General features: G+C 61.9%; 63 protein-coding genes and 1 pseudogene (1 of these 64 running past the window's edge). 51 read left to right on the plus strand and 13 right to left on the minus strand.

Annotated elements, in window-relative coordinates; genetic code table 11:
- The 38 genes and pseudogenes from tuf to EN850_RS04655 form a co-directional block, all read left to right on the plus strand.
- Positions 1-134, plus strand: a pseudogene (gene tuf / locus EN850_RS04470) (elongation factor Tu); the annotation flags it as partial.
- Positions 135-203: 69 nt separating this feature from the next.
- Complete coding sequence (gene rpsJ / locus EN850_RS04475; protein ID WP_010909272.1) at positions 204-512, plus strand: 30S ribosomal protein S10; 309 nt, start codon at positions 204-206, stop codon at positions 510-512.
- 61 nt (positions 513-573) lie between these two features.
- Entirely contained in the window at positions 574-1296 is a 723-nt protein-coding gene (rplC, locus tag EN850_RS04480; RefSeq protein ID WP_023757978.1) for a 50S ribosomal protein L3, read from the plus strand.
- Positions 1296-1916, plus strand: a complete 621-nt coding sequence (rplD, locus tag EN850_RS04485; protein WP_136090697.1) for a 50S ribosomal protein L4 — start codon at positions 1296-1298, stop codon at positions 1914-1916. The genes rplC and rplD overlap by 1 nt, the downstream gene beginning before the upstream one ends.
- Positions 1913-2206, plus strand: coding sequence for a 50S ribosomal protein L23 (locus EN850_RS04490; protein WP_010909275.1), 294 nt, complete (start codon positions 1913-1915; stop codon positions 2204-2206). Before rplD ends, EN850_RS04490 begins: the two co-directional genes overlap by 4 nt.
- 22 nt (positions 2207-2228) lie before the next feature.
- Positions 2229-3062, plus strand: a complete 834-nt coding sequence (gene rplB / locus EN850_RS04495) for a 50S ribosomal protein L2 (RefSeq protein WP_127278266.1) — start codon at positions 2229-2231, stop codon at positions 3060-3062.
- A gap of 16 nt (positions 3063-3078) precedes the next feature.
- The gene (gene rpsS / locus EN850_RS04500) at positions 3079-3357 is read left to right on the plus strand and encodes a 30S ribosomal protein S19 (RefSeq protein WP_027044977.1); all 279 of its coding nucleotides are present in this window, start codon (positions 3079-3081) and stop codon (positions 3355-3357) included.
- A 2-nt stretch (positions 3358-3359) separates the two neighbouring features.
- Positions 3360-3749 (plus strand): 50S ribosomal protein L22, encoded by a 390-nt coding sequence (gene rplV / locus EN850_RS04505; RefSeq protein WP_006205462.1) that lies wholly within the window; start codon positions 3360-3362, stop codon positions 3747-3749.
- Positions 3749-4474, plus strand: coding sequence for a 30S ribosomal protein S3 (gene rpsC / locus EN850_RS04510; protein WP_013895697.1), 726 nt, complete (start codon positions 3749-3751; stop codon positions 4472-4474). Before rplV ends, rpsC begins: the two co-directional genes overlap by 1 nt.
- 27 nt (positions 4475-4501) lie before the next feature.
- Positions 4502-4915: a 50S ribosomal protein L16 gene (rplP, locus tag EN850_RS04515; protein ID WP_006205460.1), complete on the plus strand. Its 414-nt coding sequence runs from the start codon at positions 4502-4504 to the stop codon at positions 4913-4915.
- Between the two features lie 13 nt (positions 4916-4928).
- Complete coding sequence (rpmC, locus tag EN850_RS04520) at positions 4929-5129, plus strand: 50S ribosomal protein L29 (protein WP_006205459.1); 201 nt, start codon at positions 4929-4931, stop codon at positions 5127-5129.
- A gap of 11 nt (positions 5130-5140) precedes the next feature.
- Positions 5141-5380 (plus strand): 30S ribosomal protein S17, encoded by a 240-nt coding sequence (rpsQ, locus tag EN850_RS04525; protein WP_010909280.1) that lies wholly within the window; start codon positions 5141-5143, stop codon positions 5378-5380.
- Between the two features lie 72 nt (positions 5381-5452).
- Entirely contained in the window at positions 5453-5821 is a 369-nt protein-coding gene (gene rplN, locus EN850_RS04530) for a 50S ribosomal protein L14 (protein WP_006205457.1), read from the plus strand.
- Between the two features lie 12 nt (positions 5822-5833).
- On the plus strand, positions 5834-6148 hold the full coding sequence (rplX, locus tag EN850_RS04535; RefSeq protein ID WP_006205456.1) for a 50S ribosomal protein L24: 315 nt from the start codon (positions 5834-5836) through the stop codon (positions 6146-6148).
- Positions 6141-6719 (plus strand): 50S ribosomal protein L5, encoded by a 579-nt coding sequence (gene rplE / locus EN850_RS04540; protein WP_127278265.1) that lies wholly within the window; start codon positions 6141-6143, stop codon positions 6717-6719. Before rplX ends, rplE begins: the two co-directional genes overlap by 8 nt.
- Positions 6720-6746: 27 nt before the next feature.
- Positions 6747-7052 carry a 30S ribosomal protein S14 gene (gene rpsN / locus EN850_RS04545; protein WP_010909282.1) on the plus strand — a complete coding sequence of 102 codons (306 nt, stop codon included), beginning with the start codon at positions 6747-6749 and terminating at the stop codon, positions 7050-7052.
- Between the two features lie 12 nt (positions 7053-7064).
- On the plus strand, positions 7065-7463 hold the full coding sequence (rpsH, locus tag EN850_RS04550) for a 30S ribosomal protein S8 (protein WP_006205453.1): 399 nt from the start codon (positions 7065-7067) through the stop codon (positions 7461-7463).
- A gap of 88 nt (positions 7464-7551) precedes the next feature.
- On the plus strand, positions 7552-8085 hold the full coding sequence (gene rplF / locus EN850_RS04555) for a 50S ribosomal protein L6 (protein WP_013895694.1): 534 nt from the start codon (positions 7552-7554) through the stop codon (positions 8083-8085).
- A 138-nt stretch (positions 8086-8223) separates the two neighbouring features.
- Positions 8224-8583, plus strand: a complete 360-nt coding sequence (gene rplR, locus EN850_RS04560; protein WP_027145576.1) for a 50S ribosomal protein L18 — start codon at positions 8224-8226, stop codon at positions 8581-8583.
- Positions 8584-8659: 76 nt separating this feature from the next.
- Positions 8660-9223 carry a 30S ribosomal protein S5 gene (gene rpsE, locus EN850_RS04565; protein ID WP_032933400.1) on the plus strand — a complete coding sequence of 188 codons (564 nt, stop codon included), beginning with the start codon at positions 8660-8662 and terminating at the stop codon, positions 9221-9223.
- Between the two features lie 24 nt (positions 9224-9247).
- Positions 9248-9445: a 50S ribosomal protein L30 gene (rpmD, locus tag EN850_RS04570; protein WP_006205449.1), complete on the plus strand. Its 198-nt coding sequence runs from the start codon at positions 9248-9250 to the stop codon at positions 9443-9445.
- Positions 9446-9467: 22 nt separating this feature from the next.
- Positions 9468-9941 (plus strand): 50S ribosomal protein L15, encoded by a 474-nt coding sequence (gene rplO, locus EN850_RS04575; RefSeq protein ID WP_095775807.1) that lies wholly within the window; start codon positions 9468-9470, stop codon positions 9939-9941.
- Positions 9942-10134: 193 nt separating this feature from the next.
- The gene (gene secY / locus EN850_RS04580) at positions 10135-11475 is read left to right on the plus strand and encodes a preprotein translocase subunit SecY (RefSeq protein ID WP_015317976.1); all 1341 of its coding nucleotides are present in this window, start codon (positions 10135-10137) and stop codon (positions 11473-11475) included.
- Complete coding sequence (locus EN850_RS04585; RefSeq protein WP_127281107.1) at positions 11472-12068, plus strand: adenylate kinase; 597 nt, start codon at positions 11472-11474, stop codon at positions 12066-12068. Before secY ends, EN850_RS04585 begins: the two co-directional genes overlap by 4 nt.
- Before the next feature lie 217 nt (positions 12069-12285).
- A complete protein-coding gene (rpsM, locus tag EN850_RS04590) occupies positions 12286-12654 on the plus strand; it encodes a 30S ribosomal protein S13 (RefSeq protein WP_006205445.1) in 369 nt (122 codons plus the stop codon).
- Positions 12655-12779: 125 nt separating this feature from the next.
- Positions 12780-13169: a 30S ribosomal protein S11 gene (gene rpsK, locus EN850_RS04595; RefSeq protein ID WP_006205444.1), complete on the plus strand. Its 390-nt coding sequence runs from the start codon at positions 12780-12782 to the stop codon at positions 13167-13169.
- Positions 13170-13271: 102 nt separating this feature from the next.
- Positions 13272-14282 carry a DNA-directed RNA polymerase subunit alpha gene (locus EN850_RS04600; RefSeq protein WP_006205443.1) on the plus strand — a complete coding sequence of 337 codons (1011 nt, stop codon included), beginning with the start codon at positions 13272-13274 and terminating at the stop codon, positions 14280-14282.
- A 104-nt stretch (positions 14283-14386) separates the two neighbouring features.
- On the plus strand, positions 14387-14815 hold the full coding sequence (gene rplQ / locus EN850_RS04605) for a 50S ribosomal protein L17 (protein ID WP_127279754.1): 429 nt from the start codon (positions 14387-14389) through the stop codon (positions 14813-14815).
- Between the two features lie 181 nt (positions 14816-14996).
- Positions 14997-16490, plus strand: coding sequence for a DegQ family serine endoprotease (locus EN850_RS04610; RefSeq protein ID WP_135915582.1), 1494 nt, complete (start codon positions 14997-14999; stop codon positions 16488-16490).
- Between the two features lie 41 nt (positions 16491-16531).
- A complete protein-coding gene (locus EN850_RS04615; protein WP_127279756.1) occupies positions 16532-17839 on the plus strand; it encodes a replication-associated recombination protein A in 1308 nt (435 codons plus the stop codon).
- A 152-nt stretch (positions 17840-17991) separates the two neighbouring features.
- Complete coding sequence (locus EN850_RS04620) at positions 17992-18519, plus strand: DUF930 domain-containing protein (protein ID WP_246689145.1); 528 nt, start codon at positions 17992-17994, stop codon at positions 18517-18519.
- Positions 18520-18676: 157 nt separating this feature from the next.
- Positions 18677-19504 (plus strand): aspartyl/asparaginyl beta-hydroxylase domain-containing protein, encoded by an 828-nt coding sequence (locus EN850_RS04625; protein ID WP_136090698.1) that lies wholly within the window; start codon positions 18677-18679, stop codon positions 19502-19504.
- A gap of 364 nt (positions 19505-19868) precedes the next feature.
- Positions 19869-21524, plus strand: a complete 1656-nt coding sequence (locus EN850_RS04630; protein WP_136090699.1) for a hypothetical protein — start codon at positions 19869-19871, stop codon at positions 21522-21524.
- 75 nt (positions 21525-21599) lie between these two features.
- Positions 21600-21974, plus strand: a complete 375-nt coding sequence (crcB, locus tag EN850_RS04635) for a fluoride efflux transporter CrcB (RefSeq protein ID WP_135867739.1) — start codon at positions 21600-21602, stop codon at positions 21972-21974.
- Positions 21975-22081: 107 nt separating this feature from the next.
- Positions 22082-23062: an RluA family pseudouridine synthase gene (locus EN850_RS04640; protein ID WP_135880295.1), complete on the plus strand. Its 981-nt coding sequence runs from the start codon at positions 22082-22084 to the stop codon at positions 23060-23062.
- Positions 23063-23109: 47 nt separating this feature from the next.
- Positions 23110-23982, plus strand: a complete 873-nt coding sequence (locus tag EN850_RS04645; RefSeq protein ID WP_189524082.1) for a DMT family transporter — start codon at positions 23110-23112, stop codon at positions 23980-23982.
- A gap of 11 nt (positions 23983-23993) precedes the next feature.
- Positions 23994-24785 carry an ATP12 family chaperone protein gene (locus EN850_RS04650; protein WP_136090700.1) on the plus strand — a complete coding sequence of 264 codons (792 nt, stop codon included), beginning with the start codon at positions 23994-23996 and terminating at the stop codon, positions 24783-24785.
- A gap of 184 nt (positions 24786-24969) precedes the next feature.
- Positions 24970-26859, plus strand: coding sequence for an MFS transporter (locus EN850_RS04655; RefSeq protein ID WP_136090701.1), 1890 nt, complete (start codon positions 24970-24972; stop codon positions 26857-26859).
- 80 nt (positions 26860-26939) lie between these two features.
- Here EN850_RS04655 and EN850_RS04660 read toward each other — a convergent pair whose 3' ends face one another.
- Positions 26940-27134 carry a DUF2735 domain-containing protein gene (locus EN850_RS04660; RefSeq protein ID WP_136090702.1) on the minus strand — a complete coding sequence of 65 codons (195 nt, stop codon included), beginning with the start codon at positions 27132-27134 and terminating at the stop codon, positions 26940-26942.
- Between the two features lie 312 nt (positions 27135-27446).
- Here EN850_RS04660 and EN850_RS04665 point away from each other — a divergent pair, with 312 nt between their 5' ends.
- Complete coding sequence (locus tag EN850_RS04665; protein WP_136090703.1) at positions 27447-28487, plus strand: glutamine synthetase beta-grasp domain-containing protein; 1041 nt, start codon at positions 27447-27449, stop codon at positions 28485-28487.
- A gap of 115 nt (positions 28488-28602) precedes the next feature.
- Here EN850_RS04665 and EN850_RS04670 read toward each other — a convergent pair whose 3' ends face one another.
- Together EN850_RS04670 and EN850_RS04675 are read right to left on the minus strand one after the other, a co-directional pair.
- Entirely contained in the window at positions 28603-29775 is a 1173-nt protein-coding gene (locus EN850_RS04670) for a P1 family peptidase (RefSeq protein ID WP_136090704.1), read from the minus strand.
- Between the two features lie 34 nt (positions 29776-29809).
- Complete coding sequence (locus tag EN850_RS04675) at positions 29810-30412, minus strand: TetR/AcrR family transcriptional regulator (protein WP_135915589.1); 603 nt, start codon at positions 30410-30412, stop codon at positions 29810-29812.
- Positions 30413-30558: 146 nt separating this feature from the next.
- On the opposite strand from EN850_RS04675, the gene EN850_RS04680 reads away from it, so the two are divergent.
- Positions 30559-31983: an APC family permease gene (locus EN850_RS04680; RefSeq protein WP_136090705.1), complete on the plus strand. Its 1425-nt coding sequence runs from the start codon at positions 30559-30561 to the stop codon at positions 31981-31983.
- Positions 31984-32793: 810 nt separating this feature from the next.
- On the opposite strand, the gene glnA is transcribed toward EN850_RS04680, so the two are convergent.
- Both glnA and EN850_RS04690 read right to left on the minus strand, forming a co-directional pair.
- On the minus strand, positions 32794-34203 hold the full coding sequence (gene glnA / locus EN850_RS04685; RefSeq protein ID WP_127279623.1) for a type I glutamate--ammonia ligase: 1410 nt from the start codon (positions 34201-34203) through the stop codon (positions 32794-32796).
- 66 nt (positions 34204-34269) lie between these two features.
- Positions 34270-34608 (minus strand): P-II family nitrogen regulator, encoded by a 339-nt coding sequence (locus EN850_RS04690; protein ID WP_006205430.1) that lies wholly within the window; start codon positions 34606-34608, stop codon positions 34270-34272.
- A gap of 357 nt (positions 34609-34965) precedes the next feature.
- Here EN850_RS04690 and EN850_RS04695 point away from each other — a divergent pair, with 357 nt between their 5' ends.
- Positions 34966-36495 carry an NAD(P)H-hydrate dehydratase gene (locus tag EN850_RS04695; protein ID WP_135928760.1) on the plus strand — a complete coding sequence of 510 codons (1530 nt, stop codon included), beginning with the start codon at positions 34966-34968 and terminating at the stop codon, positions 36493-36495.
- Positions 36496-36521: 26 nt separating this feature from the next.
- Here the strand turns inward: EN850_RS04695 and EN850_RS04700 are convergent, their stop codons facing one another.
- Positions 36522-38054 (minus strand): acyl-CoA carboxylase subunit beta, encoded by a 1533-nt coding sequence (locus tag EN850_RS04700; protein ID WP_135928759.1) that lies wholly within the window; start codon positions 38052-38054, stop codon positions 36522-36524.
- A gap of 411 nt (positions 38055-38465) precedes the next feature.
- Between EN850_RS04700 and EN850_RS04705 the strand changes: the two genes are divergently transcribed.
- Positions 38466-39890 carry a DEAD/DEAH box helicase gene (locus tag EN850_RS04705; protein WP_135867747.1) on the plus strand — a complete coding sequence of 475 codons (1425 nt, stop codon included), beginning with the start codon at positions 38466-38468 and terminating at the stop codon, positions 39888-39890.
- Positions 39891-39994: 104 nt separating this feature from the next.
- Here EN850_RS04705 and EN850_RS04710 read toward each other — a convergent pair whose 3' ends face one another.
- A complete protein-coding gene (locus EN850_RS04710; RefSeq protein WP_135880303.1) occupies positions 39995-40969 on the minus strand; it encodes an alpha/beta fold hydrolase in 975 nt (324 codons plus the stop codon).
- Positions 40970-41061: 92 nt separating this feature from the next.
- Positions 41062-41883, minus strand: a complete 822-nt coding sequence (locus EN850_RS04715; protein ID WP_127280474.1) for an SDR family oxidoreductase — start codon at positions 41881-41883, stop codon at positions 41062-41064.
- A 225-nt stretch (positions 41884-42108) separates the two neighbouring features.
- Here EN850_RS04715 and EN850_RS04720 point away from each other — a divergent pair, with 225 nt between their 5' ends.
- From EN850_RS04720 to EN850_RS04745, 6 genes are all read left to right on the plus strand, one after another.
- Entirely contained in the window at positions 42109-43143 is a 1035-nt protein-coding gene (locus tag EN850_RS04720; RefSeq protein WP_136090706.1) for a cysteine synthase A, read from the plus strand.
- Complete coding sequence (locus EN850_RS04725) at positions 43143-43886, plus strand: alanyl-tRNA editing protein (RefSeq protein WP_135915592.1); 744 nt, start codon at positions 43143-43145, stop codon at positions 43884-43886. Before EN850_RS04720 ends, EN850_RS04725 begins: the two co-directional genes overlap by 1 nt.
- 36 nt (positions 43887-43922) lie before the next feature.
- Complete coding sequence (gene sseA, locus EN850_RS04730; protein WP_135915593.1) at positions 43923-44789, plus strand: 3-mercaptopyruvate sulfurtransferase; 867 nt, start codon at positions 43923-43925, stop codon at positions 44787-44789.
- Between the two features lie 4 nt (positions 44790-44793).
- Positions 44794-45357 (plus strand): GNAT family N-acetyltransferase, encoded by a 564-nt coding sequence (locus EN850_RS04735; RefSeq protein WP_127280900.1) that lies wholly within the window; start codon positions 44794-44796, stop codon positions 45355-45357.
- Between the two features lie 98 nt (positions 45358-45455).
- Positions 45456-46013, plus strand: coding sequence for an OmpA family protein (locus tag EN850_RS04740; RefSeq protein ID WP_136090707.1), 558 nt, complete (start codon positions 45456-45458; stop codon positions 46011-46013).
- 187 nt (positions 46014-46200) lie between these two features.
- Positions 46201-46668 carry a DUF1203 domain-containing protein gene (locus EN850_RS04745; RefSeq protein ID WP_136090708.1) on the plus strand — a complete coding sequence of 156 codons (468 nt, stop codon included), beginning with the start codon at positions 46201-46203 and terminating at the stop codon, positions 46666-46668.
- A 233-nt stretch (positions 46669-46901) separates the two neighbouring features.
- On the opposite strand, the gene EN850_RS04750 is transcribed toward EN850_RS04745, so the two are convergent.
- Both EN850_RS04750 and ald read right to left on the minus strand, forming a co-directional pair.
- Entirely contained in the window at positions 46902-48206 is a 1305-nt protein-coding gene (locus EN850_RS04750) for an outer membrane beta-barrel protein (protein WP_136090709.1), read from the minus strand.
- Positions 48207-48421: 215 nt separating this feature from the next.
- On the minus strand, positions 48422-49537 hold the full coding sequence (ald, locus tag EN850_RS04755; protein WP_019858003.1) for an alanine dehydrogenase: 1116 nt from the start codon (positions 49535-49537) through the stop codon (positions 48422-48424).
- A 156-nt stretch (positions 49538-49693) separates the two neighbouring features.
- On the opposite strand from ald, the gene EN850_RS04760 reads away from it, so the two are divergent.
- On the plus strand, positions 49694-50167 hold the full coding sequence (locus EN850_RS04760; RefSeq protein WP_015317948.1) for an Lrp/AsnC family transcriptional regulator: 474 nt from the start codon (positions 49694-49696) through the stop codon (positions 50165-50167).
- Here EN850_RS04760 and EN850_RS04765 read toward each other — a convergent pair.
- Together EN850_RS04765 and EN850_RS04770 are read right to left on the minus strand one after the other, a co-directional pair.
- On the minus strand, positions 50164-50586 hold the full coding sequence (locus tag EN850_RS04765; RefSeq protein WP_127280884.1) for a hypothetical protein: 423 nt from the start codon (positions 50584-50586) through the stop codon (positions 50164-50166). The two genes, EN850_RS04760 and EN850_RS04765, sit on opposite strands and share 4 nt — an antisense overlap.
- Positions 50587-50783: 197 nt before the next feature.
- Positions 50784-51434, minus strand: a complete 651-nt coding sequence (locus tag EN850_RS04770) for a 5-formyltetrahydrofolate cyclo-ligase (protein ID WP_136090710.1) — start codon at positions 51432-51434, stop codon at positions 50784-50786.
- A gap of 163 nt (positions 51435-51597) precedes the next feature.
- Here EN850_RS04770 and EN850_RS04775 point away from each other — a divergent pair, with 163 nt between their 5' ends.
- Both EN850_RS04775 and EN850_RS04780 read left to right on the plus strand, forming a co-directional pair.
- Entirely contained in the window at positions 51598-52863 is a 1266-nt protein-coding gene (locus tag EN850_RS04775; protein ID WP_136090711.1) for an NAD(P)/FAD-dependent oxidoreductase, read from the plus strand.
- 150 nt (positions 52864-53013) lie between these two features.
- Positions 53014-54993, plus strand: a complete 1980-nt coding sequence (locus EN850_RS04780) for a bifunctional 2',3'-cyclic-nucleotide 2'-phosphodiesterase/3'-nucleotidase (protein ID WP_136090712.1) — start codon at positions 53014-53016, stop codon at positions 54991-54993.
- Positions 54994-55156: 163 nt separating this feature from the next.
- On the opposite strand, the gene EN850_RS04785 is transcribed toward EN850_RS04780, so the two are convergent.
- Positions 55157-55173 carry the 3' portion of a cyclopropane-fatty-acyl-phospholipid synthase family protein gene (locus tag EN850_RS04785; RefSeq protein WP_136090713.1) on the minus strand. It continues 1240 nt past the right edge of the window, so only the last 17 of its 1257 coding nucleotides appear in the window; its start codon lies beyond the right edge, outside the window; it ends in the stop codon at positions 55157-55159.

Raw genomic sequence — 55173 nt, forward strand, 5'->3', positions numbered from 1 at the left:
TGATGCCTGGCGACAACATCACGGTCGATGTCGAGCTGATCGTGCCGATCGCCATGGAAGAGAAGCTGCGCTTCGCCATCCGTGAAGGCGGCCGCACCGTCGGTGCCGGCATCGTCGTCACCATCAAAGAGTAATTTGGACTTAAACCGATCTGTCGCGGGCGCCGGAGTTGCCCGCGCCGCGCCAGAACAAGGAAGTGACGCATGAACGGACAGAATATCCGCATCCGCCTGAAGGCGTTTGATCACCGCGTGCTCGACGCCTCGACGAAGGAAATCGTGTCGACGGCCAAGCGCACTGGTGCAAACGTCCGCGGCCCCATTCCGCTGCCGACGCGGATCGAAAAGTTCACGGTCAACCGGTCGCCTCACGTCGACAAGAAGAGCCGCGAGCAGTTCGAGATGCGCACGCACAAGCGTCTGCTCGACATCGTCGATCCGACCCCGCAGACCGTCGATGCTTTGATGAAGCTCGATCTGGCCGCCGGCGTCGACGTCGAGATCAAGCTCTAAGGGAATGAGAGCGCGGTAAGGGGCGGTGTCCCTGGCCCGGAACTCTAAAGGAATTGAACCGATGCGTTCAGGTGTGATTGCAAAGAAGGTGGGAATGACCCGCATCTATAATGATGCCGGGGAACATGTTCCCGTCACCGTTCTCCAGATGGAGAACTGCCAGGTCGTGGCACAGCGCACGCAGGAGAAGAATGGCTACACCGCCGTTCAGCTCGGCGTTGGCCTCGCCAAGGTGAAGAACACGTCGAAGGCGATGCGCGGCCATTTCGCGACCGCTTCCGTCGAGCCTAAGGCGAAGGTCGCCGAGTTCCGCGTCTCCGCCGACAACATGATCGATGTTGGCGCCGAGATCACCGTCGAGCACTTTGTCGCCGGCCAGAAGGTCGATGTGACGGGCACGACGATCGGCAAGGGTTTCCAGGGCGTCATCAAGCGTCACCACATGGGTGGTGGTCGCGCGACGCACGGTAACTCGGTATCGCACCGTACACACGGTTCGACCGGCCAGCGTCAGGACCCGGGCAAGGTGTTCAAGGGCAAGCACATGGCTGGCCACATGGGCGACACCAGGGTCACCACGCAGAATGTCGAGATCGTCTCGACCGACGCCGACCGCGGCCTGATCCTGATCCGCGGTGCGGTTCCCGGATCGAAGGGCGCCTGGATCCTGGTCCGCGACGCGGCCAAGGTGGCGCTGCCGGCCAATGCGCCGAAGCCCGCCGCGATCCGCGCTGTTGCGGCAGCTGCGAAGAACGAGGCTCCGGCCACAGAGGGAGCGGAATAATGGATCTCAAGATCACAACGCTCGGCGGTAAAGACGCCGGCAAGGTGGAACTTTCCGACGGAATTTTCGGCCTTGATCCGCGCGAGGACATCCTGCAGCGCGTCGTGCGCTGGCAGCTGGCCAAGAAGCAGCAGGGCACGCACAAGGCCAAGGGTCGCGCCGAAATCGCGCGCACCGGCGCCAAAATGTACAAGCAGAAGGGTACGGGCCGCGCCCGTCACCACTCGGCACGCGCTCCGCAGTTCCGCGGCGGCGGCAAGGCCCACGGCCCGGTCGTTCGCAGCCATGAGCATGAACTGCCCAAGAAGGTTCGTGCGCTTGGCCTCAAGCATGCTCTCTCGGCCAAGGCCAAGAGCGCGTCGATCATCATCGTCGACGAGCTGAAGCTGACCGAGGCCAAGACGAAGGCGCTGATCGCGAATTTCGCGACGCTGGGCCTGACCAACGCCCTGGTGATTGGCGGCGCCGAGCTTGACAAGAACTTCAAGCTGGCAGCCAGCAACATCCCCAACATCGACGTGCTGCCCATCCAGGGCATCAACGTCTACGACATTCTGCGCCGCGGCACGCTGGTCCTTTCGAAGGCCGCCGTCGAGGCTCTCGAGGAGCGCTTTAAATGACCGACCTTCGTCACTACGACGTGATCGTCTCGCCGGCGATCACCGAAAAGTCGACCATGGCCTCCGAGCAGAACCAGGTCGTCTTCAACGTCGCCAAGAAGGCGTCGAAGCCGGAAATCAAGGCCGCCGTCGAAGCGCTGTTCGGCGTCAAGGTGATGGCCGTGAACACGCTTGTCCGCAAGGGCAAGATCAAGCGCTTCCGCGGCACGATCGGCCGCCAGAGCGACGTCAAGAAGGCGATTGTGACGCTGGCCGACGGCCAGTCGATCGACGTCGCGACGGGTCTCTGAGCAAGGCCGCGAGGACAGGACAATGGCACTTAAGAAATTCAACCCGATAACGCCGAGCACCCGCCAGCTGGTCATCGTCGACCGCTCGGGCCTCTACAAGGGCAAGCCCGTCAAGGGCCTGACCGAAGGCCTGACCAAGTCGGGCGGCCGCAACAATTACGGCCGCATCACGGCCCGCTTCATCGGCGGCGGTCACAAGCGTTCGTACCGCATCATCGACTTCAAGCGCCGCAAGTTCGACGTCGTCGGCACGGTCGAGCGCATCGAATACGATCCGAACCGCACCGCCTTCATCGCGCTGATCAAGTATGATGATGGTGAGCTGTCCTACATCATCGCTCCGCAGCGCCTGGCTCCCGGCGACAAGATCGTGGCGGGCGAAGCCGTCGACGTGAAGCCGGGCAACGCGATGCCGCTGGCCTCGATGCCGGTTGGCACCATCGTCCACAACATCGAGCTGAAGCCGGGCAAGGGCGCCCAGGTTGCCCGCTCCGCGGGTGGTTACGGCCAGCTGGTCGGCCGTGACCAGGGCATGGCGATCCTGCGCCTCAACTCGGGTGAGCAGCGTGTCGTTCACGGCTCCTGCATGGCCACCGTCGGTGCCGTGTCCAATCCGGACCACGGCAACATCAACGACGGCAAGGCCGGCCGCACGGTTTGGCGCGGCAAGCGTCCGCACAATCGCGGCGTGACCATGAACCCGGTCGACCATCCGCACGGCGGCGGCGAAGGCCGCACCTCCGGTGGCCGTCATCCGGTCAGCCCGTGGGGCAAGCCGACCAAAGGCAAGAAGACGCGGTCCAACAAGGCGACCGACAAGTTCATCCTGCGCTCGCGCCATCAGCGCAAGAGCTAAGAAGAGGTAACGCCAAGTGACTCGTTCTATTTGGAAAGGCCCCTTCATCGACGGCTACCTTCTCAAGAAGGTGGATAAGGTTCGTGAAGGTGGTCGCAATGAGGTGATCAAGATGTGGAGCCGTCGCTCCACCATCCTGCCGCAGTTCGTCGGCTTCACCTTCGGTGTCTACAACGGCCAGAAGCACGTTCCCGTCGCGGTGAACGAGGACATGGTCGGTCACAAGTTCGGTGAATTCGCTCCGACGCGGACCTATTACGGTCACGGCGCGGATAAGAAGGCGAAGAGGAAATAATCATGGGCAAGGCCAAAGCTCCGCGCAGGCTTGCTGACAACGAAGCGCGCGCCGTGTTGCGCACGATCCGTATCAGCCCGCAGAAGCTGAACCTGGTTGCCGCGCTGATCCGCGGCAAGAAGGTCGCGACAGCGCTTTCCGATCTCGAATTCTCGGCCAAGCGGATTTCCGGCACGGTCAAGAAGACGCTGGAATCGGCAATCGCCAACGCGGAAAACAACCACGACCTCGACGTCGATGCGCTGATCGTGGCGGAAGCCTATGTCGGCAAGTCGATCGTCATGAAGCGGTTCCACGCTCGTGGCCGCGGTCGCGCCAGCCGTATCGAGAAGCCGTTCTCGCACCTCACGATCGTCGTTCGTGAAGTCGAAGAAAAAGGGGAGGCCGCATAATGGGCCAGAAAGTCAATCCGATCGGTCTTCGCCTCGGCATCAACCGCACCTGGGATTCGCGCTGGTTCGCGAACACCGGCGAGTACGGCAAGCTGCTGCATGAGGACATCAAGATCCGCAAGTATCTTGAGAAGGAACTCAAGCAGGCTGCGATCTCCAAGGTCGTGATCGAGCGCCCGCACAAGAAGTGCCGCGTCACCATCCATGCCGCGCGCCCGGGTCTGATCATTGGCAAGAAGGGCGCCGACATCGAGAAGCTTCGCAAGAAGCTGATGGAGATGACGAAGTCCGAGACGCACCTCAACATCGTCGAAGTGCGCAAGCCGGAAATCGACGCGACCCTGGTCGCCCAGTCGATCGCCCAGCAGCTCGAGCGCCGCATCGCGTTCCGCCGCGCCATGAAGCGTGCCGTGCAGTCGGCCATGCGCCTCGGTGCCGAAGGCATCCGCATCAACTGCGCCGGCCGTCTTGGCGGCGCCGAGATCGCGCGCATGGAATGGTACCGTGAAGGTCGCGTGCCGCTGCATACGCTGCGCGCCGATGTCGACTACGGCACGGCCGAGGCGAATACGGCCTATGGCATTTGCGGCGTCAAGGTCTGGGTATTCAAGGGCGAGATCCTCGAGCACGATCCGATGGCTTCGGAGCGTCGTGCGACCGAGGGTGATGCCGCGCATGGCGGTGGTGGTGATCGCGAACGCGGTCGTCGTCGCGAAAACGCCTGAGACATTTAGGAATTTGGAGTTAGAACGATGCTGCAGCCAAAGCGCACAAAGTTCCGCAAGCAGTTCAAGGGCCGCATCCATGGTACCGCAAAGGGCGGCACCAACCTGGATTTCGGTGGTTTCGGGCTGAAGGCGCTTGAGCCGAACCGCGTCACCGCGCGTGAGATCGAGGCGGCCCGCCGCGCGATCACTCGCGAAATGAAACGCGCTGGCCGCGTCTGGATCCGTATTTTCCCGGACGTGCCGGTCACGTCGAAGCCGACCGAAGTCCGCATGGGCAAGGGCAAGGGCGCGGTCGACTACTGGGCGGCGCGCGTCAAGCCGGGCCGCATCATGTTCGAGATCGACGGCGTCAATGAAGAAACCGCCCGTGAGGCGCTGCGTCTCGGCGCGGCCAAGCTCTCGGTCAGGACGCGCTTCGTACAGCGCATCGCAGAATAAGGACGGGCTGATCATGAAAGCCGAAGACATCCGGACCAAGACCCAGGACCAGCTGACCGACGACCTGGCCAGCCTGAAGAAGGAGCAGTTCAACCTGCGCTTCCAGAAGGCCACCGGCCAGCTCGAGAAGACCGCGCGCGTGAGGCAGGTTCGTAAGGACATTGCGCGTATCAAGACCATCGCTGCGGAAAAGTCCGCGGCCAAGAAGGCTTAAGGACGAAAACCATGCCAAAGCGCATTCTGCAGGGCACCGTCGTCAGCGACAAGAACGAGAAGACGGTTGTCGTCAAGGTCGAACGGCGCTTCACGCATCCCGTGATGAAGAAGACCGTGCGCATGACCAAGAAGTACAAGGCGCACGACGAGAACAACGCCCACAAGGTCGGCGATCAGGTGTTCATCCAGGAATCGAAGCCGATTTCCAAGGATAAGCGCTGGATCGTCGTATCCTCGGACCAGGCGTAAACAAACGAATTTTGGACAGACCGGGGAGGGGCTTCGAGCCCGTCCCGTTAGAAAAGAAGAAGGCGGCCAGTCATGATTCAGATGCAAACAAACCTCGACGTGGCGGATAATTCCGGTGCGCGTCGTGTCATGTGCATCAAGGTGCTGGGCGGCTCGAAGCGGAAATACGCTTCCGTGGGCGACATCATCGTGGTGTCGATCAAGGAAGCCATTCCGCGCGGCCGCGTTAAGAAGGGCGATGTGATGAAGGCGGTCGTGGTTCGCACGGCCAAGGACATCCGCCGCCCGGACGGCAGCGTGATCCGTTTCGACAAGAACGCGGCCGTTCTCGTCGACAACAAGAAAGAGCCGATCGGCACGCGTATCTTCGGACCGGTTCCGCGCGAACTTCGCGCCAAGAACCACATGAAGATCATCTCGCTCGCGCCTGAAGTGCTGTAAGGAGCCGGACCAATGCAAAAGATTAGAAAAGGCGACAAGGTCGTCGTGCTGGCCGGCAAGGACAAGGGCCGTTCGGGCGAAGTCCTTTCGGTTCAGCCGAAGGATGACACCGCGTTGGTGCGCGGCGTCAACATGATCCGTCGTCACCAGAAGCAGTCCCAGTCCCAAGAGGGCGGGATCATTACCAAGGAAGCGCCGATCCAGCTGTCGAACATCGCGCTGGCCGACCCGAAGGATGGCAAGCCGACCCGCGTCGGTTTCATCTTCCAGAAGGACGGCAAGAAGGTGCGCGTCGCCAAGCGCTCGGGAGAAGTCATCAATGGCTAAGGCTCAAACCAAGCAGGCGACTGCCAACAACACGCCGCGCCTCAAGCAGGTCTACAACGAGACCATTCGCAAGGCGCTGCAGGAGCAGTTCGGCTACGACAACGACATGCAGGTTCCGCGCCTCGACAAGATCGTGCTGAACATGGGTGTCGGCGAAGCGACCGCAGATTCGAAGAAGCCTTCGGTCGCGGCCGAAGATCTGGCGATGATCGCCGGCCAGAAGGCCGTCGTCACCCGCGCCCGCAATTCGATCGCTGGCTTCAAGGTCCGCGAGAACATGCCGATCGGCGCCAAGGTCACGCTGCGCAAGGAACGTATGTACGAGTTCCTCGACCGCCTCGTGAACATCGCGCTGCCGCGCGTCCGCGACTTCCGCGGACTGAACCCCAAGAGCTTCGATGGCCGTGGCAACTACGCCATGGGCATCAAGGAGCACATCGTGTTCCCGGAGATCAACTACGACAAGGTTGATCAGATCTGGGGCATGGACGTCATCGTTTGTACGACTGCGAAGACGGACGACGAAGCCAGGGCTTTGCTCAAGGCTTTCAACTTCCCCTTCCGCCAGTAACGGCAGCGAGAAAAGGAAAAATCTGAAATGGCAAAGACCAGCTCAGTCGAGAAGAACAACAGGCGCCGCAAGCTTGCCGACCAGTACGGTCCCAAGCGCGCTGCGCTGAAGGCGATCATCATGGATCAGTCCAAGCCGATGGAAGAGCGCTTCCGCGCTCAGCTGAAGCTTGCTGCCCTGCCGCGCAACTCGGCCAAGATCCGCATCCGCAACCGCTGCGAAGTCACCGGCCGTCCGCGGGCCTATTATCGCAAGCTCAAAGTATCGCGCATCGCGCTTCGGGATCTCGGCAACAACGGCCAGATTCCGGGCCTGGTCAAGTCGAGCTGGTAAGGAGGACATAACATGTCATTGAGCGATCCTCTCGGCGATATGCTGACCCGCATCCGCAACGCCTATGGCCGCAAGAAGTCGAGTGTCTCGACGCCGGCCTCGCGTCTGCGCACCCGCGTCCTCGACGTGCTGAAGGCTGAAGGCTATATCCGCGATTACAGCCAGACCGACTTCGACAACGGCAAGTCCGAGATCGAAATCGAGCTGAAGTATTTCGACGGTGCTCCGGTCGTGCGCGAAATCGCCCGCGTTTCGAAGCCCGGCCGCCGCGTTTACGTTTCGGCCAAGTCGATCCCGCACGTCGCCAACGGCCTCGGCATCGCCATCCTTTCGACACCGAAGGGCGTGATGGCCGACCACGAAGCACGCGAGCAGAACGTCGGCGGCGAGATCCTCTGCCAGATCTTCTGATCTGGCAGCTCACCGCAAATTGGAATCCGGTCTTCGGATCGTTCCGAAGACAGAGACCTGAAACAAGAGAAGTGACGAGGACAACAAAATGTCTCGTATTGGAAAGAAACCCGTTTCGCTGCCGCAGGGCGTGACCGCGACCGTCAACGGCCAGACCGTGACGGCGAAGGGCCCCAAGGGCGAGCTGAAGTTCGTGGTGAACGACGAAGTGCTGGTCAAGATGGAAGGCAGCGAGATCGCTGTCCAGCCGCGCGACCAGACCAAGACCGCCCGCTCCAAGTGGGGCATGTCGCGCACGCAGATCGTCAACATCCTGCAGGGTGTGAAGGACGGCTTCGAGAAGAAGCTCGAGATCACCGGCGTCGGCTATCGCGCCGCTTTGCAGGGTAAGAACCTGCAGCTGGCTCTTGGCTTCAGCCATGATGTCGTCTACGAGACGCCGGCCGGCATCACGATCACCGTGCCGAAGCCGACCGAAATCACCGTGGCCGGCATCGACAAGCAGCAGGTGGGCCAGGTTGCCGCGGAGATCCGCGAATACCGCGGTCCCGAGCCTTACAAGGGCAAGGGCGTCCGTTACGCTGGCGAGAAGATCGTCCGCAAGGAAGGCAAGAAGAAGTAATCGGCTTGGCTTGGAAAAGTCGCGGACTTTTCGGACAGGACCAAGCCACGGAAGTGGAACGCCGCGGGGAGCGGTCGCGGGAGGCGCTTCGCCTACCGCATATGACGGCCCCCGTTTTTTGAAGGCAAGGAAGACATCATGGGTACCAAGGAAGCCATCCAGCGCCGTGCGCAACGCGTCCGTCGCCAGATCAAGAAAGTCGCCGGCGAACGTCCGCGTCTTTCGGTGCACCGCACGTCGAAGAACATCTACGTTCAGGTGATCGATGACGCCAAGGGCCACACCATCGCTGCCGCCTCGACGCTCGAGAAGGACCTCAAGGGGTCGCTCAAGACCGGCGCCGATACCGCCGCCGCCGCCGCAATCGGCAAGCTGATCGCCGAGCGCGCCACCAAGGCCGGCATCAAGGAAGTCGTTTTCGACCGTGGCCCGTACATCTATCACGGCCGCGTCAAGGCGCTGGCCGAGGCTGCCCGCGAAGGCGGTCTCAGCTTCTGATTTTTCACCGTCGGCGACCCAAAGTGGCGCCGGCAATCAGCAACCCGTGCTTCCGGAAAAGAACAAGGAACAGGATATGGCACAGGAACGTAGGGAAGGCGGCCGCGGCCGCGAGCGTGAAGAACGCGATGACGGCATGGTGGACAAGCTCGTCCACATCAATCGCGTCGCCAAGGTCGTCAAGGGTGGCCGCCGCTTCGGCTTCGCCGCGCTCGTCGTCGTCGGCGACCAGAAGGGCCGCGTCGGCTTCGGTCATGGCAAGGCGCGCGAAGTGCCGGAAGCCATCCGCAAGGCGACCGAATCGGCCAAGCGCGACATGATCTTCGTGCCGCTGCGCTCGGGCCGCACGCTGCATCACGACGTCGAAGGGCGCTGGGGTGCGGGCCGCGTTCTGCTGCGCGCCGCCAAGCAGGGTACCGGCATCATCGCCGGCGGCCCGATGCGCGCTGTCTTCGAGACGCTCGGCATGCATGACGTGGTCGCCAAGTCGATGGGGTCGTCGAACCCCTACAACATGGTTCGCGCCACCTTCGACGCGCTGAAGAGCCAGATGCATCCCAAGGATGTGGCTGCCGCGCGCGGCATCAAGTATTCGACCCTTCAGGCCCGCCGCGGCACCGCCGTTGCGGCTGAAGAATAGTCGATCTGACCAGGGATTTTGACCATGGCCAAGAAAGCAACCAAGACCATCACCGTTGAGCAGATCGGCTCGCCGATCCGCCGTCCGAAGGAACAGCGCGCGACGCTGGTCGGCCTCGGCCTCAACAAGATGCACAAGCAGCGCACGCTGGAAGATACGCCCTCCGTGCGCGGCATGATCGCCGCCGTCCAGCATCTCGTCCGCGTTGTGGACGAGGGCTGAGCCAAAGCGCAGGAGAAGCAAGATGAAACTCAACGATCTGCGTGACAAGGACGGCGCGACGCACTCCAAGAAGCGTCTCGGCCGCGGTATCGGCTCCGGTTCGGGCAAGACCGCCGGTCGCGGCGTCAAGGGCCAGAAGGCGCGCTCCGGCGTTGCCGTCAACGGCTTCGAGGGTGGCCAGATGCCGCTTTACAGGCGCCTGCCGAAGCGTGGCTTCAACAACATCTTCGCCAAGAGCTTCGTTGTCGTCTCGCTGGCCCGCATCCAGGAAGCCGTCGATGCCAAGAAGCTCGACGCCAAGGCGACCGTGACGGCCGAGGCGCTTGTCGCCGCCGGCGTCATCCGTCGCGTCAAGGATGGCGTGCGCGTGCTGTCCGATGGCGAACTCAAGGCCAAGCTCGCCTTCGACGTCGCTGGCGCCTCCAAGGCCGCGATCGAGAAGATCGAAAAGGCCGGTGGGTCGGTCAAGCTGCCGGAAAAGGCAGCTGCCGAGTAACGGCAATTTGAAGCGCGGTCGGCAAGAGTGGCATCCGTTTTTGCTTTCGATCGCGCTTTGATCTGCTCAATTTAGCGGCCGCGTCAACGCGGCCGCTTGCATGTTTACAGCCCGGAGCTTATCTCGTGAGCTTCGGTGAAACGCACCGCCTGACCTCACGGGCCATCAAGCGTTACCAAGCGGAGAATCAGGCATGGCTTCGGCAGCTGAACAACTAGCCTCGAATCTGAATTTCTCGGCCTTCGCCAAGGCGGAGGACCTGAAGAAACGCATCTGGTTCACCATCGGCGCGTTGCTCGTCTATCGCCTCGGCACCTACATCCCGCTTCCCGGCATCAATCCCGATGCCTTCGCCCAGGCCTTCTCCTCGCAGAGCAAGGGCGTGCTCGGCATGTTCAACATGTTCGCCGGCGGCGCCGTGCAGCGCATGGCGATCTTTGCGCTTGGCATCATGCCCTACATCTCCGCTTCCATCATCATGCAGTTGATGACATCGGTCATTCCCTCGCTGGAAGCGCTGAAGAAGGAAGGCGAGCAGGGCCGCAAGGTCATCAACCAGTACACGCGCTACGGCACCGTGCTGCTGGCGCTGGTGCAGGCCTACGGCATTTCGGTGGGGCTGGAGAACGGCAACGGCATCGTCAGCGACCCCGGCATGTTCTTCCGCATCTCCACCGTCGTCACGCTGGTCGGCGGCACCATGTTCCTGATGTGGCTCGGCGAGCAGATCACCGCGCGCGGCATCGGTAACGGTATCTCGCTCATCATTTTCTCCGGCATCGTCGCTGGTCTTCCGCACGCCATTTCCGGCACGCTGGAACTCGGCCGCACCGGCGCCCTGTCGACCGGCCTGATCCTGGCGATCATCGTGCTGGCCATCGTCGTCATCGCGCTCATCGTCTTTTTCGAGCGCGCCCAGCGCCGCCTGCTGATCCAGTATCCGAAGCGCCAGGTCGGCAACCGCATGTTCCAGGGCGATACCTCGCATTTGCCGCTCAAGCTCAACACGTCGGGCGTCATCCCGCCGATCTTCGCGTCGTCGCTTCTCCTGCTGCCGGCCACCGTCGCCGGCTTCTCGCAGACGACCAACATGCCGGCCTGGGCGAGCACCATCCTGGCCTCGCTCGGCCACGGCCAGCCGCTCTACATGGCATTCTACGCGGCGATGATCGTGTTCTTCGCCTTCTTCTACACTGCGATTGTCTTCAACCCGAAGGACACCGCCGACCAGCTCAAGAAGCATTCGGGCTTCATCCCGGGCTATCGTCCGGGCGAGCGCACCGCCGATTACATCGATTACGTTCTCACCCGCATCACCGTCGTCGGCGCCATCTATCTGGTGCTGGTGTGCCTGCTGCCGGAGTTCCTGATCTCGGCGACTGGCGTACCATTCTACCTTGGTGGCACATCGCTTCTGATCGTGGTCAGTGTCACGCTCGATACGGTTGCGCAGATTCAGGGTCATCTGATCGCGCACCAGTATGAAGGCCTGATCAAGAAGTCGAAGCTGCGCGGGGGGAAGAAAGCCAGATGAGGTTGATTTTGCTTGGGCCGCCGGGGGCGGGCAAGGGGACACAAGCACAAAGACTGGTAGAAAAACACGGCATTCCCCAGCTCTCGACGGGTGACATGCTGCGTGCCGCCGTCCAGGCGGGTACCGAGGTCGGCAAGCGCGCCAAGGCGGTGATGGATGCCGGAGAACTGGTATCCGACGCCATCGTCAACGCCATCGTCGCAGAACGTATCGATCAGGCCGACTGCGCCAAAGGATTCATCCTCGACGGCTACCCGCGTACGCTTGTGCAGGCCGATGCGGTTGAATCGATGCTCTCGGAGCGCAGCATTGGTCTCGATACGGTTATCGAACTGGTCGTCGATGACAGGGCTTTGGTCGGCCGCATCGTCAAGCGCGCCGATGATGCCAAGGCCGCCGGCCAGCCGGTGCGCAAGGACGACAATCCCGCTGTGTTCGAAGAGCGCCTGCGGGAGTACTACAAGAAGACCGCTCCGCTGACCGGCTACTACTATGCCAAGGGCAAGCTCAAGACTGTGGACGGCATGGCCAGTATCGACGCGGTGACCGCCGAGATCGAGACCGTGCTGGCAGCGGCCGCGAAGGCGCGGTAAGGGAATTTAAAGATTAATCTTGACGGAGACGGTTCGCTGCGGTATGGCGGCCCGTCTTCCTATCAGGTGCGCACTTTGCTTGTCCGCAAGGGCAAGGCAGTCGCTTTGAACTGGAAACTCCCGCAAGGGCCGGCCTCCACCGGACGCGGGGAAATTTGAACAGCGCCGGGATCTACCTTGTTGAAGGTTGTCCGGTCCACATGGAGAAGAGAAGAACATGGCTCGTATAGCCGGCGTCAACATTCCGACCAACAAGCGCGTCGTCATCGCGCTTCAGTACATTCACGGCATTGGCAAGAAGTTCGCCCAGGAGATCGTCGACAAGGTCGGCATCCCGGCCGAGCGCCGCGTCAACCAGCTGACCGACGCGGAAGTGCTGCAGATCCGCGAGACCATCGACCGCGATTACCAGGTCGAAGGCGACCTGCGCCGCGAAGTGTCGATGAACATCAAGCGTCTGATGGATCTCGGCTGCTACCGCGGCCTGCGTCACCGCCGCTCGCTGCCGGTTCGCGGTCAGCGCACCCATACCAATGCACGTACCCGCAAGGGCCCGGCCAAGTCGATTGCCGGCAAGAAGAAGTAAGTGAGCGAATGGCGAGTAGCCGATAGCGAGTAGGGGCCCTATTCGCTATCGGCTACTGACTACTCGCTTATCAAGGTGGAGCCGCTGGCATTACGGCGGTGTAGAGATCAACTGAAAGGACTACCATGGCCAAGGAAGCCGCACGTGTTCGCCGCCGCGAACGCAAGAACATTTCGTCGGGCGTTGCCCACGTCAATTCGACCTTCAACAACACGATGATCACCATCACTGACGCGCAGGGCAATTCGATCGCCTGGTCGTCGGCCGGTGCCCAGGGCTTCAAGGGTTCGCGCAAGTCGACCCCGTTCGCCGCCCAGATGGCTGCCGAGGACGTTGCCAAGAAGGCCCAGGAACACGGCATGCGCATGCTCGAAGTCGAGGTCTGCGGACCGGGCTCGGGTCGTGAATCGGCGCTGCGCGCCCTGCAGGCGGCCGGCTTCACCATCACCTCGATCCGTGATGTGACGCCGATCCCGCACAATGGCTGCCGCCCGCGCAAGAAGCGCCGCGTCTAACATTATTGAACGCCGCGCGAACGCTCACGAAAGCGTTCCTCCACGGTATTCCAGGTCGCCCGCCACGATTGGATGGTGGCGGGTCAACGGAAGGAAAGCATCATGATCCAGAAAAATTGGCAGGAACTGATCAAGCCGAACAAGATCGAGTTCTCGTCGAAGAAGAAGACCCTGACCACGCTGGTCGCCGAGCCGCTCGAGCGTGGCTTTGGTCTTACCCTCGGCAACGCGCTGCGCCGCGTGCTTCTGTCTTCGCTGCGCGGTGCGGCTGTCACCGCCGTGCAGATCGACGGCGTCCTGCATGAATTCTCGTCCATCGCCGGTGTGCGTGAGGACGTGACCGACATCGTCTTGAACATCAAGGAAATCGCCATCCGCATGGAAGGCGACGGCCCCAAGCGCATGGTCGTGCGCAAGCAGGGCCCGGGTGCGGTTCTCGCCGGCGACATCCAGACGGTTGGCGACGTCGAGATCCTCAACCCCGACCACGTCATCTGCACGCTGGACGAAGGCGCTGAAATCCGCATGGAATTCACCGTCGACACCGGCAAGGGTTACGTGCCGGCCGAGCGCAATCGCGCCGAGGACGCGCCGATTGGCCTGATCCCGGTCGACAGCCTCTATTCGCCGGTCAAGAAGGTCTCCTACAAGGTCGAGAACACCCGTGAGGGCCAGGTTCTCGACTATGACAAGCTGACCATGACCATCGAGACCGATGGCTCGATCTCGGGCGAGGACGCGGTGGCTTTCGCCGCCCGCATCCTGCAGGACCAGCTTGGCCTGTTCGTCAACTTCGACGAGCCGCAGAAGGAAGTCGCCGCCGAAGCCGTCACCGAGCTCGCCTTCAACCCGGCGCTGCTCAAGAAGGTCGACGAACTCGAGCTTTCGGTGCGTTCGGCCAACTGCCTGAAGAACGACAACATCGTCTACATCGGCGATCTCATCCAGAAGACCGAAGCCGAGATGCTGCGCACCCCGAACTTCGGCCGCAAGTCGCTGAACGAGATCAAGGAAGTGCTGGCGGCTATGGGCCTGCACCTCGGTATGGAAGTGCCGGACTGGCCGCCGGAAAACATCGAAGACCTCGCCAAGCGTTACGAAGACCAATATTGAGCATGAACTCCAAGGATCGGCGGCGTGAGCCGCTCGATCCGACGGTCATGCGGAAAGCCATCAGAGGCCGTGGCCTCTTGAACAACTGAAGAAGGAAAAGAGCCATGCGCCACGGTTTCAAAGGCCGCCGCTTCGCCCGCAGCATAAGCCACCGCAAGTCGATGTTCGCCAACCTGGCGGTGTCGCTGCTCGAGCACGAGCAGATCGTCACCACCTTGCCGAAGGCGAAGGACCTGCGTCCGATCGTCGAGAAGCTGGTCACGCTCGGCAAGCGCGGCGACCTGCACGCCCGCCGCCAGGTGATCGCGCAGATCGGCAATGAAGGCGTCGTCAAGCGCCTGTTCGACACCATCGCCCCGCGCTATGCCACCCGCAACGGCGGCTACCTGCGCATCATGAAGGCGGGCTTCCGTCACGGCGACAATGCCGCGATGGCCGTCATCGAGTTCGTCGACCGCGACACCGACGCCAAGGGCGCCGGCGACCGCGCCCGCCTTGAGGCGGAAGGCACGGACGAAGCCGCGGCCGCATAAGGCTTCGTCTTTCCAGATTGAATTAAAGGGGCCTGCGGGCCCCTTTTTCATATTCTGTGCGCGCCAGGCCGTGCCCAAAACTATTGATTGGCGCGAAAATAATCGGATTTCAGCGGCTTAGCCTTTCATTTTGCACATTCGTCGGGACAATGCGCCCGAACTCGCCTTGGAGGATTCGCGAATGCTCGCCAAAAGACTGTCCCTTGTTCTGCTTTGCGCCTTCATGGTGTTCGCAGCCGCACCGGCAGTCCGGCAGGCGCTGGCCGAGGACGCCGCCAAGCCCGCCGATCCGGGGCTCTCCGATGTGCTGACCGACCTGCTGCATGGCGTTGAAGGCGAGAATGCCACTTCAGGCCCGGACAAGCGCGTGCCGTTCGGTCGTGAGGAAGTGCAATTGTCGTTCGCGCCTCTGGTCAAGCAGACCGCGCCGGCCGTGGTCAATGTCTATGCCTCGCAGACAGCCAAGGTGACATCGCCTTTCGAAGGCGATCCGTTCTTCGAGGAGTTTTTCGGCCGCGCCCAGCCGCGTGCTCAGTCTTCCCTGGGCTCGGGTGTGCTCGTTGACCCGAGCGGTGTCATCGTCACCAATTTCCACGTCATCAAGGACGCCGACGAGGTCAAGGTGGCGACCGCCGATGGCCGTGAATTCGCCAGCAAGGTGATGCTGAAGGACGAAACGCTCGACCTTGCCGTGCTCAAGATTGAGTCCGACAAGCCGTTCCCGGTGATCGCCATCGGCGATTCCGACGCGCTCGAAGTCGGCGACCTGGTGCTGGCCATCGGCAATCCCTTCGGCGTCGGCCAGACCACCACCAGCGGCATCGTTTCCGCCCTTGCGCGCAGCCATATCGGCGTCTCGGACTCGGGCTATTTCATCCAGACCGACGCCGCCATCAATCCCGGTAATTCCGGCGGCGCGCTGATCAACATGGGCGGCCAACTGGTCGGCATCAACACCGCCATCTACAGCCGCAGCGGCGGCTCGATCGGTATCGGCTTTGCGATCCCAGCCAACATGGTGCGGGCTTTCGCCGATGCCGCCAAGGCCGGCCTCGATTTCTTCGAACGGCCCTATATCGGCGCCGAGTTCGAAGCAGTGACACCGCAGATCGCGGAATCGCTCGGCATGGAAAAGCCGACCGGGGCGCTGGTCTCGTCCGTCGACGCGGCAGGCCCCGCCGGCAAGGCAGGACTGAAGCCGGGCGATGTCGTGCTGCAGATCAATGGCAAGCCGGTCGAGAGCATCGAGGCGCTCGACTATCGCATGGCGACGCTGTCGATCGGCACCAAGGCGAATTTCGCGATCCTGACCAAGGGCCAGCAGGCAGCGATGGATATCGCGCTGGAGCGGGCGCCGGAGGGTGCGAAAGCCTCGGAGGTGACGCTGCATGGCCGCAGCCCGTTCTCGGGCGCCAAGGTCTCGGAACTGTCGCCGCGGCTTGCCCAGAAGCTCGGCCTGCGCACGGACCTCAAGGGCGTGACGGTGATCGACATCAACCGTGATTCGCCGGCCGCCGATTTCGGTTTCCAGCCGGGCGACATCGTGCGCGAGGTCAACGGCACCAGCATCGACACCGCCGCAACGCTGGCGCAGGTAGCCCAGCAGGATACGCGCTGGTGGCGCTTTACCGTCGAGCGCGGCGGGCAGATACTGCGCCAGGTGTTGCGTTACTGAGTTCGATCTGAAGGGATCGCGCTCCAAACCAAAAGAAGTGCATGGCCGATCTGTTCAGTGTCGATGAACCGGAAAAGGTGCCGCCCGGGCGGCCGCTGGCAGACAGGTTGCGTCCGAAAAACCTCGGCGAGGTCGTTGGCCAGGAGCATCTGACGGGTCCCGATGGCGCGCTGACCCGGCTGATCGGTTCCGGTTCGCTGGGATCGATGATCTTCTGGGGTCCGCCCGGCACCGGCAAGACCACGGTGGCAAGGCTGCTTGCCGGCGAAACCAGCCTTGCCTTCGAGCAGATATCGGCCGTGTTTTCCGGCGTCGCCGATCTGAAGAAAGTGTTCGAGGCGGCCAAGCTGCGCCGCGCCAACGGGCGCCAGACGCTGCTCTTCGTTGACGAGATTCACCGCTTCAACCGCGCCCAGCAGGATTCTTTCCTCCCCGTCATGGAGGATGGGACGGTGGTCCTGGTTGGCGCCACCACCGAAAATCCATCCTTCGAACTCAACGCGGCCTTGTTGTCGCGCGCACGGGTCATGGTCTTCCATTCGCTCGGCGAAGACAGCATCGCCAAGCTGATGATAAGGGCGGAGGAGACGGAGGGTAGGGCGCTGCCGCTCGATGACGAGGCGCGGGCGATGCTGATCCGCATGAGCGATGGCGACGGACGCGCATCGCTGACATTGGCCGAGGAAGTCTGGCGTGCAGCCAAGCCTGGCGAGATATTCGATCCCGAAGGGCTACAGCGCATCGTCCAGCGCCGTGCGCCGATCTACGACAAGGGCCAGGATGGCCATTACAATCTGATCTCGGCGCTGCACAAGTCGGTGCGCGGCTCGGATCCGGATGCCGCGCTCTACTATCTGGCGCGCATGTTCGATGCCGGCGAGGATCCGCTCTATCTTGGCCGCCGGCTGGTGCGTATGGCGATGGAGGACATCGGGCTGGCCGATCCGCAGGCACTGGTCGTCGCCAACGCCGCCAAGGATGCCTATGACTATCTCGGCTCTCCCGAGGGCGAGCTCGCTTTCGCCGAGGCCACCGTCTATCTCGCCACCGCGCCGAAATCCAACGCCGTCTATACAGCCTTCAAGGCAGCCACGCGGGCCGCGAAGGAACATGGCTCGCTGCTGCCGCCCAAGCATATCCTCAACGCGCCGACCAAGCTGATGAAAGAGGAGGATTACGGCGCCGGCTACCGTTACGACCATGATGAGCCGGACGCCTTTTCAGGCCAGGACTATTTTCCCGAAAAAATGGGTCGACAGACCTTCTACGATCCGCCCGAACGTGGTTTCGAGCGCGATATCAGGAAGCGGCTCGACTACTGGGCAAAGCTGCGCAAAGAGCGGGAATAGCTGGCTTGCGGAGTCCGGTGGCCTTGGCGGTGCGAAACGAGGCCTCGCCTTGGGGGATTTCGACTTCGGTTCTCCTGCACGCGCTGCTCGCCGCCACGGTTATGTTGATGCCACTGCCGAAGCCCCCGAGCCGGCCCGAGGAGGAGGAGCGCGTGTCTGTCACCATCCTGACGCCGCAGCAGTTCGAGGCTTCGACAAGACCCCCTTCATCGCCCGCTGAGGAGGCGCCCAGCGCGCCTATGCCTGAGGCACCGGTGGCGGCGCCAAGCGCTCGTCAGTCTCCCGCCGCGCCGGCCATGATTCGCCCGACGCGGATGCTGTCGGCCAAGACGCTCGCCGATCCGCGCAGCAAGCAGGCCCGCGCCGATCTCGAGACCTTCGCGTCCGACGAGCGCATGGTGCAGCTTTGCAATCTGGAGGCCATGGATCAGATCCGCCAATGGCGCGCGGATTTCCAGCCGGAGCGAGTGGTGCCCTACGCAACCGCCGAGGAAAAGATCACCGGCACGACGATCGCCGCCGATGGTGCGGCTTTTCGCAGCGGTAAAAACTGGTACGGCCTGAAGTTCAAATGCCAGCTCGCGCAGGACGACGAAAGCGTCATCGGCTTTGAGTTTCTGGTCGGCGATCCCGTGGCCAGGGATAGATGGAACGAGCTTGGCTTGCCGGCGGTGCATTGACAGCCCGGCATGCTCCACCAGGCAGCCAGCCCGGCCGGATACCATGGCCGTTGTGCGGTGACCCAAAAAACCTTATCAAGGCGCACGGTCGGGCGGTGGCCGTTGCCATGATTTGGGCACCTCATTCGCAACAGGATCGCGCGTCGCGCGTGGAAAAATGACAAAAACCCTTCGCAAATCCCTTCGCAAATTCGCCATTGCCATCCCGCTTCTCGCCCTTGGCTTCTATTTCATCCCGATCCTGACGACGATCTTCATCGTCTGTGGCCTGATCGACGTGCTGCGCAACAACAGGAAGGATCTGGCGCTGTTCAGCGGCTACTTCCTTGGCAACGGGCTCTTCACCTGGTTGCTCTCACCCTTCAACCTGCTGGTCGATCTTCTGTGCTACAGAAATCCGGGCGTGTGGAAGCTGGAGCAGTTTCCCGCCGACTATCAGCGTGAGGTCAACGAGGTCCTTGATGTCTTCAAGGCGCGCAAGGACGAGATCATCGCCGACATCGACGCCAATTTCGGCACCGGCCGGCGTGGCATGTATGTCTATCAATGGTACGGCAAGCACCGGATCGACAACGTCGCTGAATTCAACAAGGATTTCAAATACATCAAGACCATTGCCGTTTCGGTCTTCAGGGGCAAGGAATCGACCTCCTGGCATTTCGGGCCGCTGCGGCTCAGCCTGCGCATTCTCTACAATCTGCTGCCGGTAAAGGCGGAGGTTTTCGTCGAGTGCAACAACGCCAGGAACTACTGGCATGACAATCCGCTCTACATTTTCGACGACACGCTGCTGCATCGTTCGGTCAACGAATATGACGGCCGCCGCTACTGCGTGTTCATGGACATTGTCAGGCCGTCGCCATTTCCGGGCCTCATCGCGGGGCTTCTCGCCATTGTCTCGGTGAGCGTCGAGCGCATCAATTCGATGTTCTACAAGAACTGGAAGATGATTGGCTCCACAAAGCCGAAGAAGGTCGAAACCTGAGTTGAAGACCTATCGATGCTGCCGGCTCGGCCGGCAGCATCTTGAATGCGTTAGGGCAAATCCAGGAAACGTAGGCGGCTTTCCGTCGGGAATTGCGTCAAACCATGAGCCGCTGCCGGCGCTCGTGCATTGGTTTGAGGACGGCCAGGCTATGCTCTGACAAGCCAGCTCTGACAAGACATGCTCTGCCAAGACGGGCAGCTTCAGCGTACGTCGGTTCAGCCCTCGGCCTCTTTGGGCCGTCGCCAATTCATTATATGACCTACGTCGCAGGATTCGCATTTGCCCGCACGGCTCCGGCTTCGTCAGGGTATCTCGATTCTGCCCTCGGCAGTTCTGTCTCTTCCTTCCTTGGCGGATCCAAGTGTCAAAGCACAAAGCCTTCGGAGTCTGGGCGGGAACCTACATATGCACCGCGATGCTAGGCATTGCCATCAGCGCCGCGTACATAAATCTCGAAGAACCGGTCTATTATTGGGACTACGCTGCCTATTTCAATGTGTTCAACCAGCAGGGCGCGCTCCTGGTCGAGAGCCCCTTCAACTGGCTGAGCCAGGTGGGTACCTCCATTGCCACGCAGGACTATGGTGTGGCTATTCTGGTGCCGTTGATGCCCTTTCACATCGTCTTTGGTGGTTCGAGGCTTTCCTTCGTCGCTGGAATAGTCTCGGTCTACCTGGTTCCAGCGGTTCTTTTCATAGGCAGGATAAGTTATCTCGAGGCGGTCTCCGAGGCACCTTCTCGCAGCTGGCCAGCCGTTTGGATCGCGGCCGTGCTCTACACGCCGTTCTGGGCGCCGACACTGCGTGGAATGCCTGATGTTGCCGGCTGTCTCGCTCTCACCGCGGCAACCTATTTCCTGTGGAAGTCAAAATTCCTGACCCGCGAACCGGTGGTGGGCGGAATATCGGTCGGCGCCAGCCTATGGTTGGCCTTCATGCTGCGGCGCTGGTACGCCTACGCCGCTATCGGGGTCACCCTTTCCGCGGCGTTCCTGGGCCTGCTGCAGATCGCAAGGGATCGGGATCTTCCGGCATTCCGCGCTGCGGCTGGGGGTGGCCTGTGTGCGATCTTCGTTGTCACCGCAACCGCATTGAACTTCCAGCTGCCGCTGATCGCCAGAATTCTGGGAACGAGCTACGGCGACCTCTACAGCGGATACAAGACGACCTTTGGCACTGAACTCGGTGAAATGGGGAGCCGGCTCAGCTATGTGAATTGGCTGCTGATCATTGCCGGGCTTTACATCTCCATTGCTCGCCGCAACAGGTTCTCCCTGTTCTGCGCCATCGCCTCGCTGCTGACATTTTTGATTTTCACCCGGACGCAGGATCCGGAACCCCATCATTCACTGCCGATGTTCCTTTGGCTTTTCCCTGCATACGCCCAAGCCATTGTCGCGATCGTTTCCGTGCCGGCGCTGAAATCGCGATGGTGGACCGCAGGCATGGCGGTTGCCGCTGGGCTCGCTTTCCTGGGCACATTTTTCCCGACAGGTCGTCAGCTCCTGTCTCCGGTCGATTTCTTTTTTGCGCGGGAGGCCACGCTCCCGCTCCATCTCGATAATCTCCCCGAATACAGGCGCATGATCGATGATCTGGCCGGCAGAATGGGGCCACAGGATCGCTTTTCGGTTTTTGCCTCGGGGGCAGTCATGAGCGACGCGCTGTTGTTCGGGATGGATCGGGACCTCGTTCCCCATATCGGCTGGATTTGCCAGGTGGATAGTCGTGATCGGTTTCAGCCGGACGCATTGAAATCCAGATTTGTGATTGTGACCGACCCGCCGGTTACTCATCTGCAACCGGGCGCGCAGATTTGCGTCACGCTTCCGAACCAATATATTCTTGACGGGCAAGGCATCGGTGCCGCGTACAAGCGCATTGCGCGGTACCAATTGTCCGGCGGCGTTACCGGCTATCTCTATGAGCAGATGCGTCCAGTCACGCAGCAGGAACTCAATGCGCTGTACGGCGAATTCAAGAAGAGATATCCGGACTGGACAACACCTGTCTGGTGAACCGCGACAGGCGGATCTGGCGCTGACCGAGCCCAAGGGATTGACGCCGGCGCCCTCTCAGGGGCAGTAACGGCTATGTTCAATCTGCTTCTTGTTGCCGTTGGCGGCGGCATCGGTGCCGGCATCCGCCATTTGACCAGTATGGGCGCGCTGCGCCTCGTTGGCCCCAACTATCCCTGGGGCACGATGGCGATCAACATCATCGGCTCCTTTGCTATGGGGCTGTTCATCGCCGTTCTGGTGCGCCGCGGCGGATCGAACGAGCTCAGGCTATTCGTCGCCACCGGCATCCTTGGCGGCTTCACCACCTTTTCCGCTTTTTCGCTCGATTTCGCGACGCTGTGGGAGCGGGGCGCCACGTTGCCGGCGTTTGGTTACGCGCTTGCAAGCGTCATTGGCGCGATCATTGCCCTGTTTCTGGGACTTTGGCTTGCAAGAAGCCTGCCATAAAGCATGCCATGGCGTGCTTTATGGTTTTGGGCGGCGTGCATTAATGCTATTGCCGCGCCAAACGCAGGCCAAGAGCCCTGCTCGGGAAACGGATAAGCGAAAAAGACATGGCAGGCGTTGAACAGATCACGGTGGAGGCCGGCGAGGCGGGCATGCGGCTCGATCGCTGGTTCAAGACCCATTTCCCGGGTCTTGGCTTCGGCCATCTGCAGAAGCTGTTGCGCTCCGGCCAGATCCGCGTCGATGGCGGTCGGGTCAAGGCCGACACCCGCGTCGAGCCGGGCCAGATGGTGCGTGTGCCGCCGCTCGAGGTGGACAAGAAGGGCGAGAGCGCGCTCACAGGCCACTCGATCCGCAACCAGGGTGACGCCGATGTGCTCGCCAAGATGCTGATCCATGAGGATCCGAAGGTCTTCGTCTTCAACAAGCCGGCGGGCCTCGCCGTTCAGGGCGGCTCCGGCGTCACGCGCAATGTCGACGACATGCTGGAAGCCTGGCGCAACCAGAAGGGCGAGAAGCCGCGGCTGGTGCATCGGCTCGACCGCGATACGTCGGGCGTGCTGGTCGTCGCCCGTACCAGGCTGGCCGCCATGAAGCTCTCCGAGGCGTTCCGGGCACGGGAAACCAAGAAGACCTACTGGGCGCTGGTCAAGGGCGTGCCGCCCAAGCGCGAGGACAAGATCTCGACCTGGCTGATCAAGGAGGCGACGCCGGACGGCGACCGCGTGCGCATCGCCGCGCATGGCGAAAAGGGCGCCGACCACGCCGTGTCCTATTACCGCATCATCGAGCAGGCGGCGCAGACCATGACCTGGCTGGAGATGGAGCCTTATACGGGCCGCACGCACCAGCTCCGCGTCCACGCCGCCTATATCGGCTGTCCGATCATCGGCGACCCGAAATACTTCGAAGCCGACACCAACTGGGATTTTCCCGGCGGCATTCAAAACCGCCTGCACCTGCACGCGCGCCGCATCATTATTCCGCACCCGGACAAGGGCGTCATCGATGTCACCGCGCCGATGCCGCCGCACATGCGCCAAAGCTGGAACCTGATCGGCTTCGACGACGCCAGCGCGGAGGATTGACCGTGAGCGGCGCCACCGACGCGCTCGATCGGCGCGACGCTGTCGATATGGCCGCCGCCGCCATCATGGTCGGCCTGACCTTTTCCTGGGGGCTGAACTACGTCGCCGCCAAAATCTCCTATGCCGGCTACGACCCGGTCTTCCTGTCGATCGCGCGTTCGGTCATTGGTGGTTTCTGCGTTTTCCTCTGGTGCCGATGGCGCGGCATCGCGCTGTTCGCCAGGGATGGGACATTGCTGGCCGGCATCGCGGTCGGCGTGCTTTTCGGCGTCGAGTTCCTTTGCCTCTATGTCGGCCTGGAGCATACGACCGTTGCCCGAAATACGCTGCTGGTCAACTCGATGCCGTTCTGGATGCTGATCGGCGGCCACTTCCTGCTCGGCGAACGGATCAGCACGCGCAAGTTCCTTGGCCTGCTGTTGGCCTTTGCGGGTCTCGCCACCGTTTTTTCCGACAAGCTTGGCGGTAGCGGAGACATGCTGTTCGGCGATCTCCTGAGCCTTGGTTCCGGGTTTTTCTGGGCTCTGACCAACATCCTCATCAAGCGATCGAAACTGGTCGAGGCAACCGCGGAGAAGCTGCTGCTCTATCAACTCGCCGGCGCGGCGGTCGTTGGCGTGTTGGTGATGCCTCTCGCAGGCCCGCCGGTTCGCGATCCAGCCTTGCTGCCGACATTGGCGCTGCTTTTCCAGGCGATCTATATCGTCGCCTTCACCTACGTGCTGTGGTTCTGGCTGCTGCGCCGCTATCCGGCCTCCGGCCTGTCGAGCTTCACCTTCCTCTCGCCGGTTTTCGGTGTTTTATGCGGCTCGATGTTCTTGAATGAGCCGCTGACCATTCGCATCTTCCTGGCACTTGGTCTCATCGCGGCGGGCCTGATCATCGTCAACCGGCCGGCGCGCAAGCTGACGCCGGTGTGAAAGAGATTTTCATGCGCGATATCCTCAACGACCTCGAAGCGGGCAAGTATCTTTCCGATCCGGATCCGGTGCGTCGCGCCCAGATCCAGATGAAGACGCCGCTGCCCAAGCGCTTCTACAAGGAGGTTTCGATCGTGCCGGTGGAAGCTGGCTTTGCCGTGCAACTCGACGGCAGGCCGGTGCGCACCCCGGGCAAGGCGTTGCTGGCGCTGCCGACCCAGGCGGCCGCGACGCTGGTTGCAGGCGAGTTCGCCGAACAGGGCGAGACGATCAATCCGGTGACGATGCCGGTGATGCGGCTTGTCAACACCGCCATCGATGGCGTGGCCAGCGATCCGCAGGCGGTGCTGGAAGACATTCTGCGTTTCGCCTCGTCGGACCTGCTCTGCTATCGCGCCGACGCCCCACAAGGGCTGGTCGAGCGGCAGAACGAGCAGTGGGATCCCGTCATCGACTGGGCGCGCGCTTCGCTCGGGGTTCGCTTCAACCTTGCCGAGGGCATCATCCATGTCGAGCAGCCGCGCGAGACCATTGCCGTGCTGGGCAGCCATCTGGCGCAGCGCGCCCAACCGCTGCGCCTTGCCGCCATTCATGTCATGACGTCGCTGACCGGCTCGGCACTGCTGGCGCTGGCGGTCGATTTCGGCGAGCTCGACGGCGAGGAAGCCTGGGCCGCCGGCCATGTCGACGAAGACTGGCAGATCGCCCAGTGGGGACAGGACGCCGAAGCCGTCGCGCGCCGCACCGCGCGCAAACGAGATATGATGGCCGCCGTCAGCCTGCTCGAAGCGCTGCAGGCCTGAGCGCTTCGCTCCGCCTTCGCACTGCACCTAATACGAAAGTCATAATCCCATCGTCGCGGTGCCTTTCCCCGGCGCTTTCTGCCATTTTTCCTGTGTTGGCTGCGTCTTGTGAGTCCGCGTTCCGAGGAGAACGCGGACGTTGGCGCACAGCATCGAGGACTGGGTCTCACGGGAGGATAACTCAATGGCAATGGCATCGACCGCCGGCGGAACGAGCCGCGGCATGACGCGAGAGGAGAAGAAAGTCATCTTCGCTTCCTCGCTCGGCACCGTTTTCGAATGGTACGATTTCTATCTCTACGGCTCGCTGGCGGCTTTCATCGGCTCGACCTTTTTCAGCCCGACCATTCCCGAGGCAACGCGCAACATCTTCGCGCTGCTTGCCTTTGCCGCGGGCTTCCTGGTGCGCCCGTTCGGCGCGCTGCTGTTCGGTCGCATCGGCGACCTCGTCGGCCGCAAATACACATTCCTGGTCACCATGACGATCATGGGTCTCTCGACCTTCCTGGTCGGCCTTCTGCCCGGCTATGCGACCTTGGGCATCGCGGCTCCGGTGATCCTGATCGCCCTGCGCATGCTGCAGGGCTTGGCGCTGGGCGGCGAATATGGTGGTGCGGCCACCTACGTCGCCGAGCACGCGCCCGATGACCGCCGCGGCTTCTACACCTCATGGATCCAGACGACCGCGACGCTAGGCCTGTTCCTGTCGCTGATCATCATCCTTATCGTGCAGGGATCGCTGAGCAAGGAGACTTACGCCGCCTGGGGCTGGCGCATTCCTTTCATCGTCTCTTTCCTGCTGCTCGCCGTCTCGATCTGGATCCGGTTGTCTCTGTCGGAGTCCCCGACCTTCCAGAAGATGAAGGAAGAAGGCAAGGGCTCCAAGGCGCCGCTCTCGGAAGCCTTTGGTCAGTGGAAGAACGCCAAGATCGCGCTCCTGGCGCTGCTCGGCCTCACCGCCGGTCAGGCCGTCGTCTGGTACAACGGCCAGTTCTACGCGCTGTTCTTCCTGCAGAACGTGCTGAAGGTTGACGCGCAGTCGGTCAACATCATGATCGCCATCGCGCTGGCGCTAGGCTCGATCTTCTTTGTCGTGTTCGGCTGGCTCTCCGACAAGATCGGCCGCAAGCCGATCATCATGGCTGGCCTTGCGCTGGCCATCGTCTGCACCTTCCCACTCTTCAAGGCGTTGACCTGGGCCGCCAATCCGGCGCTCGCCAAGGCACAGCAGAGCACCCGGGCAACGGTGACGGCGGCACCCGGCGACTGCAGGTTCCAGTTCAATCCGGTCGGCACGGCGAAATTCACGACATCCTGCGACATCGCGACTTCGTTCCTGACCAAGAACTCGGTTCCGTACGATGTGGTGTCGACGGCGGCGGCCGGGACGGCTGCGTCAGTCAAGATTGGTACAGAGACGGTGCCGTCCTACGATGCGGTCGCGGCCGGCGATCAGGCCAAGGCCAAGGACGCGGTCTTCGTCAAGGCCGTCAACATGTCCCTGCGGGACAGCGGTTATCCGCTGAAGCGTGCGGCAATTAAGGTTGCGGACCAGAAACTCGATGCCTTCATCGCAGCCAATCCTGAACTCAAGCTCGACGCAGCCGCGATCCGCGGCGGCGAGAAGGCAGCGGTGCCGACCGATCAGGCGGTCAAGGACAAGCTCTTGACCGCCGATGAGGCCGCGGGCGCACCCGAGGTCACCGTCTACAACATACCGGGCGGCGGTGCCTTTGCCATGTTCGCCGATCCGGCGGCGGTGAACTGGCCGATGACAATCGGTATCCTGTTCATCCTGGTGCTGTTCGTGACCATGGTTTACGGGCCGATCGCGGCGATCCTTGTCGAGATGTTCCCGACCCGCATCCGCTACACCGGCATGTCATTGCCCTACCACATCGGCAATGGCTGGTTCGGCGGCCTGCTGCCGGCGACGGTGTTCGCGCTCAGCGCCTACAAGGGCGACATCTACTATGGCCTTTGGTACCCGGTGGTCATCGCGGCGATGACGCTGATCATCGGCATGATCTTCGTCAAGGATACGCTGGGAACCGACCTGCACGCCAAGGAGTAGTCGCTAGGCTCTTACGAACGAAAAGCCCGGCGCGAGCGATCGCGCCGGGCTTTTTCATGCGAGATCGACGTGGAGCGGCTTCAGCTTTTCCGTTGCGGGTTTTCTTCCTCGACGGCGGCCTCGTGGTACCAGCCATCGAAATCGGCGTGCTCGCCGCGAAGCGCGGCAAGCTCTGCCGCGAATTTGGCCTTGGCGCCTAAATTTAAGGCAGGCCTGCGCGCTGCCAGCGGGAACATCAGGATTTTCGCCGACGGACGCCATTGCGTGACTTGCATTGCCGGTCTCCCTTGTTTTTCAGAAGCTCGTCGATTCAGTTCCCATCAAAATAGGTTCTGCGATTCATTTAGGCAATATGCCTACGAAAAGATCATGATTTGCCTATGATTTAAGCAGTATTGCGGCTTGGGCGATCTGCACGCATTGCTGGGACGGCTCAGCAAAAACAAAGCCTTGGCATGACCATTTTGCCGCACCCGTCGGAGGCCGAGTGGCATACGAATTGCTTTTTAATCATCGGCAGGCCGGCCTGTTTCGGCCATGCATCGACATCGCCTGCTTGCGGTGTCCAAGCAACGAGAGGCTCTAGAATGACCAAATACAAGCTCGAGTATATCTGGCTCGATGGATACACCCCGGTCCCCAATCTTCGCGGCAAGACGCAGATCAAGGAATTCGCCGAGTTCCCGACGCTCGAGCAGCTGCCGCTGTGGGGCTTCGACGGGTCATCGACGCAGCAGGCCGAAGGGCATAGCTCCGACTGCGTACTGAAGCCGGTCGCGGTCTACCCGGATCCGGCCCGCACCAACGGCGCGCTCGTCATGTGCGAAGTCATGATGCCCGATAGCGTTACGCCGCACGCTTCCAACAAGCGCGCCACCATCCTCGACGACGAAGGCGCCTGGTTCGGCTTCGAGCAGGAGTATTTCTTCTACAAGGACGGCCGTCCGCTCGGCTTCCCCGAGAGTGGCTATCCCGCACCGCAGGGTCCGTACTATACCGGCGTCGGCTATTCGAATGTCGGCTCCGTTGCGCGCCAGATCGTCGAGGAACATCTTGATCTCTGCCTCGCGGCCGGCATCAACCACGAAGGCATCAACGCCGAAGTGGCCAAGGGCCAGTGGGAATTCCAGATTTTCGGCAAGGGTTCCAAAAAGGCCGCCGACCAGATGTGGATGGCCCGCTATCTGATGCAGCGCCTGACCGAGAAGTACGGCATCGACATCGAATACCATTGCAAGCCGCTCGGCGACACCGACTGGAACGGCTCGGGCATGCATGCCAATTTCTCGACCGCCTATATGCGTGAAGTCGGCGGCAAGGCCTATTTCGAAGCGCTGATGGCGGCTTTCGACAAGAATCTGATGGACCACATCGCCGTCTACGGCCCGGACAACGACAAGCGTTTGACCGGCAAGCATGAGACCGCGCCGTGGAACAGGTTCAGCTATGGCATCGCCGATCGCGGCGCGTCGATCCGCGTCCCGCATTCGTTCGTCAAGAACGACTACAAGGGCTATCTGGAAGACCGCCGTCCGAACTCGCAGGGCGACCCCTACCAGATCGCCTCGCAGATCCTGAAGACGATCGCTTCGGTGCCGGCCAGCGCAGAGGTTTCGGCCGCCGCCTGATCCTCTTTGCGGCGCATGCAACTCGGCGCCGCGAACGGATGCTCATTATGGAAAAGGCCCGGGCTGAAAACGCCCGGGCTTTTTTTTGTCAAGCAGTTTGCCGGATTGGCCTTCGTTATTGTCGATCAGCCATGACCCCACGCGCGTTCAGCGCCGTCACCACCTTGGCATGCGGCAGGGCGGGGGTCCGATTGCCGTCGCGGCCGATCATGTCGCTGTTGGCGACAAGCGCGTTGAGCACCGCCTCTTCGGCTGCTTGCACGACGGCTGCGTAGAAATCATCCATGCGACCCCACGGGATGAAATCCATGTGCCCATAGCTGTGTTCGGTCGCCGGTCCCCGCGGGAAGCGGCCGTTGAGGGCGTCGCGGTTGGCGGTCGAGAAAGCGAGAAAGATATCGCCGGAGAAATGCGAGCCGGTGGTGCCTGTCCGTGCGAGACCGAGCGGCACGCGCCTGGCCAGCGCCTTGCACTGGCCAGGCAGCAGCGGCGCATCTGTGGCGACGATGCCGATGCAGGAGCCGGCGCCCGTCGGGCCGCCGCTGAAATAGGCCTCCATCGGGTTGTCGTCGGCCAGTTCGTTGCCGAGCGGCGCGCCGGCAATGGTGAGTTCCCGGCGCGAGCCGAAATTGGCTTGCAGGAAGACGCCGACCGTGTAGGAGCGATGGCCGTAGTCGACGACCCTTGAAGCCGTGCCCGAGCCGCCCTTGAAAGCGTAGCAGTTCATGCCCGTGCCGCCGCCGACCGAGCCTTCCTCGATGTGCCCGCTTGTCGCATTGTCGATCGCCGCGGTCGCATGGTCGACCGTGACATGCGAGCCGTTGATATCGTTGAGATAGCCATCCCAGGTTTCGGCCACCACCGGCAGCAGCCACTGATCGGCGACGTCGGGCTTGTGGCGCGCGACCCAGTCGATGATGCCGCGATGACAGGGGCCGACCGCATGGGTGTTGGTGATCAGGATCGGCAGGCTGATGCTACCGGCTTCCTCTATCCACGAGGCGCCGGTCATTTCGCCATTGCCGTTGAAGGAGTGATAGCCGGCGGCGCAGGCCACGCCGACACCGTCGTGGCCGAACGGCAGTATCGCCGTCACGCCGGTGCGCACCGGTCCCTGTCCGAGCGCGAGCTTGCCTTCGCCCTTGATGATCGTGGAGTAGCCGACCAGGACGCCTCCGACATCGGTGATGGCATTGGCGGGGCCGGGCGTGCCCTGCAAGGGAATGGCGAGCGCCCGGGCGCGGGCCTTGCCGGCTGGCGTGGTGGTATGGGTCGGCAGTTGGTCCATGCTGGGGTTCCGCTCCGTTGATTGATATTCTGGCTCAGCGAAGGCTGCAGCCCGTCGCAAGCTCGGCATAGCTGGTCAGGATCGCCATCGCCGAAGGTTGATCGACCGCGGGCACGATATTGACGAGATGCAGCCCCAGGCCATCCTCGAGCACGACCAGGCTGCGCGCGATCGTCTCGCTGGTCGCCCGTAGTTTAAAGATGCCGGTGGCGGCGCCCGCCTCCAGTATGCCGACATAGATCGACACTTGCCGCTCGAACAAAGTGATGTGGCGGGCCGCGTAGCTCGCATCCGAGCGCGAATAGGCGCCAAGTTCGAGCAGCAGCCGGCAGAGCTGGTCGTCCGCGTCCGTCGGCAGTCCGCTTTCGATCATCGTTTTCAGCCGCAGCCGCGGATCGGCGATCTCGGCAACCGACGCCGCGCGTATGGTGCAGAACCGCTCGACGGCCTTGCGTTGCACATCGTCCAGCAGGTCCTTCAGGCCAGGATAATAATAGAGCAGGGCGCTCGAACTCATCCCTGCCTCATTGGCGACGTCGCGCAACGTGACGCCGGCAAGGCCGCGCTTGGCGATCATCGATTCCGCTGCCGCGACGAGCGTGAGGCGACGATCGGCCTGGGTTTTGGGTCGTCCCATCTTCGTTTCCTGAATTTGATTCAGTTTAAAACAGCCTCATGAAATTTCGCAAGCACCAATGCACCATATTAATTGACGATATCTGACTCCATCGCTAGGCTCCCCTCGGAGGAAAATTTTTATCCTATTAAAAAAAAGGGAGGAAGATGTCTACAAACGAAGCAACGACAGGGTCAACTGCCAAGGCCGCGCCCGCCGCCAAGGGACTGGATCGGGCGTTGAATGCGCTCGGCACGCTGATGATCGTGCTATCGGCAGTGACGCCGGCATCCTCGGTGTTCATCATCGTGCCGGGCGTCATCGCGCTGGCCGGCACCGGTTCATTCCTCAGTTTTGTCATTGCCGCGGTCATCGGGCTGTTCATGGCCTTCGTGTATGCCGAACTCTCATCGGCCTATCCGATGGCCGGCGGCGAATACACCATGATCGGCCGCACGCTCGGCCGCTTCTGGGGCTTCGTCACGCTGGTGCTGGTGTTTGTCTCGATCGTGCTGATCGTCGCCGTCATCGCGCTTGGTGTCGGCACCTATCTCGGCGTGCTCATCCCCAACCTCAGTCCGCAATGGGTCGGCGTGGTGACGATCGGGCTGGCCGGCACGGTCGCGGCGATGCGCATCAAGCTCAACGCCTTCGTCACCGGCATTTTCCTCGGCATCGAGATGCTGGCGCTGCTGATCCTGACCGGTCTCGGCTTTGCCCATGTCGAGCGGCCGCTCTCCAGCCTGTTCACCTCGCCGCAATTGCTCGACGCCACCACGAACACGCTTGTTCCGGCCTCGGCCGGCCTCATCCTGGCCTCCACTGCCGTCTCGCTGTTTGCCTATAACGGCTATGGCGCGGCCGCCTATTTCGGCGAGGAGACACAGGATGCCAGGCGCAACATCGGCAAGGTGGTTCTCTGGGCATTGGTGATTACCGTCGCGGCCGAACTCATTCCGCTGACGGCGGTGTTGCTGGGGTCTCCGGATCTTCCCGGCCTGCTCGCGGCACCCCAGAAGATCGAGTATTTTCTGGAAGCGCGCGGCGGCCATGCGCTGACGGTTCTGATCAGCCTTGCCATCGTCGTTGCCATCTTCAACGCCGTCATCGCAATCATCCTGCAGGCCGCCAGGCTGCTGTTCAGCTCCGGCCGCGACAAGACCTGGTTCGGCCCAATCAACGCCGCCGTCGCCTCGGTCCATGGCAGCTACGCATCGCCCTGGATCGCCACCATCGTCGTGGCGGTGCTGGCTTCGCTCGCCTGCTTCATCGATCTCAATCTGCTGCTGGTGGTCAGCGGCACGTCGCTGGTGGTGATCTACGCGCTTTTGTGCGTGGCGGTGTTTGCCGGCCGCCGCAATGGCACTACGGCTGGCGGACACTACCGCATGCCGCTGTTCCCAGTGCCGGCCGTCCTTGCCTTTGTGGCGCTGGTCTATGTCGCCTACCAGAACCTGCTCGATGCCGCTTTCGGGCGCCCGAGCCTGATCGCGACGCTGCTGATCATGGCAGTGGCGGCAATCTACTATCTGCTGATCCTGGCCAGGCGAACGGACTGGAACCTGCACGGTCCCGACGAGCTTGCTGGATAGGCGTTACCCTCCGACGCTCTGTCCTTGCGAGAACCCCGGCCGTCGCCGGGGTTCTCTTTTGTGGCGGCCCGTCCATTCCGGAGAGACTCGCTCCGGATTGCCACGTTAGCAGCGAGTGGGCGGCACAGGCGCTGAACGTCCATCAAAACCGATCGAACGGCTGCGACTTGAATACACCCAAAAAAAGTCAGGCTGAAAAGGTCGGGTCAGCTTCAGCGAATGAGGAGGCTTTTGGCCGGCATGCCATACCCTTCATCGATGGCTTGCGTTTCTGTATTTGGTGAAAAAGCCCGGAAAACTGCCTGTTTCCGGCTCGTCCGTACACCAACGAACCCTTGTATAAGCCACTGTTCATGCAAGGAAATCGCCAGTTGGTGCCATACCTCCGTGGCGTTGACATATGACGCCGCGGCATGCGTATTCATGGCTATGGGTTACGCCAAGCGATGCTGTTCGAACGGGGCGGGGGTTTCGTGAACGACTGCATTGGCGGGGGCGCCGGACGAGCGGGCATTGCAGCCTGAGGCAGTGCGCCGCTCGCTCCTGGCGTTCGATTGCGCTCGAAAGGCTACGGCTACTTGCTCGAATGGGCACTGGCTGGGTCCTGCCGCCCGTGACCTGAGGTCTTTCGCCGGCGGCCGCCGCGAGGCCCGGCAGCTCCAGCTGCGATCCGTCCTTCAAAACCTAAGCAAGTTGACCATCGTGCGTGGCTGTCCGCAAACAATCCATCGACAGAGCCCTTTGGATCAGCAAAAAGCCCTTGAAGGGGGAAATCCTTCAAGGGCTTTGAAACATTATCCGAACGGAATCCTAGACCGAATAGTACATGTCGTATTCGACCGGATGCGGGGTCATTTCGAAGCGCATCACTTCCGCCATTTTCAGTTCGATGTAGCTATCGATCTGGTCGTCGTCGAAGACGCCGCCGGCCTTCAGGAAGCCGCGATCCTTGTCGAGGCTTTGCAGCGCTTCACGCAGCGAGCCGCAGACGGTCGGGATCTTCTTCAGCTCCTTCGGCGGCAGGTCGTAGAGATCCTTGTCCATCGGCTGTCCCGGATGGATCTTGTTCTTGATGCCGTCGAGGCCGGCCATCAGCATGGCGGCGAAAGCGAGATAGGGGTTCGCGCCCGGATCCGGGAAGCGGACCTCGACGCGCTTGGCCTTTGGCGACGAGCCGAATGGGATGCGGCAGGAGGCCGAGCGGTTGCGCGCCGAATAGGCGAGCAGCACCGGCGCTTCGTAGCCAGGCACCAGACGCTTGTAGGAGTTGGTCAGCGGGTTGGTGAAGGCATTGATCGCCTTGGCATGCTTGATGATGCCGCCGATGTAGAACAGGCAGCTCTCCGACAGACCGGCATATTCATTGCCGGCGAAGGTCGGCTTGCCGCCCTTCCAAATCGACTGGTGGACGTGCATGCCCGAGCCGTTGTCGCCGAAGATCGGCTTCGGCATGAAGGTGGCGGTCTTGCCATAGGCGTTGGCGACCTGGTGCACGACATACTTGTAGATCAGCATCTTGTCGGCGTTGCGGACCAGCGTGTCGAACTTGATGCCCAGTTCGTGCTGGGCGGCGGCCACCTCATGGTGATGCTTTTCGACGCGCACGCCCATTTCGGCCAGCACCGTCAGCATTTCGGAACGCATGTCCTGCGCCGAATCGATCGGCGGCACCGGAAAATAGCCGCCCTTGATGCGCGGCCGGTGACCGAGGTTGCCGGTTTCGTAGTCGGTGTCGTCGTTCGACGGCAGTTCGGTCGAATCGAGCTTGAAGCCGGTGTTGTAGGGATCGGCCTTGTACTTGACGTCGTCGAACACGAAGAACTCGGCTTCCGGGCCGACGTAGATGGTGTCGCCGATGCCTTCCGCCTTCATGTAGGCCTCGGCCTTCTTGGCCGTGCCGCGCGGATCGCGGTTGTAGGATTCGCCCGAGACCGGGTCGAGGATGTCGCACAGGATAACCATGGTCGACTGCGCGAAGAACGGGTCCATGTGGACCGTGTCCGGATCGGGCATCAACACCATGTCGGACTCGTTGATGGCCTTCCAGCCGGCGATCGAGGAGCCGTCGAACATGACACCGTCGGCGAACATGTCTTCCTCGACCTCGACGACATCCATCGTCACGTGCTGCAGCTTGCCCTTCGGGTCGGTGAAGCGCAGGTCGACGAATTTCACGTCGTTGTCCTTGATCTGCTTCATGATGTCTTTGGCTGTCGTCATGTCATGTATCCCTGTGTGCTGACGTTTTTTGATGGATGACGTTTCTTAGAGGATGGCCGGGTCGGATCAAACCGCGTCCATGCCGGTTTCGCCGGTGCGGATGCGCACGACTTCCTCGATGTTGGAGACGAAGATCTTGCCGTCGCCGATACGGCCGGTCTGGGCCGCCTTGCGGATGGCCTCGATCGCGCCTTCCACGGCATCGTCGCCGAGCACGACCTCGATCTTCACCTTGGGCAGGAAGTCGACGACATATTCGGCGCCGCGGTAGAGTTCGGTGTGACCCTTCTGGCGCCCGAAACCCTTGGCCTCGGTCACGGTAATGCCTTGCAGTCCGGCCTCCTGAAGCGCTTCCTTCACTTCGTCCAGCTTGAATGGCTTGATGATCGCTTCGATCTTTTTCATGTAAAAGGTGGCCTCCACTGCCAAAAAAACGGGTTGTGAGCCCCCGCTTGCGCCTCCATCAAGCACGAACTGTGCCAGTCGGAGGGAACAGAAGCGGTGTCATACGATTTCAAAGCCATGTCACCCCCAGATGTAAATTCGCGTCATTCGCTGCATTGGAAGCGGCATGAAGGGCAACAGCCTATCCGGCGTCACTGTACGTGTCTGCCCAATATCTGGGCAAATTGCTCATCTTGCGGGCAGCTTGGTGCCTGCGATCCTTGCGCCGATCGACGTGGCCATGACAGCGGCAACTCCTCCCCGTTTGCGTCGAGCCGAAAACTGGACAATGCTTGATCGAATGCGGATCGGCAATCCATGAGCCACGAACTTCTTACTTCCGCCGATATGGGCGAGGCGGATCGGCTGACTATTGCAGCAGGTCCAACCGACGGCATTGGATTGATGCGCCGTGCCGGGCAAGCCGTCGCGGCGCAAGTGCTCAGGCGCTATCCCGCGGCGGCGCACGTCCATGTGTTGTGCGGCCCGGGCAACAATGGCGGCGACGGTTATATCGTTGCCCAGGTCCTTGCCGGCAGCGGCGTCGCCACCACGGTCTGGGCGCATGGTCCGCCAAGGCCGGATAGCGACGCGGCACTCGCCGCCGCGGAATGCTCCGTCAGGCCCCAGCCGCTATCGGACTTTAATGCCGGACCCGGCTCGATCGTGGTCGATGCGCTTTACGGGGCAGGGCTGTCCAAGCCGCTGTCCGGCGAGGCTGCCAGGGCGGTCGATCTCGTGAGCGACCTGCATCTGCCGGTTGTCGCGGTCGACCTGCCTTCCGGTATCTCCGGTGACAGCGGCAAGGTGCTCGGCACATCGTTCTCAGCCGACCTCACCGTGACCTTCGCGCGCAAGAAACCCGGCCATATGCTCCTGCCCGGCCGGGAACGATGCGGCGAGATCGTGCTTGCCGATATCGGCATCGGCGCGCAGATCATCGCAACGCTCCAGCCCCGGACATTCGAGAACGGACCGGAGCTTTGGTTGCGCGGTTTGCCGGTGCCGGCCGTCGACGCGCACAAATACAAGCGCGGCCATGTCGGTGTCTTTTCCGGTGGACCCAACGCTACCGGCGCGGCGCGGCTCTCGGCGCTTGCCGCCGCCCGAAGCGGGGCAGGGGCGGTGACGCTTCTGTCGCCGGGCAACGCCATGCAGGTCAATGCCGCGCACCTGACCTCGATCATGTTGCGCAGGACCGACGACACTGCCGACATTGAGGCATTTGTCGGGGAACGTCGGCCATCGGCCTTTGTTCTCGGACCCGGCTTTGGCGTCGGTGAAAAAACCAAGGCGTTCGCGCTCGCGCTGCTCGCGTCGGGCAAGCCAGCGGCCGCCTCCACCGGAATTGACGGCCTGGTCTTCGACGCCGACGCGATCACGAGTTTTCGGGAGGCGCCAGACGTTTTGTTCGAAGCCGCCCGTGGGCCGGACGCGCCGGCGCTGGTGATGACACCGCATGAAGGCGAGTTCGCCAGGCTGTTTCCTGGTATCGCCGACGACAATGCCTCCTCGAAGCTGGACAAGGCACGCTCGGCTGCCGCGAATGCCAATGCCGTCATCGTCTACAAGGGCGCCGATACGGTGATCGCCGCTCCGGATGGCAGGGCGGCGATCAATTCCAACGGCGTGGCCTGGCTTGCCACAGCGGGGTCGGGCGATGTGTTGTCCGGCATCGCGGCCGGACTGCTTGCCCAAGGCATGCCGGCATTCGAAGCGGCCTGCGCGGCGGTCTGGATCCATGCCGAGGCGGGCAGTCGGTTTGGGCCGGGGCTGATCGCCGAGGACTTGCCGCTGGCGCTGGTGCCGGTGCTGCGCGACCTGGTGGCTGCAGGAGACGGGCGCTGATCAACCGCGATGCCCGCGACACCAGTTCACAGCGGAATGTTGTCGTGCTTCTTCCAGGGGTTCTGCATGTCCTTGTTGCGCAGCATGCGAAGCGCCCGGGCGATACGGCGGCGGGTCGAGTGCGGCATGATCACCTCGTCGACATAGCCGCGCTCGGCGGCCACGAAAGGCGACAGGAAGCGATCCTCGTAAGCCTTTGTATGGGCAGCGATCTTTTCGCCATCGCCGATGTCCTTGCGGTAGATGATCTCGACCGCGCCTCTGGCGCCCATCACCGCGATCTGCGCCGTCGGCCAGGCATAGTTCATGTCGCCGCGCAGATGTTTTGACGCCATCACGTCATAGGCGCCGCCATAGGCCTTGCGGGTGATGACGGTGATCTTCGGCACGGTCGCCTCGGCATAGGCGAAGAGCAGCTTGGCGCCATGCTTGATCAGGCCGCCATATTCCTGCGCGGTACCCGGCAGAAAGCCGGGAACATCGACGAAGGTGACGATTGGGATTGAAAAACAGTCGCAGAAGCGCACGAAGCGTGCCGCCTTGCGGCTGGCGTCGGAATCGAGCACACCCGCCAGCACCATTGGCTGGTTGGCGACAAAGCCGACCGTGCGGCCCTCGACCCGGCCGAAACCGGTGACGATATTCTTCGCAAAGCTCTGCTGGATCTCGAAGAAATCGCCCTCGTCGGCGACCTTCAGGATCAATTCCCTGATGTCATAGGGCTTGTTGGCGTTGTCGGGGATCAGCCGGTCGAGCGACATGTCGTGATCGGTGACCGACTGGTAGCATTCGATCTCGGGAATCTCTGATGTGTTGGAAGCCGGTAGCAGGTCGATCAGCCGGCGCATCTGCAGGAGTGCTTCGACGTCATCGTCATAGGCGCCATCGGCGATCGAGGATTTCGTCGTGTGGACGGAAGCACCGCCGAGGCTCTCGGCTGTCACCGTCTCGTTGGTCACGGTCTTCACCACGTCCGGCCCGGTGACGAACATGTAGGAGGTGTCGCGCACCATGAAGATGAAATCGGTCATGGCCGGCGAATAGACGTCACCGCCGGCACAAGGGCCCATGATGACGGAGATCTGCGGTATGACGCCCGAAGCGAGCACGTTGCGCTGGAAGATTTCGGCATAGCCGCCGAGTGCCGCCACGCCTTCCTGGATGCGCGCCCCGCCGGCATCGTAGAGGCCGATGATCGGCGCACGGTTGCGCAGCGCCATCTCCTGCACCTTGATGACCTTTTCGGCATGGGCTTCCGACAGCGAGCCGCCGAACACTGTGAAATCCTTGGCGAAGAGATAGACCGGGCGGCCATTGACCGTACCCCAGCCCGTGACGACGCCATCACCTGCGATCTTGGTCTTCTCCATGCCAAAATCGGTCGAGCGATGCTCGACATACATGTCGAACTCCTCGAACGAGCCTTCGTCGAGGAACACCTCGATTCGTTCGCGCGCGGTGAGCTTGCCCTTCTTGTGCTGGGCGTCGATGCGGGCCTGGCCGCCACCCATGCGGGCGATGTCGCGCCGCCGCTCGAGTTCCTTCAGCACGTCCTTCATCGCTCGGTCCCCAGAAAACGGAAGCTGCGTTTGTGGTAATGATGCCCGACGGGGAGCGCAAGCGTCGGCTTTTTGGTCCGGTTTTGTTGCGCTGCAACATGGAGCCCTTGCATTTCGGGGCGAACTCAGCCATATGCAGCGGCATAGGCGCTTGGGCCGGACTCACCGGCCTTCTCGACGAATGAGACTGGTTGCGTCTGTTTTCCCTCTTTCCGGTATATCGGCCCCTCTTTCCGGTACATCACAAAGTGGCGAAAAAGTCCCGTGGCATGATGCCTGCGGGCACGACAGCGCAGCCGCGCGGACAATCCTGTCCGCCGCCTTGTCGTTCCATGACAGTTTATCCGACGGCAGGTTGCGCCCTGCCGCCATTGATGTTTGCGGCCAGAGGCCGCGTGAAAGAAGATTATTTTGACCAACGAAAACACTTTGCCCGGCAATGAAACCGCGGAACTCTCCGGTTTCGCGGCGCTGGGAATTACGGGTGCGCTGCTCAAGGCAACCCACAATGCCGGCTTCGCCGAACCGAAGCCGATCCAGATGCAGGCGATCCCGCCGCAGCTGCAGGGCCGTGACATTTTCGGCATCGCGCAGACCGGCTCCGGCAAGACCGCGGCCTTCGCGCTGCCGATCCTGTCGAAGATCATCGCGCTCGGCACCAAGCGGCGCGCCAAGACGACCCGTGCGCTGATCCTGGCGCCGACCCGTGAACTCGCCGTGCAGATCGAGGACACGATCAAGATCCTCGCCAAGGGCGCGCATGTCTCGACGGCACTCGTACTGGGTGGCGTCTCGCGCTTCAGCCAGGTGAAGAAGGTTGCTCCCGGCGTCGATATCCTCATCGCCACGCCCGGCCGCTTGACCGACCTCGTGCGCGAGGGCGACCTCATCCTCTCGGACACCAAATGGCTGGTGCTGGATGAGGGCGATCGCATGCTCGACATGGGCTTCATCAATGACGTCAAACGCATCGCCAAGGCGACCGCGCCCGACCGCCAGACGGCCCTGTTCTCGGCCACCATGCCGGACGAGATCGCGGAGCTCGCCAAGGGCCTCTTGAAGAACCCGGTCCGCATTGAAGTTTCGCCGCAAAGCACCGCGGCGGCCGAGATCGTGCAGGGCGTCGTCTTCGCCCGCACCAAGCAGAAGCGCCAGGTTCTGTCGACGATGCTCGCCGACGCGGCGATGAAGTCCGTCATCATCTTTTCGCGCACCAAGCATGGTGCGGACCGGGTGACCAAGGACCTCGAGCGCGACGGCTTCAAGGCCGCCGTCATCCATGGCAACAAGTCGCAGAATGCCCGTCAGAAGGCACTGAATGACTTCCGTGACGGCTCGGTGCGCATTCTGGTCGCGACCGACATCGCCGCGCGCGGCATCGACGTGCCCGGCATCAGCCATGTCGTGAATTTCGACCTGCCGGATGAGGCGGAAAGCTACGTCCACCGTATCGGCCGCACCGGCCGCAACGGCATGGATGGCATCGCGATCACGCTTTGCGATCCTTCGGAGAACAGCAAGCTGCGCCAGGTCGAGCGGATCATCCGCACCAAGCTGCCTGTTGTTGCCGACCATCTCGGCAGCCCCGATCCGGCACGCAATCCGGCTGAGAAGAACGAGCGCTTCGAACCCGCCAACGATCGCAGCGACCGTAACGGCCGTCGCGACGGCCGGCGGCCGGGCGGCGAGAAGAAGCAGAACAACGGCTTCGGCAAGAAGCGCTTCGGCGACAAGCCGGCCTTTGCCGGCGAGCGCAAGCCCGAAGGCGCCAAGCCCTTCAAGGGCAACAACAAGCGCCGCTTCGGCGGCAAGCGTCCGGCAGCGCGGGCTGCTTGATAGGCCTCACGGACGCCTCCAATCCCTGGGGTTGGCTGGTTGACCGGATAACAAAGAAGAGGGCGGCCGAGGCAATGCTTCGGCCGCCCTCTTCTTCTTGAAGCCTATTTCGCCACCGCTTCGATCCAGACGGCAATCCGTTGCGCCAGGAACGCCGTGGTGGATGGCGACAGCGCGTCGCCGGCAATGACATGATTGTCGGGATCGCCGGTGCTTTCCATGGGCACCAGCTCATGCGCGCCGCCCCAGCGCGCGGCGATTTCGCGGGTGCGGTCGGGCCGTACTACCTTGTCGATATCCGAGAAGATGAACAGGGCGGGGATGGTCGCCTTCTCCACAGGCGCACCATAGGCAAGCTCGGTCAGGGCCTGCATCGGCATCGTCGCTGCGATCGGATATCTGGTGGTCCACAATTTCTCATGCAGCGCATTGCGTGGCACGAAGCTGCGCTCCTTGCCGGCGACGAGTTCGGCGATCTGCTTGCCCCAGGGCATGGTCAGGATCTCGGCGCCGGATGCCGTCACGCCGAAATTGGGCGAGATGAATGCAATGGCCGCCACACCCTCGGATGCCCCGGGCTGCGTCGCCGCCCAGGCCGCCAGCGAGCCGCCGGTCGACGTCGAGATGACGATCACCTTGTCGCCGATTGCCCGGCCGATGGCGATCGCCTCCTCATAGTCGTTGATCCAGGCATTGACGCTGCCTTGCGTCATCGCTTCGCCGTCTTGGCCATGACCGGTGAGGCGGGTGTAGAACAGGTTGGCGTCGAGCTGGTCGGCCACGTCGTCAGGTAGCGGGCGCACCTCGCCCTTCGAGGCGGAAAAGCCGTGGATGTAGACGATCGACAGCGGGGTCTTGGCATGCACCATCGGGTTGGCCCAGACGATCTCCTTTTCCAACCCGTCTCGGATATTGGGTACGGTGGCCTCCACTTTTGCCACATAGGCTTGTGGGTCGTCGCCGATGACGGAAGGATCGAAGCGGATCGTGGTGTCGATCGCTACGCGTGGACCCAGTACGAAGGTCAGTGCAAGGATGGCGACCAGGCCCAGCACAGCAAGCACGATCCGTCGCCCCATCGCAGACTCCACGCAACAATATTCAACCTATGGCGGTGGCCATGGACAGGCAACGGCCGTTCAGGCAGCCATGCCAGCAATCCTGTGGGCATCTATTCGTTGGGCGGTTTGCGCTCGTAATGCAGCGGCCGTGCCTTCCAGCTGGTCGTCAGGATGATCACCCATCGGCATAAAGGCCTTGGCAGCATGCCAAGAATTTTCAGCGGCCAGCTCGTCCGGTAAGGGAAGGTCACTTCGAAGCCACCGGACTTGATGCCCCGCACCATGCGGCGGGTCGCGCGGCCGACCGGCATCAGGCCCGGCATCGGCAGCATGTTCTTTTCGGTCAATGGCGTATCGACAAAACCGGGATTTATCACCTGAACGCGGATGTTCATCTTGTCGAAATCATACTTCAGCGACTCGGCCAGGATGTTGATGGCGGCCTTGGTGCCGCCATAGGCGGCCGTGGTCGGCCAGCCAAAATAGGCGGTCACCGAGCCGACCAGAACGACATGGCCGCGCGCGCGCACCCGCATATGCTCGACGACAGGCACCAGCCCATTGATGATGCCGAAATAGTTGACCTCGAAGGAGCGGCGGAAGTCCTTGACGACGAGGGATTCGCCGGGTGTCGAGATGTAATTTCCAGCATTGAATATGGCGAGCACGATCGGTCCGAGGTCCTTCTCGATCGCGGCGACCGTTCTTGCCATGCGCGGCTCGTCGGTGACGTCGCAGGGAAAGGACACGACCTTGCCCGGCATCTGCGCGGTCTCGACGATGAGCGTGTCGATCGGATCGTCGTCCAGCGCTGTCACCGCCACCGCATAGCCTTGTGACGCCAGGTCCCTGGCCAGCGAACGGCCAATGCCGCTGCTGCCGCCCGTGACCCAGGCGACGCCGTGTTTCGGATCGGCCCGATAGAGTGTCATGCTGCGCCCTGCCGAGTTGTTGGTGCTTTGCTCTAGCGGTGAAGAAATCGAATGAAAAGAGTGCTTTTCCACCACAGGTGCAAATGAACTGTGTGATATCGAGCCCGGTCGCGGCAAGGTCGGCACCCGCAGGGCCGGAAATGCGACTGGACCAGACGAATTCTTGCCTTGAAACCGCAGCGTTGGGTTTCTAGGGTTTCGGCGCATGTACACAAGGAATCCTGAATGCCCCGTTCTGTGATCGACGCGATCGGCAACACGCCTCTGATCCGCCTCAACAAAGCTTCCGAGGAAACCGGCTGCGAGATCCTGGGCAAGGCCGAGTTCATGAATCCGGGACAGTCGGTCAAGGATCGCGCCGGCCTGTTCATCATCCGCGACGCCGAACAACGTGGCCTGTTGAAGCCGGGCGGTGTCATCGTCGAGGGGACAGCCGGCAACACCGGCATCGGGCTGACGCTCGTCGCCAAGGCGCTCGGCTACCGCACCGTCATCGTCATCCCGGATACGCAAAGCCAGGAAAAGAAGGATACGATCCGGCTGCTCGGCGCCGAGCTGATCGAAGTGCCGGCCGTGCCCTACAAGAACCCCAACAATTACGTGAAACTGTCGGGACGGCTGGCCGAGCAGATGGCGAGGAGCGAGCCGAACGGCGCCATCTGGGCCAACCAGTTCGACAATGTCGCCAACCGCGATGGCCATATCCGCACCACGGCCGATGAAATCTGGACCCAGACCGGCGGCAAGGTCGACGGTTTTGTCTCGGCGGTGGGTTCGGGTGGAACGCTGGCCGGTGTCGGGCTCGGATTGAAGGCCAAGAGCAAGAACGTCAAGATTGCGCTCGCCGACCCTCTTGGCGCCGCGCTCTACAGTTTCTACACCAGCGGTGAGCTGAAGTCCGAAGGCAGTTCGATCACCGAGGGCATCGGGCAGGGGCGCATCACCGCCAATCTCGAAGGCTTCACGCCTGACTTCTCCTACCAGATCAAGGACGAGGACGCGCTGCCGATCGTCTTCGACCTGATCCAGGAGGAAGGCCTGTGCGTCGGCGGCTCGACCGGCATCAACATTGCCGGCGCGATGCGGCTGGCCAGGGAATTGGGCCCGGGCCACACCATCGTGACCATCCTTTGCGACTACGGCACGCGCTATCAGTCGAAATTGTTCAACCCTGACTTCCTGCGCGACAAGAAGCTGCCGGTGCCGGGCTGGATGGAACTGCAGAGCAAGATCTCGGTGCCGTTCGAAAAGGTTGCGTGATGGCGCACAAGACGGAAGCGCTGTTTCGCGACGATGCCTATCTCAGGACGGCTGACGCCACGGTCGTCGCCATCAATGAGCGCGGCGGTATCATTCTCGACCGGACGATCTTCTACGCAACCTCGGGCGGGCAGCCGGGCGACACTGGTCATATCGAACGTGCCGATGGCAGCCGCATCGCGATCGCCGCCACGATCACCGGCGAGACCAAGGACGAGATCATCCATGTGCCGGCGCCGGAGCTGGCCACGCTGCAGGTCGGTGAGCGCGTGAAGCTGGCGATTGACTGGGAGCGCCGGCACCTGCTGATGCGCATGCACGCTGCCTGCCACCTGCTGACAGTCGTCTGCCCATTCCCGATCACCGGGGCGGCGGTCTCCGAGGACGACAGCCGTGTCGATTTCGACATTCCGGACGCCAGCTTCACCAAGGAAGAGGTGACTGCGGGCATGATGGACCTAGTGCGGGCTGATCATCCCATCTTCACCAGGCTGATCAGCGACGAGGAATTGGGCGCCAATCCCGGCCTGGTAAAATCCAAGAATGTCCGACCTCCTGTTGGCACGGGCAAGATCCGTCTCGTCTGCATCGGTGAGAACGCCTCGGTGGACAGCCAGCCCTGCGGCGGTACCCATGTGAAGAGCACCGGCGAGATCGGCGAAATCCACATCGGCAAGATCGAGAAGAAGGGCCGGGAAAACAGGCGCTTCCGCATCCGCTTCGGCCCGATGCCGGTAAATTGAACAGACAGACACCGTCAAAGAGCGGCAGGAGAAAAGATGGCCGAAGACAGCGCTTTCACCGTCGATGCGGACTGGCTGCAGGAGCGGTTGGGCCAGCCGGGCCTGACGATCGTAGACGCCTCCTGGTATCTGCCGGCGCAAAAACGCGACGCGCGCGCCGAGTATGATGCAGCCCATATTCCAGGCGCCCGTTTCCTGGACCAGGATGCCGTTTCGGACCCCGACGCCGCCTTGCCGCATACGCTCGCATCGCCGCAGCATTTTGCTCAGTATGTCGGCGCGATGGGCGTTTCTGCCGATGACACCATCGTCGTCTATGATGGCCCAGGCTTTTTCTCCGCGCCCCGGGCATGGTGGATGTTCCGCGTCATGGGCGTCTTCCAGACCTATATTCTGGACGGCGGCTTCGATGGCTGGAAGGCGTCCGGCCGGCCGATAACGGCCGAACCGACCAAGATCGCGCCAAGCGTCTTTCATGCCGATTTCGACGCTGGTCGCGTCGTCGGCCTAGCCGACATGCGCCGGATCGTCGATACGGGGGCAAGCCAGATTGCCGACGCGCGTGGGGCAGGGCGCTTTACCGGTTCAGAGCCCGAGCCCCGCGTTGGCATCCGCTCCGGCCACATGCCTGGGGCACGCAATATCCCCTATTCGGCGCTTTCCGAAAACGGCAGGCTGCTGCCGAAGGACCGTTTGCGCAAGGCGATTGAGGACGCCGGCATCGACCTGTCGAAGCCCGTTGTCACATCCTGCGGCTCCGGTGTCACGGCCGCGGTGGTCACGCTGGCACTGGAGACGGTTGGCCACACCGACAACAGGCTTTATGACGGCTCATGGACCGAGTGGGGCGGATTGCCCGATACGCCAGTCGTGACCGGCCCAGCCACTACCGGCAAGGAATGAATTGATGGAAAACGGAGTGCTGCAGGACATTGAAGTCACGGTGACTTTTCTCGAAATGCATGCACCTCCGGCCGCCTCGCCACCGGTGCCCTACAACCGCCAGGTCGCACTGCTGAAGACCAGGGACATCCCCTTGCATTTCTACCGCTACCTGATGGACCGGGTGGGGCGCAAATGGCACTGGGTCAATGTTCTGAGGCTGAATGACGATGAGCTGTCGGCCGGAATCCACCGCGAGGATCGCGACATCAGGGTGCTCTATCTCGACGGCTCGCCGGCAGGCTTCTTCGACCTCAAGCCGCATCTGCCTGAGGAAGTCGAGCTCGCCTATTTCGGCATGATGGAACACGCCACCGGGCAAGGCATCGGCCGCTGGTTCCTTGGCTCGGCGATTGCCGCGGCATGGTCGCATGGGCCGAAAAGGGTGACGGTGCAGACCTGCACGCTCGACCACCCCGCAGCCCTGCCGCTCTACCAGAAGCTTGGTTTCAAGCCGGTCGCGCAGAAGAAGGAAATCGTGCATCCCCTGCCTTTCGCCGAGCGCTCGGCAAGCGTCATGCGGCCGTAACTCCAGCCGGAATCTGAACCTTCCGTTCATCGGCGCTTCAGCCTGTCTTTGGCATGTTGCCCGCATTGCCAATGCGGCCGAGGCCGAAGGAGAAAGACATGCTGACCCGACGTACTCTTGCCGCCGCGCTGATTGCGGCGATTGCCATGCCGAGCCTTGCCGCTGCCCAGGCGACGACGCCCTCGGCCGCGACGATCGAGCGAAAGCTCGAAGCGGCACCCCGGGTCAAGCTGCGGCCGAACGAGCGCGTCACCATCCGTGAATTCAAGCGCCGGCCGGACCTGCGCCGCATGGCGCGCTCGATCGATATCCAGTCGATCAATTTCGCCTTTGGCTCCGCGGCGATTTCCAGTTCGCAGTATAACAAGGTCGATAACATCGCCGATGCGCTGCGCCGCATCCTGCGCCGCGACCCCGGCGCGCGTGTGCTCATCGAGGGTCATACCGACGCTGTCGGATCGTTTCAGTCGAATCAGGTTCCTTCCGAACAGCGCGCCGCTTCGCTGAAGCGCACGCTGGTGCGTGAATTCGGCGTGCCCGGTTATGCATTGGAGACTGTCGGTTACGGCGAGGAATTCCTGCTGGTGCCGACTCAGAGCGAGAACTGGCAGAATCGCCGGGTGACATTGCGCCGCTTCGACGATTTCATCCGCTGAACGCAGGCGCCGATTCAAACTGTTTAGCCGGCTTATATTGTCCCGGCTGGCAATATCGGCGCTTATCCCATTTGATCTCGGGCCCGATTTGCCGACGGCAGGTCGGCCCTCGACTCTTGGCAGGAATCGGGTGGGAAGCATCGAAGGGGAAGCATAATTTCCGCTCAACCACACCGGAGATCATGCGATGACCATCCAGTTCAAAGCTCTGCCGACCGAAGATGTGCGAGCGCTGCAGGGGGGTGGGCCAGACGCCTATGGCAACACGCCCGAGCGCCAGGTTTCCGACGGTGACGGCATGCCTTGCCGGCATTGTTTGAAGAACATCGCCGCCGGCGATGACTACCTCGTCCTGGCCTACCGGCCGTTCCCGCAGCTTCAGCCTTATGCCGAGACGGGCCCCATCTTCCTGCACGCGCAGGAATGCGAACGCGCTGTTGAGGCGGAGATCATTCCCGAGATACTGGAAAGCGCCGACTATATCGTGCGCGGCTACGGCAAGGACGACCGCATTGTCTATGGCAGCGGCGGCGTCATCCCAACCGACGCTATAGTAGCGCGGGCGGAAACCCTGTTTGAGCGTGAAGGCATTGCCTATGTGCATGTCCGCTCGGCGCGCAACAATTGCTACCAATGCCGGATCGAGCGCGCGTGAGGGCCAGGGATTGGCGATAGAAAGCTTCTGTCGCACTGCTGTCGCATGGATGCGCTAGAAAGCCATTGTCGATCGATTGGCCGACCGCGGATGAACCGGCGGCAATCTCGATATCGAGGAAGCGGGGCTTTGGCTCCGCTTTTTTGTTGCCCAGATTTCACCGCGTCATATCTCAAGCAACGAAAAAGCCCGCCGGCAACGCCGGCGGGCTTTTTTAGGTTTGCCTGGAGGGCTTAGTTGAACTTGTACTTCGCGCCGATACGCACGGTATGGAAGGACGACGTAGAGGTAATGGAGTCGTCAGGCAGCCCCACCTCGGATGAGAAATCTTTCTTGGCGAATTGCGAGTAGCGATACTCAACACCCAAGGTAACATTGCTGGATATTGCCGTTTCCAGACCACCACCAACAGAGAAACCGCTGGAGCCCCAATCGAGGATGTCGCCGACCGGGTCCGAAGCGTTCAAGTCGAAATGCTGCCAACTGTAGCCAGCCAGCGCGTAGGCGAGGGTCGATTCATTCATTTTCATGCCGGCGCGGCCAAGCACATCGAAACCGTAGTCGGTATCGACATTGATCGATCCGCCGCCGAGGTCCAGCTTCGAGGTCATGCCGGAATAGCGGGCGTCCACCATGATGCCAGCGACCCAGCTGCCGAAGTCGTGGTCATAGCCGACATTCAGCTCGCCAAGCACGCCTTCACCGCCGAGGCCGTTGAACTTCGCGCCGCCAAGCGGTGGGATTTCGATCTGGTGCACCGACGCACCCGCGCCCAAACCGCCACCGATATAGAAGCCGGACCAGTTATAGGCGGGCGTTTCAAACGAAGTGGCGGCACCGTTCTGCGCCCCGAAGCGATAGCTGGCGGCAACCTGGAATGTGTGCCGCGACGTATCGAGATTGAGAAGGCCATCCGGAGCCCCGATAAGGCCGGCCTCGGAAAGGAGATCGTCCTTGGTGCCGAAGCGTGTATAGCGATACTCGGTCTTGATCGTCCAATTGCTGTTAATGGCCGTTTCGAGACCACCACCGACGAAATATCCGCTCTGGTCCCAATCGAAACCAAAGCCGGCGTTGGAATCAAGCTTGTACTTCTGCCAGGAATAGCCGCCCAGCACGTAGCCCAGCGTGTTCGGGGTAAGCAGATACCCTACGCGCAGACCAGCGTCGAAACCGTATGTCTCCTGGATCGAGGCGTTGAAACCACCGGCGTCGAGCTTGGTTTTGATGTCGCCGGCATGGACGTCCAGCAATCCGCCGAGCAGGAAGCGGGGCGAGACCATGTAGTCGTAGCCAGCGGTAAGTTCGCCGTAAACGCCTTCACCGCCAATGCCATTCAATGACAAGGGAGCAAAATCGCTGCTCAACTTATGGACGTTGGCTCCGGCGCCTACGCCGAAGCCGACATAAACGCCGCTCCAGTTAAAACCGGATGCCTCTACCGGCTGCACGACGTCGGCCGCATGAGCCGCCGACATCAAAGCCACAACAGAAACCGCGCAGAGAAGAATAGATTTCGCAGTAATGCGAACAAACATAGCCCGTACCCCTAATGAATAAACCCGGGGTGTTCCTAGCAGGGAGTCGGCCAATACAGGTATGACAAAAATGCAACAGCGGGAGGCTAAGTGCCCTTACGGCACACGCTTCGATGGATCCCCTGGGAAGCAGGTTTGGAGCATCATTGCCAAAAGAAAAAGCCCGCCGGAGCGAACCGGCGGGCAAAAGTGTAAGTTGACTTTTTCTGGGTGTATCAGGCCGCGAGCACGGCTTTCGGCTCGACCAGTTCGTAGCCGAGCGCTTCGGCGACCGCGCGGTTGGTGATCTTGCCTTTGTGGACGTTGAGGCCGTTGCGCAGATGATGGTCGTCGACCAGCGCCTTCAGGCCCTTGTCGGCGAGCTGCAGGCCGTAATGCAGCGTTGCGTTGTTCAGCGCATGGGCCGAAGTGACCGGCACAGCGCCTGGCATGTTGGCGACGCAGTAGTGGATAACGCCGTCGACTTCGTAAGTCGGCTCGGCGTGGGTGGTCGCATGAGAGGTCTCGAAGCAGCCGCCCTGGTCGATGGCGACATCGACCAGCACCGAGCCCTTCTTCATGCCGGACAGCATTTCACGGGTGACCAGCTTAGGCGCGGCCGCGCCCGGGATGAGCACGGCGCCGACGACGATGTCGGCCGAGAAGCATTCTTCCTCGAGCGCCTCGACGGTCGAATAACGGGTGTGGACCCGGCCGGCGAAGAGGTCGTCGAGCTGGCGCAGACGCGGGATCGAGCGGTCGATGATGGTGACATCGGCGCCAAGGCCGGCGGCCATGCGGGCCGCGTGCAGGCCTACGACGCCGCCGCCGAGCACGGTGACCTTGCCTGGCAGCACGCCGGGCACGCCGCCGAGCAGCACGCCGCGGCCGCCATTGGCCTTCTGCAGCGCCGTGGCGCCAGCCTGGATCGACAGGCGACCCGCGACTTCCGACATCGGCGCCAGCAGCGGCAGCCCGCCACGATCGTCGGTCACGGTTTCATAGGCGATCGCCGTGACGCCCGAAGCGAGCAGGCCCTTGGTCTGCTCCGGATCCGGGGCCAGGTGGAGATAGGTGTACAGGATCTGGCCTTCGCGCAATTGCACCCACTCATTGGGCTGCGGCTCCTTGACCTTGACGATCATGTCCGACTTGGCGAACACGTCGGCGGCGGTCTTGGCGATGGTGGCGCCTGCAGCGCGATAGGCGTTGTCGTCGGCGCCGATACCGGCACCGGCACCAGCCTCGACCAGCACTTCGTGGCCGTGGGCCACATATTCGCGGACCGAACCAGGCGTAAGGCCGACACGGTATTCGTGGTTCTTGATTTCCTTGGGGCAGCCGACGCGCATTTTCTTCTCCTGATCCGGGCCCTTTTGGGCTCACTCCCTGATTGTCGGAGTGAACCATGAATCGGCTCGCAAGTGTTTGCGAATGCGCTTGCGCGAACAGGAGGGTTTCGATAATCGTTGCGTGAAATAGCAGTATATTCGCAGGATTCACGAAGAATGCCGCTCGACAGGATTGATATCGCCATTCTGGAGACATTGCAGAAGGATGGCCGGATGCCGAATGCGGCCCTTGCCGAAAAGGTCGGCCTGTCGCAATCGGCCTGTTCGCGCCGGCTTGATAATCTGGAAAAATCCGGAACCATCCGCGGCTACCACGCCCGGTTGTCCAATGCGGCCCTTGGCCATCAGATGACGGCGATCGTCCACATATCCCTCTCCGGCCAGTTCGAGAAGACGCTGTCGGATTTCGAGGCGGCGATCAAACGCTGTCCGAACGTGCTGTCCTGCCACCTGATGTCGGGCGAGTACGACTATATCCTGCGGATCGCGGCCAAGGATCTCGTCGACTACGAGCGCATCCACAAGGAATGGCTGTCGGCGATGCCGCATGTAACGAAGATCAATTCGTCCTTCGCCTTACGTGAAATCGTCGACCGGACGGCCATGGGGCTAAAGCCGGAAATGGCTTAACGCCAAAGGCACACCCGGACGTCCTTCCCAATATAGCATGCGCCTTCGCGGTGAAGGTCTTCCCAACGTTCATCACCGTGAGTCGCGCGAATGTCCGAGTTACCATAGCCGTCCCAAATATCGCCGTCCTTGTAGACGGCGGCCCAGTAATCCTCGGACATTTCACCAGCCCCACTATGCGTGTCAGGATAGTCGATACCCGCGAAAACTTGCCGGGGTCCCTGGATATTGAAATCGCCGCCCTTCTCGATTTGATAGGAGCATTTTCCGGATATGCGGGTCTGACCGTCAACAACAAGCAGGCAACGGCCCCATTTGTAACCGCTCGGCAAACGATGTCGTTGCGCGAGCGCGGGCGAAAAGGAAACAGCGATTGCAACGGCAGCCGCCATGGTACGCCCGATCATCTTGTCACCCATCGTGAAGCAGCCACTCTGAGGAGCGACCGGACAGTGTTGGTTCCCCCGGGGCGCATGTCTAGGCAATCCTCCGCGGCACCGTGCTTTGAAAATCAGATTATTTATCGACCAAGTCGGATTTTTGTCACGTGACATTTGCGCTGCTTCCGCGCGGGGTAACCAGAAATCCGACCGGTCTCATTGGACCAAACAGGCTCTTACGCCTCCGTCACGATCCGATCCATCGGGATGTCGTGAGGTTGCGGATAGATGGTCGCGATGCGCTGCAATTCGTAGCCAACGCCGATGACCAGCGGCTTGAACGGCATGGCGGCCAGCGTGCGGTCGAAGAAGCCGCCGCCATAGCCCAGCCGATAGCTTGCCGGATCGATGCCGACAATGGGCGAGATGACGATGTCCGGCAATACCGGATCGCCTTCGGCGGGGATCGGGATGTTCCAGACGCCTTTTTCCAACCGGTCGCCCGGTTTGTAGGCGCGGAAGATCAACGGTTGACCCTTTTCGACGACGATGGGCAGCGCCGTGCGGCCACCGCGTTCGTTGATAGACGCCATCCATGGCCGCAAATCCGGCTCGCCCCGAAACGGCCAGTAAAGGCTGACCATCCGGCCCGCTATGTCACCGATGATCGTGTCGAGGCCTTCTGCGATGCGCTGCGACATTGCGGTTCGGGCATCGGCGGAAACGGCAAGGCGCGCTGCGATCAGGCGTTCACGCTCGGCCTTTCGCCAGCGTCTCACGTCGGTCCAGTCGCTGAGTGGTGCCTGGAACGCGGGATCGAGTTCATGCATGAAGCAGGGCGGTGAAGAATACTGCGCCGGTCCTTCGTCCTCATGATCGTTGGTCATGCCTCACCTCATCTCGTGTTCGATGACGCTATACCTCGCGATACGATACAACATGTGCGTTCACGACATGGAACGACGAGTCTCGGGCACTGTCCTGCCATTGTTGCATTGCACAAAAACACTTACATCAGGGCAGGCAATCTTGCCCATCAGGGGTGATGAAATGAGCGATGCCAGACATCATGTCGTCGTCGTCGGCGCCGGGTTCGGCGGCCTCGAATTCACCCGCGCGCTGGCTGGCGCGCCGGTGCGCATCACCATGATCGACAAGCGCAACCATCATCTGTTCCAGCCGCTGCTCTATCAGGTGGCAACCACGGCGCTGGCGACCTCGGAGGTGGCCTGGCCGATCCGACATCTCCTGCGCAAGCGCAAGGATGTGACCACGCTGCTGGCCAATGTCACAGGAGTAGACCGGACCGGCAAACGTGTTGTGCTCGATGATGGCAGCGCCGTCGCCTACGACACGCTGGTGCTCGCCACCGGCGCGCGGCACGCCTATTTCGGCCATGACGAATGGGAGCCTTTCGCGCCGGGCCTGAAGACGCTGGAGGACGCCACCACCATTCGGCGCCGCATCCTTCTGGCCTTCGAGCAGGCGGAACGGGAACCCGACCCTGCCAGGCGCCAGGCGCTGCTGACCATTGCTATCGTCGGCGGCGGGCCGACCGGCGTCGAACTTGCCGGAACCATTGCCGAACTGGCGCATGACACGCTGCGCGGCGAATTCCGCAACATCGACACGCGCCAGACGCGCGTGGTGCTGATCGAGGCCGGCGACCGCATCCTGGCCAATTTCGCGCCGAAGCTCTCCAATTATGCCGAGAAGGCGCTGGAGCGGCTTGGTGTTGTGGTCGAGCTTGGCCGGGCCGTTACGCGCTGCGATGCCGAAGGCGTGGTTTTTGGCGATACCGTTCTGCCGGCCCGCACGATCCTGTGGGCAGCCGGCGTTGCTGCTTCGCCCGCTGCCGAATGGCTGGGAGCGAAGGCCGATCGGGCCGGCAGGGTGTTGGTCGAGCCTGATCTCAGCGTGCCCGGCAGCCCGGAAATCTTTGTCATCGGCGACGCCGCCCTTGTGCTGCGGCCCGACGGACGGCCGGTGCCCGGCGTGGCGCCTTCCGCCAAGCAGGAGGGCCGCCATGTTGCCGCGACCGTCAGGGCCAGGCTTGCCGGCGACACGAGCCCGCGGCCTTTCCACTACAAGCATGCCGGTGATCTGGCGACGATCGGCAAGCGCGCCGCCGCGATCGATTTCGGCTGGATCAAGCTGACCGGCTGGCTCGCCTGGTGGCTGTGGGGCATTGCGCATATCTATTTCCTGATCGGTTTCCGCAACCGGCTTGCCGTTTCGCTGAGCTGGCTATGGATCTATGTCACGGGCCAGCGCAGCGCCCGGCTGATTACCCAGGGCGACGACGACAAGACCTGACTTTCTTCACCACGCTTTTCATCCGGCCGTCATCTGTTGCTGATGGATTGGCGTGCCGATGCGCGCGACTTCTTGAGTGGACTTGAGCCGATTTCGGCGCGAAGTTCGCTGAGGGCAGGGGCATGTCAGGTCGTCGAAGAAGGAGAAAACATGTCGCAACTGCTCCATCCCGTCTCTCGCCGTGGTCTCCTTGCGGGGGTCGCCGCCACAGGGGCGCTGATCATGCTTCATCCCTTCTCCGCCCGTGCGCAGGCCAACCAGGCGCATCTGAGGATCATGGAGACCACCGATATCCATGTGAACGTGCTGCCCTATGATTATTACGCCGACAAAGCCAATGACACGATGGGCCTGTCGCGCACGGCCTCCCTCATCGAGGCGGTGCGCAAGGAAGCCGCCAATTCGATGCTGATCGACAATGGCGACCTTTTGCAGGGCAACCCGATGGGCGACTACATCGCCTATGAGAAGGGCCTGAAGGAGGGCGATCTCCATCCGATCATGAAAGGCATGAACCTGCTCGGTTACGAGTGTTCGACACTTGGCAACCACGAGTTCAACTACGGCCTGTCCTTCCTGGACAAGGTACTGGCCGGCGCCAATTTCCCGTTCGTCTGCGCCAATCTGATCCGGGGCACCGAGCTTGCCGCCAATCCGCGCGACGACAAGCTCTACCTCAAGCCCTACATAATCCTGGACAAGAAGATCAAGGACGGTTCAGGCACCGAGCAACCGATCAAAATCGGCATCATCGGCTTCGTGCCGCCGCAGGTCATGGTCTGGGATCTCAAGAATCTCGAAGGCAACGTCAAGACGCGCGACATCGTCGAAGCGGCGAAGGCCTGGGTGCCGCAGATGAAGGAGGAGGGCGCCGACATCGTCATCGCGCTCTCGCATTCCGGCATCGACGTCAAGCAGGGTGACATGATGGAGAACGCCTCGATCTTCGTCGCCGGCGTCGAAGGCATCGACGCGGTCTTCACCGGCCACCAGCACCTGGTCTTCCCCGGCAAGAAGGATTTCCAGGGGCTCGAGGGCGTTGATACACAGAAGGGTACGCTGCAGGGCAAGCCCGCCGTCATGGGCGGTTTCTGGGGCTCGCATATGGGCCTGATCGACCTGATGCTGGAACGCGATGGGTCGAAGTGGAAAGTGGTCTCGGCGACCTCGGAGGCGCGGCCGATCTTCGAGCGTGTCGACAACAAGAACAAGCCGACTGTCGCCGACGACAAGCGCATCATCGCTGCTCTCGAGCAGGACCACCAGGCGACGCTCGCCTATGTGCGCCGCCCTGTCGGCAAGACCTCGGCGCCGCTCTATTCCTATTTCGCGCTGGTGGCCGATGATCCTTCGGTGCAAATCGTCAACCAGGCGCAGAGCTGGTATCTCAAGGATATCCTGAAGAGCACCCAGTGGAAGGACGTGCCGATGTTATCGGCGGCGGCGCCCTTCAAGGCCGGCGGGCGCAACGGCGCCGACTACTACACCGACGTGCCGGTGGGCGATGTCGCAATCAAGAACGTCGCCGACCTCTATCTCTATCCGAACACGGTTCGCGCGGTTGAGATCACGGGTGCCCAGGTCAAGGAATGGTTGGAGATGTCGGCCGGCATCTTCAAGAAAATCGAGGCAGGAAAAGCCGACCAGCCGCTGATCGACACCGAATTCCCATCCTATAATTTCGACGTCATAGATGGCGTAACCTACAAAATAGATTTGTCGCAGCCACCGAAATACGATGCCAAGGGCGCCGTCGCCAATGCCGGTTCCAATCGCATTATCGACCTGAAATTCGACGGCAAACCGATTGATCCAGCAGCGAAATTCGTCGTTGCGACCAACAACTACCGTGCCGGCGGCGGTGGCAACTTTCCCGACATCAATGCCTCGAAGGTCATCTACGAAGCGCCGGACACCAACCGCGACGTCATCGTCCGCTACGTCGTCAGCCAAGGCACCATCAACCCGTCGGCGGATGGCAACTGGTCGTTCGCGCCGCTGCCGGGAACCAGCGTCGTCTTCGAGACAGGCGTCAAGGCAAAGGACTTCATCGCCGATGTGAAGTCGCTCAAGATCGAGCCGGTGGGCGAGGGCGAAGCTGGTTTTGCCCGATACCGCATCCTTCTCTGATCGACTATCAGGGCTGGATGCGGCCGGTCTTGGAGATGACCTCGCCATAGCGAGGGAGGAGCAGTCGGATCGCTCGGCACGGTCAAGAGCCTCATCCCGCGGGTGCATGGACCTCGTGGATGGTCGATGTCCGGGTGTTGTCGATGAGATCGCTGTCCCCAGCCTACGCCTTGTAGACCA

The sequence above is a fragment of the Mesorhizobium sp. M8A.F.Ca.ET.207.01.1.1 genome (genome assembly GCF_004794715.1).
In the GTDB taxonomy this organism is placed as follows: Bacteria; Pseudomonadota; Alphaproteobacteria; order Rhizobiales; family Rhizobiaceae; genus Mesorhizobium.

Coding starts and splice junctions, on each gene's coding strand:
- rpsJ (WP_010909272.1), top strand. CDS start 204: ATGAACGGACAGAATATCCGCATCCGCCTGAAGGCGTTTGATCACCGC.
- rplC (WP_023757978.1), top strand. CDS start 574: ATGCGTTCAGGTGTGATTGCAAAGAAGGTGGGAATGACCCGCATCTAT.
- rplD (WP_136090697.1), top strand. CDS start 1,296: ATGGATCTCAAGATCACAACGCTCGGCGGTAAAGACGCCGGCAAGGTG.
- EN850_RS04490 (WP_010909275.1), top strand. CDS start 1,913: ATGACCGACCTTCGTCACTACGACGTGATCGTCTCGCCGGCGATCACC.
- rplB (WP_127278266.1), top strand. CDS start 2,229: ATGGCACTTAAGAAATTCAACCCGATAACGCCGAGCACCCGCCAGCTG.
- rplV (WP_006205462.1), top strand. CDS start 3,360: ATGGGCAAGGCCAAAGCTCCGCGCAGGCTTGCTGACAACGAAGCGCGC.
- rpsC (WP_013895697.1), top strand. CDS start 3,749: ATGGGCCAGAAAGTCAATCCGATCGGTCTTCGCCTCGGCATCAACCGC.
- rplP (WP_006205460.1), top strand. CDS start 4,502: ATGCTGCAGCCAAAGCGCACAAAGTTCCGCAAGCAGTTCAAGGGCCGC.
- rpmC (WP_006205459.1), top strand. CDS start 4,929: ATGAAAGCCGAAGACATCCGGACCAAGACCCAGGACCAGCTGACCGAC.
- rpsQ (WP_010909280.1), top strand. CDS start 5,141: ATGCCAAAGCGCATTCTGCAGGGCACCGTCGTCAGCGACAAGAACGAG.
- rplN (WP_006205457.1), top strand. CDS start 5,453: ATGATTCAGATGCAAACAAACCTCGACGTGGCGGATAATTCCGGTGCG.
- rplX (WP_006205456.1), top strand. CDS start 5,834: ATGCAAAAGATTAGAAAAGGCGACAAGGTCGTCGTGCTGGCCGGCAAG.
- rplE (WP_127278265.1), top strand. CDS start 6,141: ATGGCTAAGGCTCAAACCAAGCAGGCGACTGCCAACAACACGCCGCGC.
- rpsN (WP_010909282.1), top strand. CDS start 6,747: ATGGCAAAGACCAGCTCAGTCGAGAAGAACAACAGGCGCCGCAAGCTT.
- rpsH (WP_006205453.1), top strand. CDS start 7,065: ATGTCATTGAGCGATCCTCTCGGCGATATGCTGACCCGCATCCGCAAC.
- rplF (WP_013895694.1), top strand. CDS start 7,552: ATGTCTCGTATTGGAAAGAAACCCGTTTCGCTGCCGCAGGGCGTGACC.
- rplR (WP_027145576.1), top strand. CDS start 8,224: ATGGGTACCAAGGAAGCCATCCAGCGCCGTGCGCAACGCGTCCGTCGC.
- rpsE (WP_032933400.1), top strand. CDS start 8,660: ATGGCACAGGAACGTAGGGAAGGCGGCCGCGGCCGCGAGCGTGAAGAA.
- rpmD (WP_006205449.1), top strand. CDS start 9,248: ATGGCCAAGAAAGCAACCAAGACCATCACCGTTGAGCAGATCGGCTCG.
- rplO (WP_095775807.1), top strand. CDS start 9,468: ATGAAACTCAACGATCTGCGTGACAAGGACGGCGCGACGCACTCCAAG.
- secY (WP_015317976.1), top strand. CDS start 10,135: ATGGCTTCGGCAGCTGAACAACTAGCCTCGAATCTGAATTTCTCGGCC.
- EN850_RS04585 (WP_127281107.1), top strand. CDS start 11,472: ATGAGGTTGATTTTGCTTGGGCCGCCGGGGGCGGGCAAGGGGACACAA.
- rpsM (WP_006205445.1), top strand. CDS start 12,286: ATGGCTCGTATAGCCGGCGTCAACATTCCGACCAACAAGCGCGTCGTC.
- rpsK (WP_006205444.1), top strand. CDS start 12,780: ATGGCCAAGGAAGCCGCACGTGTTCGCCGCCGCGAACGCAAGAACATT.
- EN850_RS04600 (WP_006205443.1), top strand. CDS start 13,272: ATGATCCAGAAAAATTGGCAGGAACTGATCAAGCCGAACAAGATCGAG.
- rplQ (WP_127279754.1), top strand. CDS start 14,387: ATGCGCCACGGTTTCAAAGGCCGCCGCTTCGCCCGCAGCATAAGCCAC.
- EN850_RS04610 (WP_135915582.1), top strand. CDS start 14,997: ATGCTCGCCAAAAGACTGTCCCTTGTTCTGCTTTGCGCCTTCATGGTG.
- EN850_RS04615 (WP_127279756.1), top strand. CDS start 16,532: ATGGCCGATCTGTTCAGTGTCGATGAACCGGAAAAGGTGCCGCCCGGG.
- EN850_RS04625 (WP_136090698.1), top strand. CDS start 18,677: ATGACAAAAACCCTTCGCAAATCCCTTCGCAAATTCGCCATTGCCATC.
- crcB (WP_135867739.1), top strand. CDS start 21,600: ATGTTCAATCTGCTTCTTGTTGCCGTTGGCGGCGGCATCGGTGCCGGC.
- EN850_RS04640 (WP_135880295.1), top strand. CDS start 22,082: ATGGCAGGCGTTGAACAGATCACGGTGGAGGCCGGCGAGGCGGGCATG.
- EN850_RS04645 (WP_189524082.1), top strand. CDS start 23,110: ATGGCCGCCGCCGCCATCATGGTCGGCCTGACCTTTTCCTGGGGGCTG.
- EN850_RS04650 (WP_136090700.1), top strand. CDS start 23,994: ATGCGCGATATCCTCAACGACCTCGAAGCGGGCAAGTATCTTTCCGAT.
- EN850_RS04655 (WP_136090701.1), top strand. CDS start 24,970: ATGGCAATGGCATCGACCGCCGGCGGAACGAGCCGCGGCATGACGCGA.
- EN850_RS04660 (WP_136090702.1), bottom strand. CDS start 27,134: ATGCAAGTCACGCAATGGCGTCCGTCGGCGAAAATCCTGATGTTCCCG.
- EN850_RS04665 (WP_136090703.1), top strand. CDS start 27,447: ATGACCAAATACAAGCTCGAGTATATCTGGCTCGATGGATACACCCCG.
- EN850_RS04670 (WP_136090704.1), bottom strand. CDS start 29,775: ATGGACCAACTGCCGACCCATACCACCACGCCAGCCGGCAAGGCCCGC.
- EN850_RS04675 (WP_135915589.1), bottom strand. CDS start 30,412: ATGGGACGACCCAAAACCCAGGCCGATCGTCGCCTCACGCTCGTCGCG.
- EN850_RS04680 (WP_136090705.1), top strand. CDS start 30,559: ATGTCTACAAACGAAGCAACGACAGGGTCAACTGCCAAGGCCGCGCCC.
- glnA (WP_127279623.1), bottom strand. CDS start 34,203: ATGACGACAGCCAAAGACATCATGAAGCAGATCAAGGACAACGACGTG.
- EN850_RS04690 (WP_006205430.1), bottom strand. CDS start 34,608: ATGAAAAAGATCGAAGCGATCATCAAGCCATTCAAGCTGGACGAAGTG.
- EN850_RS04695 (WP_135928760.1), top strand. CDS start 34,966: ATGAGCCACGAACTTCTTACTTCCGCCGATATGGGCGAGGCGGATCGG.
- EN850_RS04700 (WP_135928759.1), bottom strand. CDS start 38,054: ATGAAGGACGTGCTGAAGGAACTCGAGCGGCGGCGCGACATCGCCCGC.
- EN850_RS04710 (WP_135880303.1), bottom strand. CDS start 40,969: ATGGGGCGACGGATCGTGCTTGCTGTGCTGGGCCTGGTCGCCATCCTT.
- EN850_RS04715 (WP_127280474.1), bottom strand. CDS start 41,883: ATGACACTCTATCGGGCCGATCCGAAACACGGCGTCGCCTGGGTCACG.
- EN850_RS04720 (WP_136090706.1), top strand. CDS start 42,109: ATGCCCCGTTCTGTGATCGACGCGATCGGCAACACGCCTCTGATCCGC.
- EN850_RS04725 (WP_135915592.1), top strand. CDS start 43,143: ATGGCGCACAAGACGGAAGCGCTGTTTCGCGACGATGCCTATCTCAGG.
- sseA (WP_135915593.1), top strand. CDS start 43,923: ATGGCCGAAGACAGCGCTTTCACCGTCGATGCGGACTGGCTGCAGGAG.
- EN850_RS04735 (WP_127280900.1), top strand. CDS start 44,794: ATGGAAAACGGAGTGCTGCAGGACATTGAAGTCACGGTGACTTTTCTC.
- EN850_RS04740 (WP_136090707.1), top strand. CDS start 45,456: ATGCTGACCCGACGTACTCTTGCCGCCGCGCTGATTGCGGCGATTGCC.
- EN850_RS04745 (WP_136090708.1), top strand. CDS start 46,201: ATGACCATCCAGTTCAAAGCTCTGCCGACCGAAGATGTGCGAGCGCTG.
- EN850_RS04750 (WP_136090709.1), bottom strand. CDS start 48,206: ATGTTTGTTCGCATTACTGCGAAATCTATTCTTCTCTGCGCGGTTTCT.
- ald (WP_019858003.1), bottom strand. CDS start 49,537: ATGCGCGTCGGCTGCCCCAAGGAAATCAAGAACCACGAATACCGTGTC.
- EN850_RS04760 (WP_015317948.1), top strand. CDS start 49,694: ATGCCGCTCGACAGGATTGATATCGCCATTCTGGAGACATTGCAGAAG.
- EN850_RS04765 (WP_127280884.1), bottom strand. CDS start 50,586: ATGGGTGACAAGATGATCGGGCGTACCATGGCGGCTGCCGTTGCAATC.
- EN850_RS04770 (WP_136090710.1), bottom strand. CDS start 51,434: ATGACCAACGATCATGAGGACGAAGGACCGGCGCAGTATTCTTCACCG.
- EN850_RS04775 (WP_136090711.1), top strand. CDS start 51,598: ATGAGCGATGCCAGACATCATGTCGTCGTCGTCGGCGCCGGGTTCGGC.
- EN850_RS04780 (WP_136090712.1), top strand. CDS start 53,014: ATGTCGCAACTGCTCCATCCCGTCTCTCGCCGTGGTCTCCTTGCGGGG.